Annotated in this window: 41 protein-coding genes and 1 other RNA gene (2 of these 42 cut by a window edge); 24 read left to right on the top strand and 18 right to left on the bottom strand. The window is 59.9% G+C overall.

Features of this window, described 5'->3' with window-relative positions; translation table 11 throughout:
- The 3 genes from ilvD to HNQ65_RS17870 all read right to left on the bottom strand — a co-directional run.
- Positions 1-283, bottom strand: partial view of a dihydroxy-acid dehydratase gene (ilvD, locus tag HNQ65_RS17880; RefSeq protein WP_184341453.1) — the start only. It extends 1,394 nt beyond the left edge of the window; 283 of the gene's 1,677 nt are visible here — the first part of the coding sequence; its start codon is at positions 281-283; its stop codon lies off the left edge, out of view.
- A 122-nt stretch (positions 284-405) separates the two neighbouring features.
- Positions 406-1,356 (bottom strand): hypothetical protein, encoded by a 951-nt coding sequence (locus tag HNQ65_RS17875; protein WP_221306210.1) that lies wholly within the window; start codon positions 1,354-1,356, stop codon positions 406-408.
- A gap of 658 nt (positions 1,357-2,014) precedes the next feature.
- Complete coding sequence (locus tag HNQ65_RS17870; RefSeq protein WP_184341449.1) at positions 2,015-3,028, bottom strand: hypothetical protein; 1,014 nt, start codon at positions 3,026-3,028, stop codon at positions 2,015-2,017.
- A 431-nt stretch (positions 3,029-3,459) separates the two neighbouring features.
- Between HNQ65_RS17870 and HNQ65_RS17865 the strand changes: the two genes are divergently transcribed.
- Entirely contained in the window at positions 3,460-3,918 is a 459-nt protein-coding gene (locus HNQ65_RS17865) for a hypothetical protein (RefSeq protein WP_221306209.1), read from the top strand.
- A 3-nt stretch (positions 3,919-3,921) separates the two neighbouring features.
- Here the strand turns inward: HNQ65_RS17865 and HNQ65_RS17860 are convergent, their stop codons facing one another.
- Both HNQ65_RS17860 and HNQ65_RS17855 read right to left on the bottom strand, forming a co-directional pair.
- The gene (locus HNQ65_RS17860) at positions 3,922-5,088 is read right to left on the bottom strand and encodes an aminotransferase class I/II-fold pyridoxal phosphate-dependent enzyme (protein ID WP_184341445.1); all 1,167 of its coding nucleotides are present in this window, start codon (positions 5,086-5,088) and stop codon (positions 3,922-3,924) included.
- A gap of 3 nt (positions 5,089-5,091) precedes the next feature.
- The gene (locus HNQ65_RS17855) at positions 5,092-5,763 is read right to left on the bottom strand and encodes a tetratricopeptide repeat protein (RefSeq protein WP_184341443.1); all 672 of its coding nucleotides are present in this window, start codon (positions 5,761-5,763) and stop codon (positions 5,092-5,094) included.
- A gap of 92 nt (positions 5,764-5,855) precedes the next feature.
- On the opposite strand from HNQ65_RS17855, the gene lexA reads away from it, so the two are divergent.
- On the top strand, positions 5,856-6,491 hold the full coding sequence (gene lexA / locus HNQ65_RS17850) for a transcriptional repressor LexA (RefSeq protein ID WP_184341441.1): 636 nt from the start codon (positions 5,856-5,858) through the stop codon (positions 6,489-6,491).
- A gap of 5 nt (positions 6,492-6,496) precedes the next feature.
- Here lexA and HNQ65_RS17845 read toward each other — a convergent pair whose 3' ends face one another.
- On the bottom strand, positions 6,497-8,038 hold the full coding sequence (locus tag HNQ65_RS17845) for a carboxypeptidase M32 (RefSeq protein ID WP_343076569.1): 1,542 nt from the start codon (positions 8,036-8,038) through the stop codon (positions 6,497-6,499).
- Positions 8,039-8,091: 53 nt separating this feature from the next.
- Between HNQ65_RS17845 and HNQ65_RS17840 the strand changes: the two genes are divergently transcribed.
- A complete protein-coding gene (locus HNQ65_RS17840; RefSeq protein WP_246438368.1) occupies positions 8,092-9,354 on the top strand; it encodes a Glu/Leu/Phe/Val family dehydrogenase in 1,263 nt (420 codons plus the stop codon).
- Positions 9,355-9,438: 84 nt separating this feature from the next.
- On the opposite strand, the gene HNQ65_RS17835 is transcribed toward HNQ65_RS17840, so the two are convergent.
- Together HNQ65_RS17835 and HNQ65_RS17830 are read right to left on the bottom strand one after the other, a co-directional pair.
- Positions 9,439-11,454, bottom strand: a complete 2,016-nt coding sequence (locus HNQ65_RS17835; RefSeq protein WP_246438359.1) for an ATP-dependent DNA helicase — start codon at positions 11,452-11,454, stop codon at positions 9,439-9,441.
- 61 nt (positions 11,455-11,515) lie between these two features.
- Positions 11,516-12,430: an FAD:protein FMN transferase gene (locus HNQ65_RS17830; RefSeq protein ID WP_184341439.1), complete on the bottom strand. Its 915-nt coding sequence runs from the start codon at positions 12,428-12,430 to the stop codon at positions 11,516-11,518.
- A 42-nt stretch (positions 12,431-12,472) separates the two neighbouring features.
- Here HNQ65_RS17830 and HNQ65_RS17825 point away from each other — a divergent pair, with 42 nt between their 5' ends.
- Complete coding sequence (locus HNQ65_RS17825) at positions 12,473-13,480, top strand: metallophosphoesterase (protein ID WP_184341437.1); 1,008 nt, start codon at positions 12,473-12,475, stop codon at positions 13,478-13,480.
- 20 nt (positions 13,481-13,500) lie between these two features.
- Here the strand turns inward: HNQ65_RS17825 and HNQ65_RS17820 are convergent, their stop codons facing one another.
- Positions 13,501-13,965 carry a hypothetical protein gene (locus HNQ65_RS17820; RefSeq protein ID WP_184341435.1) on the bottom strand — a complete coding sequence of 155 codons (465 nt, stop codon included), beginning with the start codon at positions 13,963-13,965 and terminating at the stop codon, positions 13,501-13,503.
- A 130-nt stretch (positions 13,966-14,095) separates the two neighbouring features.
- Here HNQ65_RS17820 and HNQ65_RS17815 point away from each other — a divergent pair, with 130 nt between their 5' ends.
- Complete coding sequence (locus tag HNQ65_RS17815) at positions 14,096-14,743, top strand: FHA domain-containing protein (protein WP_184341433.1); 648 nt, start codon at positions 14,096-14,098, stop codon at positions 14,741-14,743.
- A 6-nt stretch (positions 14,744-14,749) separates the two neighbouring features.
- Here the strand turns inward: HNQ65_RS17815 and HNQ65_RS17810 are convergent, their stop codons facing one another.
- Positions 14,750-15,553: a hypothetical protein gene (locus HNQ65_RS17810; RefSeq protein ID WP_246438358.1), complete on the bottom strand. Its 804-nt coding sequence runs from the start codon at positions 15,551-15,553 to the stop codon at positions 14,750-14,752.
- Between the two features lie 165 nt (positions 15,554-15,718).
- On the opposite strand from HNQ65_RS17810, the gene HNQ65_RS17805 reads away from it, so the two are divergent.
- Genes HNQ65_RS17805 through HNQ65_RS17795 form a run of 3 tightly spaced genes read left to right on the top strand, consistent with a single transcriptional unit; the run spans position 15,719 to position 22,832 of the window.
- Complete coding sequence (locus HNQ65_RS17805; protein ID WP_184341431.1) at positions 15,719-20,944, top strand: FHA domain-containing protein; 5,226 nt, start codon at positions 15,719-15,721, stop codon at positions 20,942-20,944.
- A gap of 34 nt (positions 20,945-20,978) precedes the next feature.
- On the top strand, positions 20,979-22,469 hold the full coding sequence (locus HNQ65_RS17800; RefSeq protein ID WP_184341429.1) for an Hsp70 family protein: 1,491 nt from the start codon (positions 20,979-20,981) through the stop codon (positions 22,467-22,469).
- A gap of 27 nt (positions 22,470-22,496) precedes the next feature.
- Entirely contained in the window at positions 22,497-22,832 is a 336-nt protein-coding gene (locus tag HNQ65_RS17795; protein ID WP_184341426.1) for a hypothetical protein, read from the top strand.
- A 19-nt stretch (positions 22,833-22,851) separates the two neighbouring features.
- Here HNQ65_RS17795 and HNQ65_RS17790 read toward each other — a convergent pair whose 3' ends face one another.
- Positions 22,852-24,420 carry a multicopper oxidase domain-containing protein gene (locus HNQ65_RS17790; protein WP_184341424.1) on the bottom strand — a complete coding sequence of 523 codons (1,569 nt, stop codon included), beginning with the start codon at positions 24,418-24,420 and terminating at the stop codon, positions 22,852-22,854.
- A gap of 99 nt (positions 24,421-24,519) precedes the next feature.
- On the opposite strand from HNQ65_RS17790, the gene HNQ65_RS17785 reads away from it, so the two are divergent.
- Positions 24,520-25,068 (top strand): SCO family protein, encoded by a 549-nt coding sequence (locus HNQ65_RS17785; RefSeq protein WP_184341422.1) that lies wholly within the window; start codon positions 24,520-24,522, stop codon positions 25,066-25,068.
- Between the two features lies 1 nt (position 25,069).
- On the opposite strand, the gene HNQ65_RS17780 is transcribed toward HNQ65_RS17785, so the two are convergent.
- Genes HNQ65_RS17780 through HNQ65_RS17770 form a run of 3 tightly spaced genes read right to left on the bottom strand, consistent with a single transcriptional unit; the run spans position 25,070 to position 33,951 of the window.
- Complete coding sequence (locus tag HNQ65_RS17780) at positions 25,070-25,678, bottom strand: PEP-CTERM sorting domain-containing protein (RefSeq protein WP_184341419.1); 609 nt, start codon at positions 25,676-25,678, stop codon at positions 25,070-25,072.
- Between the two features lie 36 nt (positions 25,679-25,714).
- Positions 25,715-33,169, bottom strand: coding sequence for an Ig-like domain-containing protein (locus tag HNQ65_RS17775; RefSeq protein ID WP_221306208.1), 7,455 nt, complete (start codon positions 33,167-33,169; stop codon positions 25,715-25,717).
- A 35-nt stretch (positions 33,170-33,204) separates the two neighbouring features.
- Positions 33,205-33,951, bottom strand: coding sequence for a tetratricopeptide repeat protein (locus HNQ65_RS17770; RefSeq protein ID WP_184341415.1), 747 nt, complete (start codon positions 33,949-33,951; stop codon positions 33,205-33,207).
- A gap of 247 nt (positions 33,952-34,198) precedes the next feature.
- Between HNQ65_RS17770 and HNQ65_RS17765 the strand changes: the two genes are divergently transcribed.
- On the top strand, positions 34,199-34,903 hold the full coding sequence (locus tag HNQ65_RS17765; RefSeq protein WP_184341413.1) for a 16S rRNA pseudouridine(516) synthase: 705 nt from the start codon (positions 34,199-34,201) through the stop codon (positions 34,901-34,903).
- 106 nt (positions 34,904-35,009) lie between these two features.
- Positions 35,010-35,912: a polysaccharide deacetylase family protein gene (locus HNQ65_RS17760; RefSeq protein WP_184341411.1), complete on the top strand. Its 903-nt coding sequence runs from the start codon at positions 35,010-35,012 to the stop codon at positions 35,910-35,912.
- Between the two features lie 66 nt (positions 35,913-35,978).
- On the opposite strand, the gene ssrS is transcribed toward HNQ65_RS17760, so the two are convergent.
- Positions 35,979-36,159, bottom strand: a non-coding RNA gene (ssrS, locus tag HNQ65_RS17755) — 6S RNA.
- A 169-nt stretch (positions 36,160-36,328) separates the two neighbouring features.
- Here ssrS and HNQ65_RS17750 point away from each other — a divergent pair.
- Positions 36,329-37,453 (top strand): purple acid phosphatase family protein, encoded by a 1,125-nt coding sequence (locus HNQ65_RS17750; protein ID WP_184341409.1) that lies wholly within the window; start codon positions 36,329-36,331, stop codon positions 37,451-37,453.
- A gap of 83 nt (positions 37,454-37,536) precedes the next feature.
- A complete protein-coding gene (locus HNQ65_RS17745; protein WP_184341407.1) occupies positions 37,537-39,867 on the top strand; it encodes a sialidase family protein in 2,331 nt (776 codons plus the stop codon).
- Between the two features lie 27 nt (positions 39,868-39,894).
- On the opposite strand, the gene HNQ65_RS17740 is transcribed toward HNQ65_RS17745, so the two are convergent.
- Positions 39,895-41,199: an ATP-dependent 6-phosphofructokinase gene (locus HNQ65_RS17740; protein ID WP_184341405.1), complete on the bottom strand. Its 1,305-nt coding sequence runs from the start codon at positions 41,197-41,199 to the stop codon at positions 39,895-39,897.
- A gap of 105 nt (positions 41,200-41,304) precedes the next feature.
- Between HNQ65_RS17740 and HNQ65_RS17735 the strand changes: the two genes are divergently transcribed.
- The 4 genes from HNQ65_RS17735 (at position 41,305) to HNQ65_RS17720 (ending at position 46,782) form a co-directional block, all read left to right on the top strand.
- Positions 41,305-43,203 carry a sulfatase-like hydrolase/transferase gene (locus tag HNQ65_RS17735; RefSeq protein ID WP_184341403.1) on the top strand — a complete coding sequence of 633 codons (1,899 nt, stop codon included), beginning with the start codon at positions 41,305-41,307 and terminating at the stop codon, positions 43,201-43,203.
- A gap of 78 nt (positions 43,204-43,281) precedes the next feature.
- Positions 43,282-43,941, top strand: a complete 660-nt coding sequence (locus tag HNQ65_RS17730; RefSeq protein ID WP_184341400.1) for a bifunctional 4-hydroxy-2-oxoglutarate aldolase/2-dehydro-3-deoxy-phosphogluconate aldolase — start codon at positions 43,282-43,284, stop codon at positions 43,939-43,941.
- Complete coding sequence (locus HNQ65_RS17725) at positions 43,938-44,969, top strand: sugar kinase (protein WP_184341398.1); 1,032 nt, start codon at positions 43,938-43,940, stop codon at positions 44,967-44,969. The genes HNQ65_RS17730 and HNQ65_RS17725 overlap by 4 nt, the downstream gene beginning before the upstream one ends.
- Before the next feature lie 19 nt (positions 44,970-44,988).
- Positions 44,989-46,782, top strand: a complete 1,794-nt coding sequence (locus tag HNQ65_RS17720; protein ID WP_184341396.1) for a M3 family oligoendopeptidase — start codon at positions 44,989-44,991, stop codon at positions 46,780-46,782.
- Positions 46,783-46,795: 13 nt separating this feature from the next.
- On the opposite strand, the gene HNQ65_RS17715 is transcribed toward HNQ65_RS17720, so the two are convergent.
- Both HNQ65_RS17715 and HNQ65_RS17710 read right to left on the bottom strand, forming a co-directional pair.
- On the bottom strand, positions 46,796-47,839 hold the full coding sequence (locus HNQ65_RS17715; RefSeq protein WP_184341394.1) for a LacI family DNA-binding transcriptional regulator: 1,044 nt from the start codon (positions 47,837-47,839) through the stop codon (positions 46,796-46,798).
- An 18-nt stretch (positions 47,840-47,857) separates the two neighbouring features.
- On the bottom strand, positions 47,858-49,312 hold the full coding sequence (locus HNQ65_RS17710; protein ID WP_184341392.1) for an aminoacyl-histidine dipeptidase: 1,455 nt from the start codon (positions 49,310-49,312) through the stop codon (positions 47,858-47,860).
- A gap of 144 nt (positions 49,313-49,456) precedes the next feature.
- Between HNQ65_RS17710 and HNQ65_RS17705 the strand changes: the two genes are divergently transcribed.
- The 7 genes in view from HNQ65_RS17705 to HNQ65_RS17675 are tightly spaced (at most 54 nt apart) and all read left to right on the top strand, a layout consistent with a single transcriptional unit that may run on beyond the window.
- Entirely contained in the window at positions 49,457-52,105 is a 2,649-nt protein-coding gene (locus HNQ65_RS17705) for a sialidase family protein (protein ID WP_184341390.1), read from the top strand.
- Positions 52,106-52,138: 33 nt separating this feature from the next.
- Positions 52,139-53,071 carry a bile acid:sodium symporter family protein gene (locus HNQ65_RS17700; RefSeq protein ID WP_184341387.1) on the top strand — a complete coding sequence of 311 codons (933 nt, stop codon included), beginning with the start codon at positions 52,139-52,141 and terminating at the stop codon, positions 53,069-53,071.
- A gap of 2 nt (positions 53,072-53,073) precedes the next feature.
- Entirely contained in the window at positions 53,074-54,144 is a 1,071-nt protein-coding gene (locus tag HNQ65_RS17695; RefSeq protein WP_184341385.1) for a phosphotransferase family protein, read from the top strand.
- On the top strand, positions 54,141-54,854 hold the full coding sequence (locus HNQ65_RS17690; protein WP_184341383.1) for an HpcH/HpaI aldolase family protein: 714 nt from the start codon (positions 54,141-54,143) through the stop codon (positions 54,852-54,854). Before HNQ65_RS17695 ends, HNQ65_RS17690 begins: the two co-directional genes overlap by 4 nt.
- Before the next feature lie 54 nt (positions 54,855-54,908).
- Positions 54,909-55,313 (top strand): YlbF family regulator, encoded by a 405-nt coding sequence (locus HNQ65_RS17685; protein ID WP_184341381.1) that lies wholly within the window; start codon positions 54,909-54,911, stop codon positions 55,311-55,313.
- A gap of 9 nt (positions 55,314-55,322) precedes the next feature.
- A complete protein-coding gene (locus tag HNQ65_RS17680; protein WP_184341379.1) occupies positions 55,323-56,243 on the top strand; it encodes a DUF4886 domain-containing protein in 921 nt (306 codons plus the stop codon).
- Between the two features lie 40 nt (positions 56,244-56,283).
- Positions 56,284-57,671: the 5' portion of an FAD-dependent oxidoreductase gene (locus tag HNQ65_RS17675; RefSeq protein WP_184341377.1), read on the top strand. 658 nt of this gene lie beyond the right edge of the window; only the first 1,388 of its 2,046 coding nucleotides appear in the window; its start codon is at positions 56,284-56,286; its stop codon lies off the right edge, out of view.

The following is a 57,671-nucleotide window of genomic DNA, read 5'->3' as shown; positions in this document are numbered from 1 at the left end:
CAGCGCCGCCGATGTTTCCCTGCGTGATGTTGTCGCTGACAGGCGAGACGCCAAAGGGAAACCCAATGAGGCCTGCATCTTTGCAGCCCTGGGCGATGAGCTGGGCGAGCTCGTGGGCGTGGACGTTGCAGATATTGCCGTCGAGCAGCGGGGTGCCGATGCCGATCTGGGGCTTGTCAAAGTCCTCCGGCTTGAAACCCAGGCCCCAGAAAAAGGCGGTGACGCCGCGCTGCCAGCCGTGGGTGAGGTTGTTGGAGTTCCAGTTGAGAGGTTGTTCGGTCATATGTGCGCGGATGCTAGGCAGGAAGATGCGCCGCGCCAAAACAAAAGCTCCCGACCAGTTGAACGTACTGGCCGGGAGCTAACTAATCAGATGTGTTATTGAGAGGCTTCAAGCCCCGCAAATTAGAACGCGAAGCTCAGCTTGGTTCCCCAATAGAACTCGTTCTGAGTCGTGTTGAGGGCGGCACGGAGCTTGTCGCTGTGGTTCAGGGCGACGTAGGTCGTGAGGGTCACGGCCTTGGTCAGCTTGATCGGCACGGCGATGGTGTAGAGCTGGTGGGTGAAACCAGTCTTGTGAGTGTCCTGCAGGCTCTGGCCGCGATTGCCCACCAAACCAGTGCCGGCGGAGCCGTTACCGGTGTAGTAGTCGATGCCATAGCCGGTTGCGACGGAAGGAACAATGCTCAGCCAATCGTTGATGGCGAAGGTGTAATCTGCGCCAAGAGAGATGTACTGACCATTGATTCGGAAGTCGTAGTAGTAGCCAGCGTAGATGTTGAAGGCCTTGATCGGCACTGCAACGGTCCAGCCAAGCTCACCAGCGCCTTTCAGGGCGAATTCAGGGTCAAAACCAGCGTTGGGAGCACCATTCATGCTGCCACCGTAGTTGTCCGGATAGAAGTAGTATTGGTACTGCATTCCGAACTTGGCCCATCCAGCGTTGTAGTTGAGGCTAGTGATGGCGTCGACTTCAGAGTATTGGAAGCCGGAAGCGCTCTTCGTGCCGGGACCACCAGCAGGATTTGGATAGGGAGTGCCAGCGGTGTTGATGTAAGCACCACCGATGCCCCAGGAGAGCTTCTCAGTGATCGGCACGCTGATGTTCAGGGCGCTCCAAATGATGTTGTCGGCGAACCAAAGACCGCGGAAGTAGTAGCGGCTGTCGTAGCCAGCATCAAAGGTGGCTCCGATGGAGTCGAAGAGTGCACCTGGTTCAGCCGGAGTGGTTGGGACGGGGTTTTTAGCGGCAGGGCCTTTCGCTGCCGGAGTGTCGGCGGAAGCGTTCAGCGCTGCACAGGCAGCAAGAACGGTCACCGACTTGGCAATGAATGATGTCATGCTTTTGGGCTTCATGTGTTGGTCGAGTTTAGTTATTGTTGGTGTTGAGGCGCTGAACTGACCGGGATGGCAGAGCAGCTAGCGCTTTTTTAAGAGAGCAGGCTCCGTGCCAAGTTATGGCGGTTGTTGAATGACCCAGATTCTAAAGGTGAGGGTTGCTCAGAAGATATTTCCCTCAGTTGTGAAGGTGGAATGGGCTTTGGTCCGAAGCGTTTTTTGGGAGCAAAAAATAAATCGTTTTTTTTGCCAGTTGTGACAGGAGGCAAATTTTTTTCGAAAATTTTCCCCAGCTGAATAGGATGGTGGCCGATATCCTGAGGCGTGACCGATTGATGCCAAAAATGAGCCAGAGGTCCTATTTTGTGCTGCTAAGTTTACGCAGGCTTAGTTTGATGGCTTCAATGGAACGATCATGCTGAAAGCAAAGAGGCGAATGTCAGCGTGAATAATCAGGCGCAGGTGTGCCTCAAGTGAGGGGCTGGGTGGGTGTATTGCCGGATGCAGGGGGGGATTTCTGCTTCTGTGCAACTGGAAGGCGCTTGTCCTGTGCATCGTGCACGCGGAGTCGGTGAGCTACTCTGCTACACACAGGGAGGCAAAAATAGAAAACAAAAAACCCCCTGGCTTTCACCAGGGGGTTAACCTTGAAGGGTTATGCTCGTTCAGAGAACGATTAGAAGCGGACGCTCAGGGTCACGCCGTAGTAGGCCACGCTGTGGAAAGCGGTGGCTGGGCCGCCGCCGACGCCGCCGAAGAAGTAGGGCTGGGTAGCGCTACGAGCGAGGTTGGAGTAAGGGCCCATAGGCAGATTCCAAGCCACATAGGGGGTCAGGGTGGCGCGGCTGTTCAGCTTGATCGGGAAGTCGATGCCGACGTTCAGAGCGGTCCAGCCAGTGACGCCTTTGGTGTAGGAGCTGCCACCGAAGACACCGTTGAGACCACCGCCACCGATGAGGTTGCGGGAACCCTGGGTGAAGCCAGCGTTGTAGTTCAGGCCATAGCCAAGACCAACGTGAGGAACGATGCTGATAGCGTCGGTCACAGCGATGGTGGACTTGGCGGTCACGTCGAAGTACCAGCCGCCATTGAACAGGTCATAGTTGGCGCTGGAAGCCAGAGCGATCGGGCCAAGGTTGGTGTTGAGGCCAAGGGTGAGCTGCTGGATGTCATTCATGCCGTAGCCAGAGGAGGCCGGGAAGCCGATCTGGTTGAGCCCGGAACCGTTGGCAAGGGCGCCCATGTTGTGAATGAAGCTGTAGCCGAAGCTGACGCTAGCAGGACCGAAGTCGTGCGAGATGGCAGCACCCAGCTGAAGGCGCTGGAAGGAGGAGGTGGAATTGATGCCGGAGCCTGCGCCAAGGGTGGGGGAGAAATGATCCTGGTCACCAGCGAGGGAGCCGTAGTTCACGTCCCAGAGGAGGGAGGTGCTGCCAGCGCCGTCTTCAGCGGCGCCACCGACGAGGAGGATGCCACCATTGAGGCCGGCACGGACCCAATGCTGTCCGTAGTTGATACCACGCCAGACGTAGTTGGAATCATAGCCGATGGAGGCGGTGATGCCAAGGTCGTCGTTCGCAGGAGCGGGAGCGATCGGGTTTTTCGGGGCGGGTGCGGAAGTACCGGCCACAACGGGAGTGGCGGCCAGTGCCAAGAACCCCAGCGTTTTCAGCAATGCGTTCAATTTCATAGTCTGATTAGTTTGGTATTAGGTTGGTTGGGTTGAGGTCGGACACTCGCATGAATTGCTTCAAGACTAGTGTCTTGGAGCAAGGTACGTGAGCCGTTCAGCCTGCAAGTTAGCAGCGGTCTAATCACTGCAAAGCGTTTTCTTTAATTCTGAGCATTTTTTTGCGCCCGCAGTAATGTCTTGTTTTGTGAATAACTTGCTCTTGTAAAATCGGAAAATTTATGTCGCTAAATATGTTAAATCCAAGGTGGGAGAGCCCATTTTTTTGCTGGTTTATCAAGGGTTGCAGCCTTGCTGCCGTGGTTTTGCTGTTATGCCTGCAGCCCGCACATGCGGCTGAGCGATTTACCCTGATCAGCCTGAGAGTGAGAGTCCATTTGATGCAGTCGGTTATGAACCCAAGGATAAGCACAACGCTTAATAAAGAGGATGTGGAATTGATTTTTAAAGAGGTGAACCGCATCTGGTTTCAAGCCGGAATCCGATTTGAGCTGGAGTGTATAGATAACCTGCAAGCTCTGGAAATTCCTGAAAAACGATGGTATATCAAAGATCGAAATTGGGTCAAAGCAGCCATTCCGACGGAGCATTTTAGTGCGACTGCGATTGATGTCTGCTTTGTGAAGGACATGGGCCCGAACGGTTTTTTTTACGGAGAGCCTGTGGTGGTATGTGAGAAGCCCGAATATCACCCAGTGGCAGGCGGATCTGACAATCCGGTGGCACGTGTGGCGGCCCATGAACTGGGGCATGTGCTTTTTCTGCAGCACCGACAGGAGCATACGAACCTGATGGCCTCCGGCAAAAACGGCATACTGCTCAATGCACAGGAGATCAAAGATGCCAGGAGGAGGGCGCTGGAAATCCTGGGGAAAAAACCTGAGTCGTGAAGCTCAGAGGGCCGCCTGCAGGGCGCTGCCCAGTGCTGTGATTTGTGAAACTGAGTGCTCAGCGCTGAGGGTGATGCGGAGGCGGGCGCTGCCACGTGCCACGGTGGGATAACGGATGCAGGGAATCAGGAAGCCAGAATCCCGCAAGCGTGCACTGGCGGCCAGCGCCTGTGAGGCCTCTCCGATGATGACGGGAAGGATGGCTGCCTGAACTGCTGGTGGTGACATGCCGATGTCTTTGAGCAACTGCACAGCCTGGCCGACATTGGTGTGGAGCTTTGATCTCAGCAGATCGCCGCGTCGGCTACTGATCAGATCAATCATGGTCGTGAGCGCATGTGCCAGATGCATGGGCGGTGCGGTGGAATAGATGAAGCTGCGAGCGCGATTGATCAGGAGGTCGATGACCTGACGCGATGCCGCCAGATAGCCGCCACTGAGGCCGAAGGCCTTGCTGAGGGTGCCGAGATGGAGATCCACCTGCTGATCGACGCCGAGAGCGGCAGAGAGTCCGCGCCCCTGAGGGCCGAGCACACCCACGGCATGGGCTTCATCCACCAGGAGCCAGGCACCGTGCCGGGATTTCAGCTCCACGATTTCCTTCAGCAGAGCGGCATCGCCGTCCATGCTGAAGATGGACTCGGTGACGACGAGTACACGGCCTTGGGCGGTTTGGAGGAGGCGCTCGAGTTTGTCGAGATGGTTGTGTGGGAAGACGCGAATGGTGGCTCCGCTGAGGCGGGCGGCATCCACAAGGCTGGCGTGGCAGAGCTTGTCGAGGATGATGGTGTCCCCTGCGCCCACCAAGGCGGGGATGGTGCCAAGGGCGACGGCGAAGCCGCTGCTGAAAGTGAGTGCGGCCTCAGTGCCTTTGAAATGGGCGAGTGCCTCCTCCAAAGTGACGTGAGAGCGATGAGTGCCGCACACGAGGCGCGAGGCACCCGAACCGCCGCCATATTTAGCGATGCCGTCTTCCAGCGCGGCCTGCATTTCCTGGGAGTGAGCCAGGCCGAGGTAGTCGTTGGAGGAAAAATTGATCCATTCGCGGTCTCCTGAGCGGACGGTGAGGCCGTGTGCTTCATCCAGCGGGCGCAGCTCGCGCCAGAGCTCCTGTGCGCGCAAATCGTCCAGCTGCGCGGCAATATTCCATGTGCGTTCCGTGTCCGGCATGGGTCAGTCCTTGAGGCGGCCCTCCACGACTTCCTCCTTGGCGACACCGAGGGTGAGCGCCTTTTCGTAGTGCCGGCGTGCGAGCTCGATGGCGGGCGGGCGGCGTTCCAGGAGCATCAGCGCCATGTTGAAGTGGGCGATGCCGTAGTCGGGCTTCAGGTCGATGGCGCGCTGGAGTTCGGCCTCAGCGGCGTCGGTCCAGCCAAGACTCTTGGCGGCGATGGCGAGGTAATTGTGAGCGCGAGCATCTTCGGGTTCTTCATGAATGGCACGGGAGAAGCAGGAAATGGCACGGTAGGTATCGCCTTTTTTTTGGACGAGCAGTCCGAGGGCTGTCCATGTCTGGGCGAGCTGGGGATTGAGCTGAACGGATCTCTCGAAGCAATCGATGGCGCGTGATTCATCGCCGGCCTGCTGCTCCACAGCGCCGAGGTTGGCCCAGACGAGGGCATTGCCATCGTCGAGGTCGAGCATTTCCAGGTAAGCCTTGCGGGCAGCGGGCCAGTCCTGCTTGCCGAAGGCGGCGGCAGCACGCTCTCCAAGCACCTTGGTGAAAGGAGGCAGCATGCCGGTTTTATCCGTTTTGGCCGGGGTGTAGGATGGAGCCTCCTGGGCGTGAATGGCTGCGGCCAGGAGAAGCGGCAGGGAGGATTTCAGCAAAAGCGAGGGCGACATGGTGGGGGACTATGCGCTGAAACCAGCGCAGGAAAACATCTTGCGTATCTGGGAGGAAGGGGAATGTTCGCCCGAACAGCCTTGAATTGAACATGTTCACTGAAACTGACTCCCGCCTTACCGCCCGCCAGCAGGAACTCCTGGAGTATCTGCGCAGCTACCAGCGCAGCAACGGCGTCATGCCCTCCACGCGTGACATCCAGCGGCATTTTGGCTTTTCCAGCCAGACGGCGGCGATGAGCCACCTGAGGGCGCTGGAAAAGAAGGGCGTGATTCAGCGGCATCCGCACAAAGCGCGCGCTGTGGTGTTTCCTGAAGACCTGGACCGAGCGGAGATCGTGGACATTCCGGTGTTTGGGCAGATCCCGGCTGGCATGGCTGCGGCGGACATGGTGCAGAATGCGGACCGCTGCATTTCGGTGGATGTGAACACGCTGGGCATTCCGCGCACGGCGAAGAGCTTTGCGCTGAAGGTGCGGGGTGAGTCGATGATCGGCGCGCTGATTGGCGATGGAGACATTGTCATTCTCGAAATCCGCGAGCCGAGGCCGCGGGATATCGTGGCAGCTTTGATCGATGGCGAGAGCACCCTGAAGCGGTATCTCATCAAGGATTCCCAGCCTTATCTGCAGGCTGAGAATCCTGAGTTTCCGGATCTGATTCCTGCGAGAGAGCTGCTCATCCAAGGCGTGATGATCGGGCTGATCCGGCATGTGCGGCAGGGCTGAGGAGATCAGCCGACGTAGCGCTCGCGCAGGTGCTTGATGTGCCATTTGGCGTCCGTGGGGCTGCCAGTGGCCTGGGAGATGATCTCCTGAGGGAGGAAGGCGGCGCCCTTGGAATGGACATTGGTGCGCAGCCACTGGAGGAGAGGTGCGTAGTCGCATTTCTCCAGAGCGGCGGCGATTTTCTTCTGCTTTTTGGCCGTGGCGAAAAGCTGGGCGGCATTGAGATTTCCGAGGGTGTAGGTGGCGAAGTAGCCGAGGCCGCCCATGCTCCAGTGGATGTCCTGCAGGCAGCCGCGACGGTCGTCGGGTGGCGTCATGCCAAAGAGTTCGCGGTATTCCTCGTTCCAGACTTTGGGCACGTCCTGGACGGAGAGCTCGCCTTTAACGAGGCGGCGTTCGATGCCGAAGCGGAGAAGGATGTGGAGATCGTAGGTGGCTTCGTCTGCCTCGACGCGGATGAAGCTGAACTCGCTGCGCAGCATTTCCTTCATGAAGGCGTCGAGCTTCACTTTGCGCAGGTGAGGGAAGAGCTCCTGGGCGCGGGGGAACCACTTTTTCCAGAAGATGAGGCTGCGGCCAACATGATTTTCCCAGAGGCGGCTCTGGGATTCGTGAATGCCGAGGGAAGCGGCGCTGCCGCTGGGGAGGCCGTAGTCGAGTCCGGGGAGGCCCTGCTCGTAGAGGCCGTGTCCGGCTTCGTGCATGACGCCGAAGAGGGAGGAGAGGAAGTCTTTTTCGTCGTAGCGGGTGGTGAGGCGGACGTCGCCAGGGCCGAGGGTGGTGCAGAAGGGGTGAGCGGTGGTGTCGATGCGACCGGCCTCGAAATCGAAGCCGAGGCTTTGGGCGATTTCGCGGTTGAGGACCTGCTGTTTTTCAATCGGGTAGCGGCCTTTGAGCGCGCCAGGTTTCACCTTGCTGGATTTGGCCACAGCAGCGCGGGATATTTCGGCGAGCTGGGGACGGAGTTTGGTGAAGAGGGCGGCGACTTCGCGGGTTTTGGCACCACGTTCGTAGAGATCGAGAAGCGCGTCATAGGGCTCGTCATCATAGCCGAAAAGGTCGGCTTTTTTGCGGGCGATGCCGAGCACCTTTTCCAGGTGAGGGGCGAAGTGGTCGAAGTCGGACTTACCGCGTGCCTCGACCCAGGCGGCCTTGGCGTGGGCGCAGACCTGGCTCTCTTCCTCCACGAGTTTTTGGGGGAGCTTGGTGGCGCGGTCGATATCCCTGCGCAGGCCGCGTATGTTGGCGGCGTGGGTGGGATTCTCGCTGGTTTCTTTCTCGGCCTGCTCCAGCAGTTTGAGCGTCTTTTTGGAGGTCAGCAGCGAATGGGCTCTGCCGGTGAGGTAGGAGAGCTGACGCGCGCGGTGATCCAGCGCGTGTGAGGGCATGTAGGTTTCCTGGTCCCAGCCGAGCACGGCCTCGGTGGAGGTAAGGAGGGCGATTTCAGAAATGACTTCGCAAAGGGATTGATAGGCGTTGGGCATGTGGATGAACTGGCAGCGGCGTGTGTGGCTGGCAAGCGAAACCACATCGCAAAGAACAGTCACAAACTGCGCTCGCAGATTCTGCGGCGTGCGTATGCTTTGATACCATGAGCAGCATGATTCCCCAAGTTTATGATTCGCCGATTTTCCGCATGGCCTGCCAGCAGTTTGACTTGGTGGCCGATTTTTTGGAGATTCCGGAAAGCGCCCGAGACCGATTGAAGATGCCGAAGCGCGCCGTGAGTGTGGCGATGCCGGTGAGGCGGGATGATGGCAGCACCACGGTCTTCATGGGCTACCGTGTGCAGCACCACCTCACGCTGGGGCCGACGAAGGGTGGTGTGCGCTTCCATCCGGATGTGACGCTGGGAGAGGTGGGTGCGCTGGCGATGTGGATGAGCTGGAAGTGCGCGCTGACCGGGCTGCCGTATGGTGGGGCCAAGGGTGGTGTGACGTGCGATCCGCGTGCGCTTTCGATAGGGGAACTGGAGAGAGTAACGCGGCGATACACGCAGGAGCTGATTCCGTTCATCGGGCCGCAGATCGACATTCCTGCGCCGGACATGGGAACGAATGAGCAGACGATGGCGTGGATGATGGACACGTATTCGCTGCAGAGCGGCCATTGCGTGCCGGCGGTGGTGACGGGCAAGCCGGTGAGCCTGGGGGGATCGCTGGGGCGCAAGGAATCGACGGGACGTGGTGTGGCGTATTTGATTTCACGTGCGATGGATACGCTGGGCATCAATGCGCAGGGAGCGACTGCGGTGGTGCAGGGTTACGGGAATGTTGGCGGTGTGGCGGCAGCTTCACTGAACCGCATGGGGCTCAAGGTGATCGCGGTGAGCGATGCGTTTGGCGGGTTGTATAATCCGAAGGGCATTGATCTGGCGAAGCTGGACGAGCATGTGGCGAAGACGAAGAGCATCGTCGGATTTGATGGTGCAGAAGCGATTACCAACGAGCAGTTGCTGATCACGCCGTGTGACGTGCTGGTGCCGGCGGCGATGGAGCGGCAGATCACGGGAGACAACGCGGCGAAGATCCAGTGCCGCATTCTGGCCGAAGGAGCGAACGGGCCAACCACGCCGGAGGCGGATGCGATCATCGCGCAGCGTCCTGAGATCTTTGTGATCCCGGACATCCTGTGCAATGCGGGCGGTGTGGTGGTCTCCTATTTCGAGTGGGTGCAGGATCTGCAGAGCTTCTTTTGGGATGAGGGGGAGGTGATGAGCAAGCTCTACCGCATCCTGGAACAGGCGTTTGTGCAGACGATCAACTTCAGCCGCAAACGTGGTGTCAGCATGCGCTTTGCCGCGCTGAGCCTGGGCATCCAGCGGGTGCACGAGGCGAAGCAGATGCGGGGGCTGTTTCCGTGATGAGGCTCGCTGCCTCCTCCCGGAATCCAAGCCGCCGGAATGAGGGAGGAAGAGTAGGAGCAGGAGAAAGAGGAGGATTTAAAGTCACTGCATGATCTCTGTCGGACACTCCGGCAGGGAGGCGAGGAAGGCGCGGCCGTAGGGCTTGGTGAGGATGCGGTTGTCGAGGATGGCGCAGATGCCTTTGTCTGTGGCGGTGCGGATGAGGCGGCCGACGCCCTGGCGGAGCTTGAGGATGGCCTCGGGGACGCTGTATTCGGTGAAGGCGTTGAGGCCCTGCTCTTCGAGGTGCTCGATGCGTGAGGCGGTGAGCGGGTGGTCCGGCACGGCGAAGGGCAGGCGGGTGATGATGACGTTGCTGAGGGCTTCGCCGGGGACGTCCACGCCGGTCCAGAAACTGTCGGTGCCGCAGAGCACGCTGTGGGTGTCGCTTTTGAACTCGGCGAGCATCTGGTGGCGGGGCATGCCGCGGCCTTGGACGAGCAGACGCCAGCCGCGCTTGTCGCAGTGGGCTTCGAGCTTGTCTGCCAGTGAGGTCATCTGGCTGTAGCTGGTGAAGAGAATGAAGGCTCGGCCGCTGCTGAGATCGACGAAATGGGTGATCCAGTGCTCCAGCTTTTCGAGGTAACCCGGATCGGAAGGCTGCGGCATTTTCTTGAGCAGATAGAGCTTCATCTGCTTTTTGAAATTGAAGGGGCTTTCGATGCAGGCAGCGCGTGCGTCCTCAGCGCCGACGCGATTGCGGAAGTAGTTCAACTCCGAGTCGTCGCCAATGCCGAGGGTGGCGCTGGTGAAGACGCAGGCCTTGTGGCTGCTGAAGAAAATCTGCTTCAGGCGAGGGGCCACATCGACAGGGGCAGTGTGGAAGGAGACGATGCGGTTTTCGTGGCTGGTGCGCTCGACCCAATGGACGTGGTCTTCGTTTTCCTGATCGAGGAAGGCCTTGATGCCGACGCGGATGCTGGTGAGGCGTTTGGAGAGATCCAGGAGTTCGAGCTTGGTGCCTTCGCGATCCACGGCATCGCCGGCTTTCTGGGCGCGCAGTGAGAGGCGCTGGAGCGGCAGGCTGAGGGTGTCCTCAATGAGGCCGGCTTCGCGCACGCGGAACTCGCGGCCGAGGGCGTTGAATTTGCAGGCGGCCTCAGCTTCGCGGAAAAAGGTGTCCACGTTTTCGAGTGTCTGCAGGACTTCGCGGATGCCGTCTTTGTCTCCGAGGAGCTGGAAGAAGCCTTTGCGGGTCTTGGGATTGTGAAGGCGGCCGAGCTCGAACTTGATGTTGGATTCACTGATGTGAAGGCCGAAGGCTTTCGCGGCGACGTTCTCGATGGTGTGGGCCTCGTCGAGGATGACGAAGTCGCGCGGGAAGAGGAAATTGCAGTCCTCGGCGGTGGTTTCATCTGCTGAGGCCAGCAGGGTGAAGAACAGCGTGTGATTGAGGACGATAACATCGGCCTGCTCCATGCGGCGGCGGACGTCCTGGTACCAGCAGCGGCTGCCGGGCGGGCAGCGGCGGGGAGTGCAGGCGTGGGGCTCGCTGCAGACGAGGGACCACACGCGTGCGCTGGGGGTGAAGTCGAGATCGCTCAGCGTGCCGTCTTCGGTCTCCGCCACCCAGTCGAGAAGCATCTTCAATTCACCGGCTTCGGAAGTGGAGAAGAGGTCTGCGGACTCATTGAGGGCGCGCTTGAGACGGGTGGGGCAGATGTAGTTGCCGCGGCCTTTGAGGATCTCTGCGTGGAAATTGCCCACCAATTGCCGGACGATGGGGATGTCCTTGGAGATGAGCTGCTCCTGCAGATTGATGGTGTGGGTGCAGATGATGGCCTTGCGCTTCTGCTCAAGGGCAAAGGTGACGGCGGGAACGAGGTAGGCGAGGGATTTGCCGACTCCGGTGGCGGCTTCGCAAACGAGGGCGTGGTTGCCATCCAGCGCGGCACCGACGAGCTCTGCCATGCGCTGCTGCTGGGGGCGGTATTCGAACTGCGGAGAGGCGGCCATCCGGCCTTCGGTGGAGAAGGCATGGTGCATGCGTGGCGCGAGAGGAGGCCGCGAGATGCGGCCTGTCATTCCTTCTTCGTGATCTTCGGCGACGTGAAACATGCAGGGGAGTGTGATAGCAGAGAGCGCCGGGCTCAGGGCAACGGGCTTTTTGAGCTGGGAGTTATTTTTTACGCTCGAACCAGATTGCCTGGAGGCTGAGCTTTGCGGCCAGAGTGCGGCCTTCCAAGGGGCCTAGCACCAGAAGCGCCGTAGCGTAGCCATCGGCCAGAGCGGCGCTGGAGTGGATGACGCTGACGGAGGCGAGGGGGTGGGCTATGGGGCTGCCGGTGCGGGGATCGAGGATGTGAGCGTATTCTTTTCCATCTGCCATGAAGTGCTGGCGGTAAACGCCGCTAGTGGCGATGGACTGATCTCTGAGCAGCAGGGTTTGTGCGGTCTCGCCGGGCGGGGCTGCCGGTGCCTGAATGCCGACACGCCATTCGCCGTGAGCGAGCACTTCGCCGCCGATTTCGAGGAGGAAGTCATGCAGGTCTGAGGATTCCAGGTGCTTTGCCAGGTGGTCGAGTGCCCAGCCTTCGGCCACGGCGCTGACATTGATGCGGAGTGCCGGGATGTCTTTGCGCAGGGCGGGAGGGTCGTGGCGGGTGTGGAGGTGCTGCCAGCCGCAAAGGGCTTTGGAGGCGGTGATCTCTTCTGATGAAGGAGGTGCGTTACGTCTGCCGCTGGAGCCGAAGCCCCAGAGATCGATCAGAGGGGCGAGAGTGATGTCGAATGCGTGATTGGTTTCGGTGCTGATGCGTTGAGCGAGTTCGACGACTTCGATGAGTTCGGGCGGGACGGAGATCCAGTCGGTGCTGGACGAGGTGTTGAAACGAGACAGGGCAGATTCCGGCTGCCAGTGGCTGAGAATGGACTCCCAGGCGTCGAGCTTTTGCTGGATCTCCGCCGCAGGAGGGAGGTGCGAGCCGGGATGCACGCGCAGGCTCCAGGTGGTGCCCATGGTGTGACCGCCCACGGAGGTGGGGCTTTCACGTGAGCAGCCGCAGAGAAGCAGGAGCAGAAGAGCGAAACGCATGAGTGAGAGAAAGTGAAGAGGAGTGTCGTTTGAGCCAGCACGATGAATCCTGCTCCCCTTTCCCGCCGCCGTGCCATTCAAACGCTGTTCTGTTCGTCAGCCGCTATGGCTTTGAACCTGCGTAGTGACCGTGCGGCTGCCGAAGTGGGCAAGGAAGGGCTGCACCTGCTGATGATCGGCGACTTTGGCACGGGCGGGGTGGACCAGATCAAGGTGGCGGGGGCGATGCAGAAATTTGTGACCGCGAATGGCCTGAAGCCCGAGGGACTGCTGCTGCTGGGTGATAATTTTTATGGGCCGGTCAAGGAAGGCTTCAAGGTGGACTCTCCGCGCTGGCAGAAGGACATCGAAAACATGTATCCGCAGAGTGTTTTCCCGGGGCCGATGTGGAGTGTGCTGGGTAACCACGACTATCATGACAACGCGGGCGGTGAGAAGGTGCAACTGGCCTATGCTTCGCAGCCGGGGGTGCGCTGGAAGATGCCGGGCAAGTGGTACCGCTTTGACCTTGGGCAGGCGGGAAGTCCGCTGGTGACTTTCCTCTGCCTGGACAGCAACTTGCCCGCCGTTTCCGGAGGGGTGGACAAGAAGACCAAAAAAGCGCGTGGGGCGATGACAGCGGAGGAGGAAAAAGCGCAGCTGGCATGGCTGGAGGCGGAACTGGCGAAGCCGCGCGCGCCTTTCACCATCGCGGTGGGGCATCACCCGCTTTATTCCAACGGCGATCATGGCGACACGAAGCAGCTGATTGCGCAGTGGGATCCGCTCTTTCAAAAGCACAAGGTGCATGCCTATCTTTGCGGGCATGATCATGACCTGCAGCACCTGGAGCTGGAGGGGCGCTTTACGACGCACCTGCTTTCAGGCGGCGGCGGAGCGAGGACGCGCAAGATGGAGGTCAAACACAAGGTGCCGTTTGGCCAAGACGTGCATGGATTCACGCATTTGCAGATCACTGCGCAGGCGCTGAACTTCACGCATTATTCAGCAGATGGAGCGGCGCTGCACCGCGTGACGAAGCTGCAGGACGGCAGCTTCAAGCTGGGCTGATTATCTTTTTGAGAACTGGTCTACTTGTAGCCGGTGACCATGGAGATAGGCACGACCTTGTGCTTGCCCTCCTCGGTCTGGTGGATGGCCACCATGTACATGCCGGTTTTCTTGGGCTTGTAGAAAAGGACGAAGCCCCATCCGTCGAGCACGGGGAGGATTTCGCCGGCTGGCTTGCCTTCGAGATCGAGAACTGCGCCAGTGATGTGAACACCGGAGTTTTTGGGGGCTGCGATGCAGAAGCAGTATTCGTTGCCTTTGTAGAGCTGCAGGCGGGTGGCCTTGCCGAGCTTGGGCTCCAGCGTGCGAGTCCAGACCTCGGCGCGGATGTTGTAGCCTTCGTTCTCCTGGTCGTAGGCCAGTGCGCTGGCGGCTTTTTCGGCGTCTTCAGCTTCACCTGCGTGCAGCCACACCGCCGGTGCCAGCAGCATCAGAGTGCAGAGTGCGAGGAAAACCAGGGGGGATGGGGCGGCAGGGGAGCGCATGGCACAAAAAGCGAGAAATCACTCTCACACGCTAATATAGCCGTTGCATCAGGAAAATCCCAAGATTCTGTTCGGCTGTTAGTACCTTTCACAGGTTTTACGATCTTTCACCCCCTAATCCCCCGCATTCATGGCTTCGGTAGTTTTTTACATGGAAGACGGCACTACGCTCGTCCACAAGCTGGAAAGCGATGTCACCACCATCGGCAGACATCCTGATAGTGATGTCGTGCTGACCTGTCCTTCCTCATCGGGGCGGCATGCAGTCATCAAGTCCTCCGAAGACGGGTACTACGTGCAGGACGTGGGCTCCAGCAATGGGACGCGGGTGAACGGAGCTGAAATCGAGGAGGCACTGCTCAAGGACGGCGACCGCGTCGGATTCGGGGATGTGCAGTCGGTGTTCTATGCTGGGGATGCTCCCTCGGTGCTGGAGGAAAAGCCAGTGGCTCCGCCAAGCGTGGCCAAATCCCTGCCGCCGCCAGCGCCGGTGATCAGCGCCGAAATTCCTGCTGCATCCAGACCTGCGCCGGCTGGGCGTGCATTGAGCCCGGTGCGCCGTGCTTACGGCAAGCCGGCTGCGGGCAGCTATCCTGACACGACCGAGAGCGGCTGCATGACCGGGATCATCGTTGCAGGCCTGTTTGTGATCGCATTTGCCGTGGGACTGGCGATGCGCCACTCCAAGGAGATGGAGGGCAACCTGATCATTGACCTGAAGGACAAGCTCTTTGGCTCGATGCCCAAGATCAAGATCGAGCGCAAAGCTGACGAATAGGCGGATTTAGAGTGACTGGCGGTAGGCGTCGCAGCGATTGTGCCAGCCTGCCAGCCAGCGCTTTTCGTTGCGCTCTGCGGGGGCATTGGCGACTCGGCGGCTAAGGACGCGCTTCGCAGCCTCCGCGAACTGGGCATTCCAAGGTGTGCGGCTGTCTGAGTGCTCGCCCATGGCCTGCAGGACCTGAAGCAGGCCCCAGCCCTGCCCTTTGTAACGCTCTTTGGAGCTGGTGCCCTCGCCTTTGAAGTTCACATAATCGATGAGGCAAAACTGTCCCTCGGGGGTGGTTTTCAGGGATTGGAAGGCTGTTTGCACCCAAGCGCGGTCCTTGGCTGGTGCTTGTGTCAGCATCTTGGGCAGGGCGGCCTCCATGCGGGTGATGATGAACTCGACCTGCTGCCTGACGGTTCTGCTCAGGAGTGTGCGCAGCTCCTTCTGGCGTTCGCCGTTTTTATCTGCCTCAAAAGAGGCTTTGTCAGGCCACGGGCAGGCTCCCTGCGCCCAGGCCGGAGTGGAGATGCTGCGAGAGGCCAGAAAGGCCATCAAGGGGGGGAAGCTTTCGGCAAAGGGGCCACTGCGTCCCTGGGGGTACCAGATGAAATGGCCGATGCCGAGGGAGGCAAAATCCTCCCCAGAATTCCAGCTGGTAAGCCCGGCCACGGTGCCTGCGCACTCATTTTGCCAGATCCGCTTTCCTACACGGTCAAGCTGGGCGGGGGAGAGGCGGCTGCCGGTGGCTGGAATCTCTGCGCAGGCGCTCAAAGTGCTCAGTCCCAGCAGCAGAAAGGCAAAATATTTGGTCAATTGCATGACGTTTTATATTTTTGTAATCTTAAATGTTTCTGTGCAATTGAAGTGGTTTTTGTAACAATAGCTTCTTCACCCTTGCTCCCAATCGACGAATTTCATTAAGTTTGCTTCACTGATTTTTCACCCTTATTCTTTTGACCCTTCAGTCTTTTCTGCGCGTCCGGCATGCCGTATCTGGCCTTCAACCTTAATGATGGAAATGAGTTCGTCTTCGACATCCTCGAAGAACGGCTGTCCATAGGACGTGAAGCCAGCAACGATATTGTCATCGACAATACGTTCATCTCCACCTTTCACGCCGAGTTTATCCGTCAGCCGGACGGGGGGTATGAGATTGTCGATTTGAAGTCCTCAAATGGTACCTTTGTCAATGGCAAGCGTGTGGAACGCGCCCGGGTCAAAGGGGGGGACCGCATCATGTTTGGGCAGCTGGAGAGCCGCTTTAGAGAGCGTGCGCCAAAGGGAATGGCGGCGGATGGAGGCTCGAAGGCTGTGGCCGCCAAAGGCCAGCCCAGCCGGGAAGATGGAAAGAAGGGAGATACAGAGAGCATCCCTGCGCGGGACAAGAATGACCAGCCCGACTCCAAACCGGAGACCAGTAAAATCGAAGTCACCAAGCCGGTGCTGCAACGTGCACCGGCAGATGCCCTGCGGCCGCCTGGAGGCAGCGCGCCGCCGCCGTCGTTGATCCCCAAGCCAAGTGCTGTTCCGCCACCGCCCACGGCCGCGAAGCCAGTGGTGGCCATCCGCGAGGAGGCCGAAAAGCCCAAGACCAGCAAGACGGAAGGCGAAGGTGAGCAGAAGAAACAGGATGAAGCCCGGTCTCTGGACGCCACGCTGGAGGTGCGACGCAAGGAACTGAGCCAGACCCAGGCTGACATTACAGGCTACAAGGTGGAGCTGGAGAAGCTGCGCGGCCAGGTGCAAAACGCCCGGGCTGAAATGGAGAACGCCAAGGCTGAAGCAGGCAAGCTGGAAGCCAAGCGTCGTGAGCTGAGCAACCTGGAGAGCAAACTGGACACCACGCGAACGCTCGTCAGCAAGGCGGAGCAAGATTTGAACATGGCCCAGCAGGGGCTGCAAAACCTGCACTCGGAGGCAGACAAACAGCGCAAGGAGCGAGAGGCTTCTGTGGCGAAGCTTCTGGCGGAGGAGAAGGCTGCCCAGGAAAAGGTCGAGTCCATCAACAAGTTCCTGGCATCGGCGCAGAAATCAGAGGCCGAGCTGAAAATTCAACGAAGTGCGGAACTGCAAAGTCTGGAGGCAGATCTGACCGCCAAACGTGCTGCGCTGGAGCAGGTGCAGAGCAGTCTGGCCAAAATGCAGGAGGAAGTGGCGGCCAAGGAAGCCGCCGCCGCCAAATCTGCGGCAGAAGTGGCTGCCGCCGACGAGAAACTGGGACTGCTGCAGGGACAACTGACGGCTGCAGAAGCCAAGCTCAAGGAAACCACCCAGCAGCAAGGCGAGGCGCAGAAATCCGAGGCTGAGCTGAAATCGAAACGCAGCGATGAGCTCAAGGCTCTGGAGGCCCAGGTGATGGCCCGAGGGGCGGATCTGGCCAAGGCGCAATCTGAGCTGACGAAACTGCAGGGAGAGCTGGCTGCGAAGAATGACGCGCTGCAGAAAGCCGCGGCTGAGGCCGCCACACGCGAAAGCGCGGTGGCCAAGCTCGCGGCAGACGAGGCTAGCGTGACGCAAAAACTGGCGGGGTTGCAAAAGCAGACCGAGAGCGCCGAGGCTGAGGTGAAACGCCTGGCCGGGCTGCAGGCAGATGCGCAGAAGTCTGAGGCTGAGCAGCGCAGCAAACGCAGCAGTGAACTGCAGGAACTGGACCTGAAGCTGGATGAGCGCCGGGCTGCGCTGGAGCAACTGGACTCCCAACGCGAGGCCAAGCAGAGCGAAGTGGAGGCTGTGAACGCCGCCCTAGCCAAGGCGCAGCAGCAGGTGCAGGCCGCCCAGACGCAAATCGCTCAACTGGGCGGCGAGGAAACGGGCATCGCAAAACGCATTTCTGAACTGAAGGGCAACGAGGAGCGGCTGAACGCACTGACGCAGACGCTGGGCCAGATGGAGAACCAGCGAGGGATGTTGGATGCCGCCATCGGGGCGCTGATGGGCAGGCAGCAGACTCATGAGACGGACGCCAGCGCCGCCGAGCAGCGGATGAACTCCCTCCGTGCGCAGCTTGCAGAGCTGGAGCAGCAGCACCTGGCTGCCGAACAGAAGCTGGCGGGGCTGAATACTCAAAAAGCAGACGCGGAGGCCGCCTATGCCGCGCAGGAGAAGGAAGCGCAGAGCAGGCTGGCCGATCTGGACCGCCAAGCCCGAGATACGCGTAAACTGGATGAAGAAGAGCGACTGGAGGCCGAGAAGCGCCGTGCGGATCTGGAAGCACAGATCAGCGCCCGTGGAACCCAGCTGGCAGACCTGCAGGCACAGGTGAAGGCGCTGGAGGACAAAGCGGCGGATCTCACCAACAAGCTGGATGATCTGGCCTCGACCGATTCGAAACTGAAGGACGCTGCAGATGCCCTGAAGGCGGTGGAGTCCCACAAGGCTGAGGTGGTGGCTGCGGTGGCCGCTTTGGTGAAAGACAGGGATGAGCGCACGCGCGAACTGCTCGCCGCCACCGAGCATGGCCGTGCGCAGACCCTGCTGACGCAGACCCTGACGCAGCGCCGCGAAGTTCTGGAGAAAGAAGTGCGCCAGATCGAAGAGCAGCAGACTGAGCTTTCGCAGGCGCTGGGCAAGCTGCGCGAGCAGGTGAAAGCAGCCGAAAGCGAATTGCAGGAACGCGAGACGAAGGCCGCCGCCGCCGAACAGCGCAGCAAGAACTTGGAAGAACTGGCCTCCACGGCTGATCAGCAATTTAAAGTTCTGCAGGCTGAGCACAAGAAGGTGGCTGAGCAGCTGGCGCTGGCCAAGGCGGATCTGGAGCAGTCCACGGCAGCTGCGGCCGAGCGTAAAAAAGAAGCGGCCGCCGCAGCCGCTGCTGCAGAGAAGAGCTCGCAGCAGCAAATCACGCTCGCGGAAAAAATCAGCGGGCTGGAGGCTGTGATCGCCACGCTGACGGCCACGCATGCCAGCACGCAGCAGAAGCTTGCCGCTGCGGAGTCGGACCATCAGAATCTGCAGGACCGCCTTTCTGAACGAAGCAAGGAGGTGACGGCAGCTGAGGCACGTGTGGCCGAGCTGAAGCAGCAGACCAGCGGGCTGGATGAGCGGGTGAAGGAGCTGGCTGCAGCCAACAAACAACATGCGGAGCTCGCCGCTGTGATCACCACCGCCACGCAGGAGCGTGACAAGCTGCTGGCAGAAACGCAGCGTCTGACGAAGGAGAGGACGGATCTCGAAGCCGTGCTGCCCGACCTGCGCGGCAGCGTGACGCAGACAAGGGCGGAGGCGGACAATCTCAAAGCCGAGCTGGCTGGACTCATCAAAGACCGTGATGCGGCAGCAGCAGCGCTGCAGGAGTCCGTGGCACGACGCAAGGAGACGGACACCGCCCTGGATGCGCTGCGGATCGAGTCAGCCAACCTGGACAAGATTCTCGGTGACAAGCGTGCCAACCTGGAAGCAGAGACCAAGACGAAGCTGGCCGAAGCAAACGCTGCCGAGACGAGGCTCAAGGGAGTGCAGGAGCGCATTGCCGCAGCTGAGAAGCGGCTGGCTGAACTGGCGGATCTGGATGCCCGCATCGCTACAGCGACCAAATCCCTGCGAGACACCGAAACGCAGCGTGCTGCCGAGGAGAAGACGCTGGCGGAACTCGCGCGCAATCAGGAACGGCTGAAGCAGGAAAGCGCCGCGCTCGAGGCAGCCCTGAAGGCGGAGAATGCGCAGCTGGCCGAAATAACCAAGAACGTCAAGGCGAGCGAGGTCAAAGCTGCCGAAGCTGAGAAGCGTGTGGAGAAGGCCACGGCTGCGCAGCTGGCAGCGGAACAAAAGCGAGCCGAGGCTGAGGCTGCCGCTGAGGCTGCACGCACTGAGGAAAAGAACCTGCGCAAACAGATCCCGGCGCTGAACACTGAGCTGGCAGGCATCCAGGCCATGCTGGTCAGTGTGACGAAAGAGCGTGAGGAGGCCTCGCAGTTTGTCACCAGACTGAATGTGACCACCGACACGCAGAACAAGAAGCTGAGCGAGCTGCAGCAGCAGGTGGCCCAGCTGGAGGAGGCGCACAAGCTGCGCGAGGAACGTGTGATGAAGGCGCAGGCGGATGTGGACAAGGAAAGCGCACGCCTGAAAGCGGCGCAGGAGCAGTCCCGTGCCGCCGAAGCTCAGCTGGGAGAGCTGGAAAAAGAGGTCAAGGAAGCGAAGGCGAAGGCAGAAAACGCGAGAAAAGACGCAGCCGCCATCGAAGGCGAACTGCGGCAGCGGCTTGACCGCGTGCAGAATCTCAAGACTGAAGAAGAGAGGCTGGCCAAGGTTGTGGAAACCCAGAAGCAGGCATTAGAGGAGGCAGACGTGTCCCTCAAGGAACTGCATACAAGGATCGAAACACGAAAGACCGAGCTGGGAGATTACATTAACGTCGGTGGTCGGATTCTCGATCTGGGCCAGGTGGTCATGGGGCTGGAATCCCGCCAGACGGAGATCAACAAGTCCCTGCGCAAAACCTCCGAGGAAGAGCTGGCGCTGCAGGTGAAGCTGAATGCGGCCCAGGAGTCTCTGAACCGGGAAATGGCACGAGCCGAACAGGCGCGCAAGGACCGGGAAGGCGCGGATGCGGAGTTCAAGGCATTTAGCGCCGACATTCAGAAACAGGCGGCGGCCCTGCAAAATTACCAATTGGAGCAGAAGAAGCAGATCGCCGAGATGGAAAAGCGGATCGCCGATCTAGGGGCCACTCAGCAGCGTTCTGTCAGCCAGATCGAGGAAACGAAGGCCGAACTGCAGCGGTTGGAGGGCATGAAGCGGGAATTTGCCCAGGCCGAAGCCCAGCTGAAGAAGTGGCAGGAGATCGAAAAGCGGCTGCGCGGACAGCTCGTGGAGCTGGAGGAGAAACACGAGGTCATGCGCAGGGGCCTGCCCACGGACGAGGGAACAGTGGTCATGTTTGCGAACGACATCATCAAGCGAATTGACCTGATCGATTCACTGGTGGCACGCTACGCAGGCTCCAACGGAAGTGACGTGCCGCAGCAGCTGGTGACCTTGCGTGCGTCGTTTGAGGATATTCTACTGCAGCATGGGGTGAGCGAATTTGACGTGGCCCCCGGCACCGAGGTGGATCTGGACCTGCGGAAGAAGATCGCGGTGGTGGATTCCCTGCCTGGCAAGGCCAAGCCGAGGGTCACCGAAAGCTGCCGGTCCGGTTTTATCTTCTCGCGTGGCGAGGGGCACGAGATTATCCTGCGCAAAGTGGAGGTCCGGACCTCCAGCCAGTAGCCCCGCATCCGGAATCTTTCACACACACATTGTTATGGCTGAATACGTTGGAATCGATCTAGGCACCACCCTTTCAGGGCTGGCTTATCTCAAACCTGATGGCAATCCGGAGATCGTGCCGAATGCTGATGGTGAGCGCCTTACCCCCTCGGTGGTGTTCTTTGAGTCGCATGAAGATGTGAAGCTGGTGGGCAGTGCTGCGCGTGATGGTGGAGAGCCGGACCGCACCATTTTCCAGATCAAGCGATACATGGACGATCCGGAGCATCTGGTGGAGATCGATGGCAAGAAGTGGACCCCGGCGGAAATCTCCGCGCTGATCCTTTCCAAGCTGAAGCGCGACTGCTCCAAGATCTGCGGAGACATCAACGAGGTGGTGATCACCGTTCCGGCGAACTTTAACGAACTGGCCCGCAAGAGCACCATCGCCGCCGCTGAAATGGCGGGCATGAAGGTGCGGCGGCTGGTGAACGAGCCGACTGCGGCTGCGGTTTACTACGCCCACTCCCAAGGGGTGAAGGGGCGCATCCTGGTGTTTGACATGGGCGGCGGCACGCTGGACACGACGATCCTGGACGTGGATGGCGACAGCATCAAGATCCTGACCTCCGAAGGTGCGCGCCATCTGGGAGGCAGCAACTTTGACGACATCCTGCTGGAAGCCTACGAGGAGCAGTACAAGAAACAGACTGGTGCAGCGCTCTACAGCGGCGAGCGCCATCGCCGCCGGGTGCTGCAGGCTACGGAGGATGCGAAGAAGATGCTCTCCAAGCTGCAGCGTGTGAACGACACTGTGGCGAATGACACGAACAGCGGCATTGCACGCATTGACCTGAGCCGCGACCAGTTTGAGAAGATGATCCGGAACATGCTGACCCGCTCCGTCTTCCTGGTGGAGCAGGCGCTGGATTCCGCGAAGCTGAAGCCCTCTGACATTGACCACGTGGTACTGGTGGGCGGCTCCACGCGTATCCCGAAGGTGAAGTCGATGCTGGAAAAGATGTTTGGCAAGACGCCAAAATCGTGCGGGAATGTGGACGAGTGCGTGGCGCTGGGCGCGGCCTTGTTTGCCAAGAAGTCCTCCCGCATCCAGGAAGTGTGCAACGCGAGCTACGGTACGCTGGCGATGGTGTACAATGCCAAGACGAAGGAGGAGAAGCTCATGAACTCCATCGTGATTCCGAAGAACACGCCGATCCCGTGCTCACGCACGCAGGTGTATCAGACCTCCGAGGACAATGAGCGCGTGATCGAGGTGGACATCACCCAAGGGGAGGATGAAGACGCAAAGTTTGTCGATGTCATCGGCCGCCTGACGCTGGATGTGCCGCCGAACCGCCCGAAGGGCTGCGAGGTGGCGGTGACCTTCAGCTACGATGAGAACCAGCGCGTGCGTGCACTGGTGGTGGACAAGCAGTCGGGCCGCAGCAAGGAGGTGGCCGTGACCTACAAGGGTGCGGGAGTGCTCTCCGACGAGGAGCTGAAACGCCGCAGCCATCATCTTCGCGCGATGCGCATTGAGTAACCGCCAGCCCAAGAAGGAGCCAACACCATGTTTAAGATCCTCAAATCTCTCTCCAAATCTCTCGGCAGCTCCGCCAAAGCCACCGAGGCCAAACCAGCCGCCGCCAAAGAGGGCACGCTGCTGGACAAGGTGAGCAAAGTTTCTGCTCCAGCCGCCGCCAAAGCGGAGCCACCTAAGAGCCCGGAAGAACTCTGCGGTATCACGCCCAAGATGTCCAAGGACGAGGTGAAGGCGCAGCTGAAGCTGCTCTTCCGACGCTACAACCGCAGCGCCTCCAGCCTGGACGCGAAACTGCGCAGCGAGGCGGAGCGGATGCTGGACGCCATCGTGCAGATGCGTGAGAAGCATTTTGGCGAGATCTGATCTGAGAGCCCGACAAGCCTCAGGGCCTGATCCAAACCGGACGAGTCTGGGTCTGGTGAAGGGCTCCGCCTATGCGGAGCTTAACCGGCATGTTCTCAGAGGGTTTCAGCTTTGCAATGACCGGCTGCCAGGCAGGGCCTTGGAGAAGGATTTCGAACTCCATCTTTCCGCCATAGACAATGCCGTAGGGGTTGACGTTGCGGATGCGCAGCGTGTTCTGGCCGCTGGTGGCGAGGCCGGTGCGATCCGGCTGGAACAGGAGGGTCTGGCCCGCTAGCTCCAGGCTTAGAGGCTGATTGAAAATGGAAAATGCCTCAAAGACGGTGACGGCTCCTGCGAGCCGCAGCTTGGTGCTTTCCGAGAGTTCCGCGTGGGTGATGCGCATGGAGTCGCCCTTTGAAGCGCCGAAGAAAGCCACGGCTGGTTCGCGGCTGGCTCCCTGACCTGTTTTGGGATGAATGGTGTAGCGGGCGTACATGCCCTCCAGCATGTGCTCTGACACATGGCAGTGGTATAGCCAGGAACCGGGGCTGGATGCTTTCATGTCGGCCACTTTCATGGAGGCAGGCAGCAACTCGACCACATCGGTACGGCGGCGTGCATCCTCCATGACACGTGCGCCGTGCCAGTGCGCGGTATGGAAGTCGTCTTCAGAACCCAGGCCGAAGAGATACCAGCGGACGCGTTCGCCTTCATTCATGTCCTGGCCGGTCAGATTGCCGAAAACGAGCCCGTTGATGCAGTGGCGGCTTCCGGCCTCGATGACCTGCTGAGTTTCGGCCCAGCTTCGCTGCTGAGGATTGGCACCTGGGAGGTTGGCGTATTCCAGAGCCTCCAGGGCGTCTGCATCCAGGCCGCTTTCATCGAAGATCATAAACAGGCCAGCCATTTCGCGATCCACATCCGCCGGGGTGCCGTCGGGGCGCGCCCGCTTGGGATCGGTGACGATGATGAAGCCGACCAGCCCTTGATTGACTTCGCTGTCGCCGGTGACGTGGCTGTGGTAAAGCCAGCCTTTGGAGCTGGGCTCTGAAGGCGCAGGGCCCGATGACTCATCGAGCTGCCACATATAGGTAAACCTGGCCTCAGGTGCGATGGCGGCACCAAGTCCTGGCGACAGCTGATCAAGGACACCTTCGTTGTCTTTGTCATAAAGAACGCCATGAGGATGCATGGAGAGAGGCTGTGGGGTGCGGTTAAGGAAGGTGACGGCCAGCGTCTCCCCGACCACGCCGCGCAACACTGGGCCGAGAATGCCGAGGCGATCGGTGGGGAAGACACGGGCGGTGAAGGTGGCATCTGTGTACTGCACGTAGCGCAGCTTGCTGACCGGCCGGTGATCCTGCACTGGGGGCGGTAGTGTGCGACCGCAGACCGGGTCATTTCCCCAAGGTGCGTAGTCCCACTGCACGGGCTCTGCGGCGATGTAGTAGTGGCGTGTTTTGGCGGGATCAGGAGGCTTGCCGAAAAGTTTGCCGCCAACGTCTCCCATTTCAGGAGTCACGGTGGGTTTGATCGCGGGGACCTGGGCGAGCACTTGGGATGCAAAACCGACAAGCACCATGCTGAAAACGACGAGCAACCGCATAATAAAAAGGGTAGTGCAGGCAGCGCCTTGGAGGAGCAAGGCACCACCTGTGTCAAAACTGTTGCTTATGCATCCGGCGGGCTGATGCAGTGGTATGACATGAAACTGCTCTCGTGTCTGGTGATGTGCACCGTGCTGGCTATGTCTGAAGTTGCGGCTCTGACGACGGGAGACTCCGTGCCGGACTGCACGCTCACGGATACAAACGGGAGAGAGATGAAGCTGTGCCAGTTTAAAGGACAGGCGCTGGCGCTGACGTTCATCTTCACCCGCTGCCCTCTGAAAGATTACTGTCCGCGCATGACGGCGCATTTCGCCGCTGTGCAGCGTGACATGAGCGCAGACCAAAACTGGCACCTGCTTTCGGTCTCATTTGATCCTGAACATGACACGCCTGAGAAGCTGCTGGCGTATGCCAGAGCCCACGGTGCGGACTCCTCGCGGTGGACCTTTGCCACAGCTAGGCCGGATGTGCTAAGCAGGCTGGGGGCGTGGTTTGGGCTGGAGGTGCGGTCGAAAGACGGGATGATCGACCACAATCTGCGTACGGTGGTGATCGATGCCGAGGGGCGAGTGCAGCATGTGTTTGAGGGCAATGCCTGGACGCCTCAGGAACTGGCCTGGGAACTGAAGAAGGCGATGAGGTGACTCAACGCCGCCGCCGAAAACCGGCGGCCAGACAGCCCAGCATGAGGAAGAGAGCGCGTGAGGGCTCAGGAGCGGCTGTGATAGGAATGGTGATGGCGGAGCCGCTGTCGTCATAGGACCAGTCTTCGATCAAACCGCCCGAGGAATTGGCCGTGAGGATGACGCGCATCCAGCCATAGTAGGGGCCCGTGCTGGAGTCTGTGTAGAAGCGAAAGCCAAGGTAACCCTCCTGCCTTGGTGCAAACTGACCCGGGCCTGAGCCGAGGTGGGAAACCGGATCGCCCGAGCCGCCGAAGCCGGAGGAGAAGTTCAACGCACTGCCGACGATGTCTCCGCCGTTCAACCGCACGATGGGATCACTGTTGCCCGTGCCCGTGCGTGCCGGCTGAAAGACCGAACTGTTGGCGATGCCAGCGCCACCAAAGAATGGATTGATGTCCCAGCCGGTGATGGTGGAGGAACTGGTGGCGGCATTGTCGATGTTGACATAAACACCGTCAAAGGTGGTGGGAATGGCGATGTTTTGCAGGCCGCTGTAGATGACGGCCGCATTCACAGCAGGGGAGAAACCGGGCAGAACAAGGATGAGTGCGAGGAATAGGCGCTTCATATCTGTGGCAGGGTGGGTATGTGGCGTTTGCAGACCTTAGTTTGGAGTGACCGTGACCCGGAAGAACCGTGCTTTCTGGCCATTGATGAAGAAGGGGTATTTGACGGTGACCACCTCATAGATGCCGTCGTCTGCAATGACGGTGGGGGTGACGGTGCTGGACTGCCAGGTGGTGAGATCTGAGCTGAACTGAACGGTGTAGGTGATGCCGGCGGTGGACTGATCTTTTCTGCGGCAGAAGTCGGCGCGGAAGTCGACGCTCGTCGCCGTACTGGTGATGGAGACATCCGGTTGGCCGCGGCTGATGATCGTGCCGTTTGAAACCACGAGCTTTCCAGGATCGCTGCTGTTGGGATTGGTGCCGAAAGCGAATTCCACCAGATTGCTGATGCCGTCGCCATCGCTGTCTGTAGTGGCATCAGACGAGCTGTTGCGGTTGAGGCCGTTGGCAATTTCGAATTCATCTGTAAGGCCATCGCCATCAGAGTCGGCGGCACCTTGCTTGATGAGTGTGAAGGAGTCGTTAACTGCACCGGTCTCGCGCAGGAAGGTGGCGTTCAGCGTGGTGCCGTTTACATCCAGCACCAGAGAGCCGAGGTTATTGAGGCTGATGTAATGGGCCGGGTGATTGAGCGATCCGCCGCTGGTCTGGCCTGCCGAGCCGGTCACGCTGTAGACCGCGCCGAAGTGGTCGCGCGGGCCGGTGAGAGGCTTGATGTAGGCGCCATTGCCCGCAGGGCGGCCATCTCCCGCGTTTTTCTTCATCGCTGATGTCAGCGTGCTGGAGAGACCATAATGCCCATCCAGCAGGTAGGAGCGCTCATAGCAGTGGCTGTGACCGCAGAGCACGAGATCGACACCGCCATTCTCCAGAATGGGGAGAATGTTGGCGCGCATTTCCATGAGCTCGGTCTCGGTGTCCGAATTGTGAGAGCCTTTGGTGTAGGGCGGATGATGGAAGATGCAGATGATCCAGGTGCGGGTGGTGCTGGCGAGATCATTCTTGAGCCAGGTGGCCATGGCTCCCGAAGGGGAACGGCTGGCGGTCATCGAATCCAAAGTGATGAAGTGGATGTTGCCGTAGTCGAAGGAGTAGTAATGCTCCGAGCCAGAGGCCACGCCGCCGCATTCGCCATTCTTCGGGAAGGTGTAGACTGAGAAATAGGGATAGGTGTCGACAAACGAAGTCGCCTGGCTGGTCTCGTGATTGCCGAGACAGGACCAGAAGGGCACGCGCTTCATGAGGCTGCCGTAGATGTCGAAGACTTTGGTCTGGAACTCGCTGTCGAGACCGGAATTGTAGGCGTTGTCGCCAAGCTCGAGCACGAGGTTTGGGTCACGGCTGCCGGTCCAGGTGTAGAAGGCGTCTCGCACGCTGGTCTGGCTGGAGGTGCCGGTGCCTGCATCTCCCAGAACCCATATGCGGGTGTTTGGCGTGGTGCCTGCCACAGGCGGAGTGGTGAAGGTGTGGGCCGCATCTCCGCCTGCGAGCGTGTCGTAGGGAGAGCCGATGCTGTAAAAGTATGTGGTGCCGGGGGTGAGGCCCGTGAGTGTGACCTCGTGATCTGTGGCGGCGGCGGTTTCGTCTGCGATGCTGGTCAGTGAGGCGGCAGATGAGCCATACCTCACACGGCCCACGATGCTCTGGCTGCTGCGCCAGCGGATGGTCATGGTGGTGGGGCCGGCCTGCTGAAGATAGGCGGCGCGGGTGAGAGTGCCGGAACCGGGGGCCGCATTGACGGTGATGGCCACTGCGCTTGAGATGGTGATGTTGCCATCATTATCCGTGGCTCTGGCTGTGAGGCTGTAGCTGCCGCTGGCCACGCCGGACCAAGCATAGCCGTAGGGTGATGTGGAAGCCTCTCCCAGCTTGGTCGCGCCATTGTAAAACTCCACCTTGGTGATTGTGCCGTCGGTATCGCTAGCGCTGGCGGAGATGTTGATCGTGGCAGGTGCGGTGAAGGCATCTGTGGCCAAAGGAGCAGTGACTGCCACGGACGGTGCTGAACCGATCTGCGCTCCTGCAGCGCTAAGGGTGACGTTGTCGAGGCCGATGATCTGGTCCGGGGAAGTGGCGACGGCATTGTCATCGACCCAGCGAAGCAGCAGGGTGGCGCCGGCAGCCCAGCCGCTGCTGAGGGGGAAGTAGGCAGGGGAGATAGTCGTGACCCCAACGGTGTTTGGCACCTGCACCCCGGAGCCGCTGAGTGTGGGATTGAGGTCGGAGACGTTGGTCCAGGTTGTGCCGTTGTCGAGGCTGTAGAAGAGCCAGTAGCCCGGCAGCTCATTGGCAGTCGAGGCGGCGGTGTAGCGCCGGGTGTCATAGCCGATGTTCAACGCCGTGATGGTGGTGGAGCCGGTATTTGTCAGCTGCCACTGGATGGCCACACCGGCGACGGAGGTGGGTGAGGTGCAGAGGACACGATCAGTGCTGCTGGCGCCCTGTGCATTGTAGCCGTTGTTGTTGGTGGCGCTCGGGGCGCTGTTGGCGGTGAGAGCACCGGAGGCGGCCACCATTGCAGACACGCTGTTGGTGCCGTTGCCAGGGATCGGAATGGAATCTGTCCAGGTGGCGTTGGTGGTGCCGCTGTTGGCATTTTTCATGGACCACCCGCTGGGGGGCGAAGTGCCGCTGGTGCCCATGGAGTCAAAGTTTTCCGAGAATGACAGAGGAGCTGCCTGCACATTGATGGTCACAGGTGAGGAGGTGGTGGCAGCTCCATCATTGTCCGTGGATGTGACTGTCAGAGTGTAGGTGCCGACAGCCACGCTGCTCCAGAGCAGACTGTAGGGGGCGGTGGTGGCCTCGCCAAGCTTTGTGGAACCATTGAAAAACTCCACCTTTGTGATGGTGCCGTCGGTGTCTGCCGCACTGGCTGTGATGGTGATGCCGCCCGCATAAGCCACGCCACCTGCGGGGGAGGTGATGGCGGCGGTGGGAGCCACGTTGTCCGTGTTTGTCACGCTCACGGTGCGCACGGCCGAAGTCGTGGATGCGCCGCCATCGTCGATGGCTTTAGCGGTCAGTGTGTAGCTGCCGGTGTAAACATTGTTCCAGAAGAAGGCATACGGCGATGTGGTGGCCTCTCCCACCTTGGTGCCATTGGCGTAGTATTCCACCCTGGCCACAGTGCCGTCTGTGTCAGCGGCATCAGCGGTCATGTAGATAGAGGCAGGGGAATCAAAGATCTCGCCGGGGTCGGGTTCGGTGAGAGCGACGGTGGGCGGAGTGTTGTTTACCGAGATGACGACGGGAGCGGAAAGGGTGCTGCCGCCGGAATTGTCAGTCGCCACGGCGGTCAGCGTGTGATTGCCAGCGGTGGCGTTGCTCCAGGCGAATGAGTATGGGGCGCTGGTGTCTTCCCCCAGCTTGGTGTCGGCATCAAAGAACTCGACTTTGGCCACAGTGCCGTCGGTGTCAGAAGCGCTGGCGTTGATGGTGATGGCGGTGTTGAGAGCCACGCCGGAGCCGTCTGCCGGAGAGGTAACGGCTACCGCAGGCAGGGAGTTGGCAGCGGTGCTGAAGCGGCGTGTGGTGCTGGTGGCGGTATTGATCGTGTCAGTGACGGTGGCGTACCATTCGTAGCTGCCGCCAGCCTCGAGGCCGGTCCAGTTGAGCGAGGCACTGGTGCCACCTGCGCTGACACTGGCGGTACCGAGAGGCACCCAGTCCGTCAGAGAGCTCTGCATGTTGTAGGGCAGGGTGTAGGCTGCGGTCCAGGAAGGAACGCTGTCGCTGGCATTGACGGCGCGATTCAGCGTCGGCGAATAGCTTTCCACGGTGATCTGGTTGTTGGCCGGGGAGAAGGTGTAAATGCGCATGAAAGCGCGGCCGCCGTCCACGATGTCCTGATAGTCCTGCAGGATGCTGTAAACGGTGCGGCCCTGGTAGGTGTCGCTGCGTCTGCCCTCGCCATTCACATGGCCGCAGAGCATGAGGAAGAGATTGGGGTTGTCCTTGAGGTTGTCGTAGATGGCCTGTCCCTGCGTGCTGAATGTGGCGGGGTTGCCGGTGTTGACGATCCAGTGGCTGGTGACGATGGCGCGGCGGTTTGGGTAGGCTTTGAGCAGTGCGTCCGCCCAGTCGAGCATGGCCTGGTAGCTGCTGACCGCGCCAGCATTGTATTCGAGATGGATGACGATGAAGTCGAGGCCGCTGGCGCTGAAGAACTCGTAGTTGCTGTTGTTGGTGGTGCCGAAGTTTCCGCCGTAGTAGTTGCGACCCGCCCAGCGGTTGGTGCCGAAGTACTGGTTGTAGTAAGTGGTCGTTCCAGTGCCGCCGCCGGTGCCGAAGTCATGATTGCCCGGCGCGCCACCCCAAGGAATGCCGTAGGCGCGCAGGGTGTTTGTCTGGCTTTCGATTTTTTTCATGGCCCCATCTGCATTGATCCATTCCTGCTGATAGGTGTCGCCATTTTGCACGATGTCCCCCATGTGACTGACGAAGGCGATGTTGCGCGTGCTGCGGTTGTCCACCATCCACTGCGTCTGTGCATTGAAGAGGCTGACGACCGCGCCGGAACTGCCGCCCGAGGCATTGCGGCCGGTGTTTTCGGAATAGAACTGAGTATCTGGGACGGCGATGAAGCTGAAATCAGCGCCTGGGGTCGAAGGGGTGGTTTTGCGGCCGTAGAAAGTCACCGTCATGGCATCACCCTCGGGATCACTGAGCGAGACGTTGAGGTTTGTGCTGCTGCCGAGGCCTGAGGCGTTGTCCACCGGAGCAGTGAGCGCGATGACAGGAGCCTTGTTGGGATTGGGGGAGACAGTGATTGAGACGGTGGCCGATGTGGTTGTGCCTCCTTGATTGTCGATGGCCCTGGCACTCAGTGTGTAATCTCCGGCAGCGACAGCGGCCCAGTCATAGGCAAAGGGGGCACTGGTGGACTCCCCCACTTTGGTGCTGCCATTGTAGAACTCCACTTTGGTGATGCTGCCGTCGGAGTCGGAGGCTGTGGCTGCAAAATGCACCGTTGCGGGGGCTGTTCCCGTGTAGGCTGCTGTGGGAGCGTCCAGTGAAACAGTCGGAAGAATATTGGGGGTGAAGGCGGCTCCATCCACCCAGAGGGGACCATTGGTCATCGTGCCGACTGGTGCGCCGGTGCCGACGCTGTTTGCGGTGGTGGTTCCAGTGCCTTCGTTCAGACCGTAGCGCCCGATCAGGCCGGTGGCGCTGGCGATTTCATAATCTTTGGCGCCGGCGATCTCACTGGCGCTGCGGGCGTAGTTCCAGACGCGCACTTCATCGATGCGGCCTGCGAAGGCCCCCTCTGCCACACCGGCGGAGGTGAATGCTGCGCCGATGCCGAAATGCTGGATGGAATCGTAACGCGGCAGAGCGCCGGCAGCAGCGGTGGCGGTGCCGACTGAGACGCCGTCCAGATAGAGCGTCCACGTGGCGGAGTTGCCATCATAGGTCGCGGCAGCATGGTGCCAGACGTTGTTGGTGATGGGTGTATTGGAGCCCGTGATGGGGTAGTTCTGGCCGCCAGTAATACCTGTGGCCGGATAAGCTTCGAAGTCGGCCACAAGCAGGCCGCTGGTGTTGATTCCGAAGAAGTAATTGCAGTCCACATTACTGTTTTCCGCCTCGCCGCGTCCTTTTCCAAAGAGGGGAACGCCTGTCACACCGCCATTGCCGGAACTCGATGTGACACCCGTGCCTTCTTTGCGGAACCAGCACTCCAGCGTGAACCCATTGGAGGGTGGGCCGCCTGCATTGAGTTCCGGGGCGACACCCATGGTGACGTAGTCGTTCACACCGTCAAAGAGCAGCGCTGTCTTAGTCGCGCTTGTGAGAACGCTCACGGTGACCGTGCTGCTCGTGGTGGCTGCGCCGCCGTTGTCAGTGGCACGGGCCGCGTAGGTGTGCACGCCTGCGGTGACGGTGGAATCAGTGAAGGTGTAGGGTGAGGAGGTGACGGTGCCGACGACGCTGCCATCTCGCAGGAACTCGACCTGAGCCACGGTGCCGTCGGTGTCTGAGGCTGTCGCGGTGAGTGAGACACCGGCGCTAACAGTGGCTGTTGTGCCAGTTGCAGGAGCCGTCAGGGCGGCAGTGGGGGCGACGTTCGTGTTGAAGGGAGCTCCGTTGATCCACATCGGGCTGTTGGTCAGCGTGCCTGTGGGAGCACCGGCGGTGCCCACGGTGTTGCTGACGGAAGTGCCAGTGCCTTCATTCAGTCCGTAGCGGGCGAGCAAACCGGTGGTAGCGGTGGTTATCTCCGAGCTTTTGCTTGCGGCAATCTGTGTGGCCGTGCGCGCTATGTTCCACACACGGACTTCGTCGATGACTCCCTGGAACCAGCCAGCGGCCGCGCCGGTGGAAGTCATGGCGGTGCCGATGCCGAAGTGCTGTATGCTGTCGTTGCGAGGAGCTGCGCCGGTGGGATTGGTGAAGGTGGCATCCAGCACGCCATTCAGGTAGAGATTCCAGGTATAGGTGCTGGTGTCATACGTCACTGCTGCATGATACCAGGTGTCGTTCTGAATGACGGTGCTGCCGATGATGGGGTAGTTCTGCCCGGCGGTGATTCCGCTAACACCGGCCTGGGCTTCAAAGTCGGCGCAGAGTTTGTTGGTCGAGGCGTCAATACCGAAGAAGTAATTGCAGTCCACATTGCTGCCGTCTGCTTCAGCGCGTCCTTTGGTGACGAGCGGGATGGCATTGGTGACACCGCCAGTACCTGTCGAGGTCGCGGTGCCCGAGCCGGTGCGCTTGAACCAGCACTCCAGGGTTAGATTGCTGGCGCCCAGCGTGGCGGTGGCGGCGCCCATGGTGATATAGCGATTGCTGTTGAAAAGCAGCGCCTGATTGCTGGATGTGGTGACCGGGAGCGAGATGGTCACATTATCCAGGCCGATCACCTGGTCTGGCGAGGTCTGCTGTGCATTGTCATCCACCCAGCGGAGCAGGAGTGTGCCGCTGCTGGCCCATGCACTGCCGAGTGTGATCGTGGCGGGGGCAGTGACGTAGGAACCGGCGGTGTTTGGAACCGTGGTGATCGTGGGATTGGTGGCGGAAACGTTGGTCCAGGTGGTGCCGTTGTCGAGGCTGTAGAAGAGCCAGTAACCCGGCAGTTCATTGGCCGATGTGGCTGCGGTGAAGGCGCGTGTGTCGTAGCTGATCTGGACCGAGTTGACGGATGCGCCGGTGGTGTTGGTCAGCGAGAGCTGCAGCGCCACCCCTGCGCCCGTGGTGGGCGAGGTGCCGAGACTACGGTCGCTGGTGGCGGTGCTGGTGGCGTAGTTGAATCCGTTGGTGTTGCTGGTGGCGGTGTAGGTGGTGGCAGCTGTCAGGGAGGTTGTCAGGGTGCCGCCAGCCACAGCACTGGCTGGGATGGAAGAGGTCCAGGTGGTGCTGCTGCCGCCAAAAACACCATAGACTGACCAGCCGGACGGCGGCGTGGTGCCGGACGTGCCCATGGAGTCGAAGTTTTCGACGAAGATGCCGTTGAAGTTCGCCGCGTACAGAGCGGAGGTGCAAGTCATGGCTGCAAGGAACAGCGCAGTCAGGCGCAAGGATGTCATAGGGAGGGAGTGGAGGTCTCAGGGGCAGCAGAAGCGGGGGCTGCTAGCGCCCGCTGGGTTTCTTCAAGAATGAGGCTCATGGCATGGGAACCACGTTCCAGATTTGGGAGTCCGAGAATGCGATCACGGAGAGTCGTCCAGGCAGCGCGGGCTTCCTGGGTGCGGCCCGCCTGCTGCAGGAGTGCGGCGCGCCTGGCCATCCAGGGCTCCGGGCGTGGAGCCTGCTGCTGCATCACATCCACGCGGGCCAGGGCTGCGTCGTATTTTGCCTGGGCGATCTCCAACTCCATGACCTTGAGCACCAGAGAAGGAACATTGCCGCGTCTCGCGATGCCGAGCTGGAGCAGTTCGACAGCTTCGGTGGCCAGTTTTTGCGCCGTGAGCGCTTGTGCGATTTCCAGGTACAGATCCGGCTCTGGATCTGCCGTGCGGCGCAGGCCGGTGCGGTAGGCTTTGAGAGACGCCTCAAACCGCTCCATTTTGGCCAGCACACGTGCATGCACCAGGTGTGCAAAGCCGTGCTCCGGATGATCTTTGAGGAAGTCGGACAGGAGGGCTTCCGCCTGGGAATTCAATCCACCCAATGCGAGAGCCTGGGCACGCAGGAGATCCAGCGCGGCGGTATCGCTGCCGAGTCGTTCCGCTCGCTCGATGTCCGTGAGAGCGGCCTTCCATTCGCCGTGTTCGAGGTAGAGCTGAGTGCGGCGTACATAAAGAATGGAATCCTGTGGCCGAGCGGCCATCTCGAGGGCCAGCTCATCCATCATCTCATGGAATGAGCCATGAGCTGCAAGGGACTGTGCCACAGCCAGCCAGGCTAGTGCAGCGGTGCATGTCAAACGGGTAAGCATACCGCTTATCCATGCCAATGACACCACGCCTTTCCGCTGAGAGATGGTCACAAAGTTGGCAGTGAGTTTTTCGTCACATGTGCATGTGACTGAATCGGCACTTGCGTCTAAAGAAGTGCCTCATGATGCAACTCACGGCATGAAACTGGATCGATTGATAGCAGGCCACCAATCGCAGGGCAGGCAGGCGGCGCATCATGCCATCGCCACAAGGCGCGTGCGGGTGGATGGCGTGGTGGTGACAGACAGTCATCATCCTGTGGACCGCTTCATGAAGGTGGAGATGGATCATGTGCTGGTGCAGGCACCGGAAAGGGCGCTGTACCTCATGCTGCACAAGCCGGTGGGAATCCTGAGCGCGACCAAGGACGACCAGTTTCAGACGGTGATCGATTTGATCGATGATCCGGACAAGCACAGGCTGCACATCGCGGGGAGGCTGGATCGTAGCACATCTGGACTGGTACTGCTGACGAATGACGGGCGGTGGTCCAAGCGGCTGATGGCGGCGGAGGAGAAGGTGCCGAAAGTGTACTTGGTCGAAACGCTGGACCCCATTTCTCCAGATGCTGTGGAGGCGTTTGCACGCGGGTTTTATTTTCATACGGAAGACATCACCACGCTGCCGGCTGAGCTGGAGATCCTGGGAGAGCGCAGCGCCAGGCTGACTCTGCATGAGGGGCGCTATCATCAGGTGAAGCGCATGTTTCATCGGGTGGAGAACCTGGTGGTGAAACTGCACCGCGAAAGCATCGGCACTCTGACTTTGCCTGAAGACCTGCCCGCTGGAGCATGGCGTGAACTCACTCGCGAGGAGGTGCTCGCAGCAGCTGGTGATGAATGAAAACAGCTGTGGAAGCGTGTTCTGGTGATTGTTTGTTTTTCAGAAAATCCAGCTTTCGCAGATGAATTTCAGCCCTTAATCTCAGTGCATTGTGATCCCCCCACGCATGTACCTCAGTATTTGGTTTGGCATCATGTTGGCAGCTCAGTCCGGCTGCACGACACAGAAGGCGGCAAAGCCGGACAAACTCGCCATTGAAGAGGCGCGCAAGGCGCTGCCGCTTGAAGAAAAGGACAAGGATAAAGCCAAGGAAAACCCTCTGGTGAAGCGGCTGAACAATCCCTCCACGATGCCACCGGTGCCTCCTGCTGGGGCGCGGATTTCGTATTCCTCGGTGAAGATCTCGCAGAAGACTCTGGCGATGACCTTTGACGACGGCCCGCATCCGAGCCTGACGCCGAAGCTGCTGGACCTCCTGAAGGAGCGAAACATCAAGTGCACGTTCTTCCTGATTGGCCAGCAGGTGAAGATGTACCCGGACATCGTGCGCCGCATCATTGCCGAAGGGCATGAGATCGGGAACCATACCTGGACGCACTGCAGCCTCACGAGCCGTTCAGATGATCAGATTCGCAGCGAGCTGAAAAAATCTGAAGACGCCGTTTTTGAAGTGGCCGGTGTGCGACCGCATCTGGTGCGTCCGCCTTATGGTGCCGTCAACACACGCATCAAGAACCTGATGTTTACCGAGTTTGGCTACTCCACCATCATGTGGTCGGTGGATCCGCAGGACTGGCGCCGTCCTGGCGTGGCCGCGGTGACCAGCCGTCTGGTGAACGGGGCGCATCCGGGAGCGATCATGCTGTCTCATGACATCCATCCGCCGACGATCACCGCCATGCCGGCGATGTTTGACCAGCTATTGTCCCAGGGATACCAGTTTGTGACCGTGAGCCAGCTCCTGAACATGGAAAAGGCCTCGATGCCCGTCGGGGTGATCGTTCGCCCTGCGGACAAGGTTGAGGAGCATGATCCGAAGCCGCTGCCGGAGAAAAAGCCGAGTGCATGATCAGCGGCGCATAATGAAGCGCCTTGTCTGAAAAAAGGAAAGCGCCCCGGGCGGAGCCGGGACGCTTTCAGACCCACCTGTGCCGTCCGGTGCAAAGGGCTCACGTATCCCATGAGTCCAGGTGGGGACCCGCGGTATGAGGCTCTGTCTTCCAGTGAAGGCATGACATATCACCTCAGCGCGCAGCCCCCGGGTTAGATTAATCGGGCCGGGCCGCAAAGCTCGAAAACGAACACTGCAGGAAATTTAGATGCCACCGAGGTGGCAAATTTCAAAGAGCCGGACAAGGCTGAATGAACCGTGTCCGAGATGACGGAAGCTACTCCCAGATGCGGGCCGGATCAAGGACGGTGTCGAGCAGCCTTTGTGGGAGAAATTTGGGCGCAGAGGGCGTTTGTTCATCTTCCCATCCAGCCATGAGCCGTTTTGCTTTTCTTCTATTCCTCGTATGCGCGGCAGATGCCGTTGCCGCTTCTGATATTCGACGTCTCTGGCTGAGCTTTCAGCGTGAGGAGCCGACCCATATAACGGTGAACTGGGAAACCGAGGAGCTGGGAGATTCGGAAGTGCTATTTGGAATCAGCGCAGCGCTGGGTGGCAGGATCGCCAAGGAAGAAAAAGTCACGCTGCATCATGTGGAGATCCCTCTTTCTGACAAAGATGCGGTTTATCACTATCAAGTGCGCTCTGGTGGCGTGGCTTCAGAGGTCTATACCTTCAAGGGCATGCCAAAACAGGAGCTGCGTGCCGCAGTGGTGGGAGACTGGGGTTTTGCGCAGCCGGATCTGTCCGCGCTGATCAAGGATGATGTGCATGTGCTGATGACGGCTGGAGACAATGTCAGCAGCCTGCATGAGAAAGGCAGGGAAGGGACGAAGGCGTTCAGCGCTTTGATCGATTCACAGCCGGAGCTTTTTCGCAGCGTGCCTTTCATGCCGATCCTAGGGAATCATGACCGGGAGATTCGTTCGCGCGGGCCGAAACCGCCGCCCGAGGCGGTGTATGATGTGGAGGCGGCTGCGTATCGTGAGTTTTTTGCGCTGCCAGGAAATGAGTGGAACTGGGTGCTCAGCTTTCCGGATTTTGGCGCACGGTTTGCCGCCCTGGATCTGGAGCACATTCAGGACATGGGAACGACCTGGCAGACGGGGCATCCGTTTGACGCAGCATGTGAGCAACTGGCCTGGTATCGGAAGCAGATGGAGCCTGCGCATCCGGGGCACACGATCACCCTGCAGAATGAGCGCAATGCGACGATGCGTGGTCAGTTGAAGGGCGAATGGGGGAGGTTGTTTGAACGGGGCTCTGCGGTCATCACTGGATTTGGTTATTTCGCGGAGCGGGCTGTGGTCGATGGTTTCCCGTATTACAACACCGCGCTCAAAGGAAACGGGGATCGCTATCCGGATCCGAAGTCGGCCTTTTTTGCGAGCGAGCACAGCTATGTGCTGCTGAGCTTCAGGCCAAAGGCTCCGATGAAGATCCAGATCAAGAGCCTGGCTGGCGAGGTGCTGGACGAGCAGGTCTATCCGGCCAAGTGAGAGGTGTTAACATAACACCGTGAATTGCGAGCCCGGAGCTGTGAAGAGGGGGCTTGTGGGCGTTTTGGTAAACACATCCAACCATGAAACACACGCTTCTGCTTTTTTCACTGTTCGCTGCGCAGCTCGTTGCGCAGGACAAGGCCGTGCTTGATCTTGCGCTCGAAGCGCCGGTCATCAATACGCAGCCGGGGCCTGAGTATGATGCGGAGAAGCGGCCGGGGAACATGATCATCGGCCTGGACCGCACGCCGAAGGGGCGCTTGTGGGCGGCGTGGGTGGGCAACGGGGATTCGCCCAATGGCTTTTTCATGCTGGCAACGAGCGATGATGACGGCAAGACATGGAGCAACCCGAAGGTGGTGATCGACCCGCAGGATGGAGAACTCAATGGCGTGAAGTATGAGCGCCGTGCGCTGGTGGGGAATCTGTGGACCGATCCACTGGGGCGGCTGTGGTGCTTCTTTGACCAGAGCCTGGGGTATTTCGATGGACGCGGCGGAGACTGGTACATCCGCTGCGACGATCCAGATGCTGCGGAGCCGAAGTGGACGGAGCCGGTACGTTTTGCGGATGGCTGCACGCTGAACAAGCCCACGGTCCTGAGCAATGGTGACTGGCTGTTGCCGGTCTCTCTATGGACGCGCGACCGCATGAATGGACCCGGAGTGGACAAGGAGGCGCACAAAGATCTGGATGTGATCCGCATGGCGAATGTGTTTGCCAGCACGGACCAGGGGAAGACGTGGACACGGCGTGGGGGCGTGGCTTTCCCACGCACGGACTTCGATGAGCATATGATCGTGGAGCGCAAGGATGGCAGCCTGTGGATGCTGGCACGCACCAAGGACGGAATCAGCGAGAGCGTATCCACTGACAAAGGCGCGACATGGAGCGAGCCGCAGCCTTCTTCGATTCAAAATTGCAGTGCGCGGTTTTTCATCCGCCGTCTGGCATCGGGAAAACTGATCTTGGTGAAGAACGGACCGATCAATGTGCGGCTGCCGCGTCGCTCGAATTTGAAGGCCTTTCTTTCCGAGGATGATGGCAAGACCTGGGGCAAGGGGTTCCTCATTGATGACCGCAGTGAGGTGTCTTATCCGGATGGCTTTCAGGCTCCGAATGGAGACATCCACATCCTCTATGACTGGAACCGTCATACCGATGCGGAGATCCTGCATGTGAAGTTTACGGAGGAGGACATGCAGAAGCAGGCGGAGATCGGCAAGCTGACGATGGATCCAGAGGAGATCAAGCGCCGGGCGAAGGTGGGCAAGGATCTAGTGAACAAGGCGCTGGCTCCGAAGCTGCCGAAGGCCATCACGCCAGACCCCAAGTGGGCCGCACAAGCGCTTGAGGATGCGAAGCAGGACTTCAAGAGCATACCGTATGATGGGGTGACGCCAAACAAGATGGTGTGCGACACCACGCTGCGCGAACTGCCAGACGGCTCATGGATTCTCTTCATGCTGGCCGGTGGTGACACGGAACCGAGCCCGCTCAACTACACGGGCGTGACCCGTAGCCATGACATGGGCAAGACATGGACGCCGCTGGATCGTTTTGACGTGGGCTTTCCCCGCGAGGGCAAGACGATCGGTCAGGGGCCGACTGAGCTCATGATTTTGGGACAGCGCAGCACGTTGTTTTTCTCCACCCATTCGAAGCACTGGGCCAACGACTGGCGCTCGTGGTTTCTCACCAGCGATGATTCGTTCAAGACCTGGAGCAAGCCGTATGAAGTGCCAGGTCGGCTGAAGGAGCGCACGTTTATCCGCAAGCATATCGTGTGCAAAGACGGGCGGATCATGGCCCCCTTTCAGCATTACATCGGACCTGATGACCAGCAGGACCGCCCGCCGCTGGAGCGCGACTTTACCAATCCGCGCAACGGGGTGCTGATCAGCAAGGACGGAGGTAAGACGTGGAGCGAGCATGGGAACATCCGCCTGACTCCGAACAGCCGCTATTTCGGCTGGGCGGAAAATGACCTCTTTGAGCATCCCGATGGACGCATCACGATGGTGATTCGTGGGGATGGGCTGGGCGGTATGCTTTACAAAGCGGAGAGCAAGGACGGCGGGCTGACTTGGCCGGAGTTTGCCAGCATCACTCCGATTCCGAATCCTGGCAGCAAGACGACACTCTACAATCTGGGCGGCGATACGGTGGCGATCCTGCACAATCCGAACAGCAAGCACCGCAGTCCGATGGCGCTGTGGATCAGCTTTGACGGCATGAAGACCTGGCCCTACCAGCGTGTGCTGCAGCAGGAGTCGGTGGACGGGCCGAAGGGACGGATGAACTACCCGGACGGTTTTGTGAGCAAGGACAAGCAGTGGCTGCACTTTGCCTTTGATGACAACCGCCATCGGGCGGTGCATTACAGCGCGAAGCTGCCGCCGCTGAAGTAGCGGCTTTGATCAAGGACGACGCGCTCCTCACTTCATCACGGCAGGCTGACCGGTGCATTCCAGGACGCTGTGCCAGAGCTCCTGGGTGGGGTCCACCTTGCGGCGGCCGTGAATGACCAGCTCTAGAGGGAGGTGGATGTAGGAATTGTGCCAGCGGCCCACGAGCATGTTGGTCTTGCCGGCCATGGCTGCGTGCACGGCGTTCTGGGCCAGGCGGGAGCAGTACACGTTGTCCTGTGCGTTGGCAGGCACGCTGCGCACGATGTAGCTGGGATCGATGTATTTGAGGTTTACCTCGGTTTTGCGCTGCTTGAAGAAGGCATTGATGCGGTCCTTCAAGAAGAGGCCGATGTCGCCATAGCGCTTGTTTCCGCTGGCGTCGGTGTCGTCGCCGGTCTGCATGAGGTGCTGGCCTGCGCCCTCTGCGACCACGATGACAGCGCTGCCGCGCTTCATCAGCTTTTGGCGCAGAACTTCAAGCAAGCCGCCTTCTCCCTCGAGCTCAAAAGGCACTTCAGGAACGAGGACGAAATCCACATTGCTGCCCGCCAGGGCGGCATAGCAGGCGATGAAGCCGGAGTCGCGACCCATGAGCTTGACGAGGCCGACGCCATTAACGGCACCGGTGGCCTCGATGTAGGCGCAGTTGACGGCCTGCACGGCGGCGTCAAACGCGGTTTCGAAGCCGAAGCTCTTGTCGAGGTAGCGGATGTCGTTGTCGATGGTCTTGGGAATGCCGACGACGGCTTTTTTCAGTCCGCGGCGCTCGATCTCCTTCACGATCTCCGCTGCGCCGCGCAGGGTGCCGTCCCCGCCGATGACAAAGAGAATGTCCACCTTCATGTCTTCGAGGGTGTCCACCATCTCGCCGATGTCCTGCTTGCCACGGGAGCTGCCCAGCAGGGTGCCGCCAAAATGGTGCGCCTGCTCCACGGAGGAGGGTTTTAATAACAACGGCGTGTGGCCAAAGCGTTGCACCAGACCCTCGTAGCCGTAGCGGAAACCATAGACGCGAGCGACGCCGTACTGTTTGTGACAGCGATTCACGATGCCGCGGATGATGTCATTGAGGCCTGGGCAGAGGCCGCCGCAGGTCACGATGCCGACGGTGGTCTTGGGTGGGTCGAAATATATTTTTTCCCTCGGGCCTGCTTCTTCATAGCTGGGAGTCGAGGAGTCGCGGCCATCTTCAAGAACGTGGCTGTGGTACAGGATGCGGTCCACGGCATCCTCTTTGAAAGGGGCCTCTACGCCGCCGATGCGGTGCACGGGCGAGGGGATGAGGCATGGGCCGAGCGTGGAAATGCTCGTGTCGGGTGGGGCTGGGGTCATGGCTGGCTGAGTGCAGATAGAGCAGGAGAAGTGCCATTCTCCCGCTCCTTGCTGCACTTGCCTGACACAAAAGGCATTGCAGCGCGTTCACTGTCCCTCCCGATCATGAAATTGCTGACGCAGCTCTGCTTTGTTGTTGTATTTGTCATAACGGTGTCGGCGTATTCAGCGCCGCCCAACATCGTTATTCTATTTGTAGATGACCTTGGGTATGCGGACATCGGGCCCTTTGGCGCCACGAAGCAGAAGACACCAAATCTGGACCGCATGGCACGGGAGGGGATGAAGCTGACAAGCTTTTACGCCGCGCCGGTATGCAGTGTGTCACGCGCGCAGTTGATGACGGGATGCTATGGGGCACGCATTTCAGTGCCAGGGGTGTATCCGCCGGGGAGCAAAAACGGGCTGCATCCGCAGGAGCGCACCATCGCCGAATACCTGAAAGAGAAAGGCTATGCGACGCAGATCGTGGGCAAGTGGCATCTGGGAGATCAGCCGGAGTTTCTGCCGACAAAGCAGGGCTTTGACCACTATCTGGGCATCCCATACTCCAATGACATGCAAAAGACCGCGAAGAAAAGCGGGCAGAAGGTGGTGCCGCTGGTGCGCGATGACAAAGTGGTGGAACTGTTGACGGAGGAGGACCAGAGCCGCATCGAGGAGCGCTACACGGATGAGGCTGTAGGATTCATCCGGGCCAATCAGAGCCGGCCATTCTTTCTCTACTTTCCCCACACGGCAGTCCACACGCCCATCCATCCAGGCAAGGCGTTTCAAGGGAAGTCACAAAACGGGCGCTTTGGCGACTGGGTGGAGGAGGTGGACTGGAGCGTGGGTCGTGTGCTGGACACGCTGCGTGAGCTGAAGCTGGATGAAAACACGCTGGTGGTTTTTACCAGCGACAACGGACCCTGGCTGGTGAAAGGCCTGGATGGTGGCAGTGCGCTGCCTCTGCGTGGAGGCAAGGGCAGCACCTGGGAGGGAGGAGTGCGTGAGCCCTCGCTGGCCTGGTGGCCGGGCAAGATCGCGCCAGGAAGTGTGTGCGATGCTGTGGCGGGCACCATCGACCTGCTGCCCACCTGTGTGAAACTGGCAGGCGGCATGGTGCCTACCGAACCAGTGATCGACGGACGCGACATCTCGCCGCTGCTATTTGGGCAGACCAAGGAATCGCAGCGCGAGGCGCATTACTACTTTGGGAGCTACAATCTCCAGGCCGTTCGACAGGGGCCATGGAAGCTCGCCTTGGTCCCGCAATCGGATCCGAAGACCAAGGGCGTCATTGCCGAAGACTCGAAGGTGAATCCGAGACTATACAATCTCGATCAGGAGATCGACGAGAGGACCAATCTGGCGGACAAGCATCCGGAGATCGTTCAGAAGCTGCAGGCTCTGGCCACCAAGATGAGCGAGGAGATCGGAGGGAACGAGCCCAAGTCGCGTCGGCCTGCCGGAGAGGTGGAGAATCCGCAGTTGCTATATCCATCCAGTGAAACCGGTGGCGGAAAGAAGGTCGCTCCCAAAGGAAAGAAACAGCCTGACAAGGAGCTGGCAGAACTGAAACCTGGCGACACACTGACAAGTGATGCCGCTCCGCAGATTGCCGGGAGAGGCTTCACGATTTCCTGCACGGTGGAAACGGCAGAGGCAGATGTGGTTCTGGTGGCGCATGGCGGTGCCTCAGCCGGATATGCCCTGCATTTACGCGGAGGGCATGTCGTTTTCACGGTGCGTTATGGAGGTGGGGACGCCATTACGGAGGTGGTGTCTCCAGGCGTGGTGACTGGCAGTGCCAAAATCTCTGCCCGGCTGGCCAAGGACCGGAACATGACGCTCACGGTCAACGGCGAAGTCGTGGCCACAGCGCAGGCAAAAAGTCTCGTGGGACGCCAGCCACAGGAGAACTTCTGCATCGGGCATGATGATGCGAGGCCAGTGGCCGCCTATCATGCCAAGAACCGATTGGAAGGAAAGATCGATGGGCTGAAGATCTCCACCGAGTGAGTGAAGCACAGCCGCACATCTTTTTGACGAGGAGCACAAGCCTGTTGCAAAAGAGTGTATCCCGTCCTGCTTTCAGCCATGAGCACCGCCTTTCCTGAGAATCTCCGCCTCCAGCTGCGCCAGACCGGCGTGATCGCTGTCCTGATGATCGATCGAGCGGAGGATGCGGTGCCGCTGGCGCGGGCTCTGCTCGCAGGCGGGGTCAATGGAATCGAGCTAACACTGCGCACAGATGCGGCGCTGGAATCTCTGCGGCGCATCCGGGCTGAAGTGCCTGAGATGACCGTGGGAGTGGGGACGATCCTGACGCCGAAGCAGGCGAATGAAGCCAAGGAGGCCGGGGCGAGCTTTGGCGTGGCGCCGGGCATGAACCCGCGCGTGGTGGCGGAGGCGATCCGCATTGGCCTGCCCTTTGCGCCAGGTGTGTGTACGCCGACGGATATCGAGATCGCCATCGAGGCAGGCTGCCGGGTGCTGAAGTTTTTCCCATCGGAGCCGTGTGGTGGGCTGAGTTATCTGCGCAGCATCATGGCTCCGTTCATGCATCTTGGGGTGCAGTTTATTCCGCTGGGTGGAGTAGGAGCTGGAAATGCGGCGCATTACCTGCGCGAGCCTGCGGTGTTGGCCTTAGGAGGCTCATGGCTGGCGCCCAAGGACATCGTGGCCAAGGGCGGCTGGGATGTGATCACCGCGCTGGCTCGTGAGGCCACAGACATTGTCAAAGAGGTGCGCTCATGAGCCGGGTGGTTACTTTTGGCGAGATCATGCTGCGGTTGGCGACGCCAGGGCATGCGCGGTTTCAGCAGGCGATGCCGGGAGGACTGCATGCGAGCTTTGCCGGAGCGGAGGCCAGCATTGCAGCATCGCTTTCCTATCTCGGTGCAGATGCGGCATTTGTCACAGCGTTGCCCGCCAATTCGATTGCGGACGCGTGTGTGGCGGATCTGCGCAGCCTTGGGGTGGAGACAAAGCACATCCTGCGGACGGCGGGAGGCAGGCTTGGTGTGTACTTTCTGGAGCATGGCGCCAATCAGCGCGGTGGTAACGTGATCTATGACCGCGAAGGCTCCTCCGTGGCCATCACCCCGGCTGCTGAGTATGACTGGGGGGCAATCTTTGTCGGGTGCGATTGGTTTGTGATCTCCGGAATCACGCCAGCGATTTCACGCAACGCAGCCGAGGTGGCACGTGTGGCCATGCGAGAAGCGCAGGGGCTTGGGATCAAGATCGTGTGCGACATGAATTACCGCACCAAACTCTGGAACTGGGAGCCGCCGCTGTCTGCACGTGAGCTCGCCACACGCACCATGCGGGAGCTGCTGCCGATGGTGAGCGTGTTTGTGGGCGGGGTGAGCGATGCGACTGCGATGCTGGGCATTGAATCCAGCGGTGATTTGCAGGCGCTGGCCAGGCAGATCGTTGCCGAGTTTCCCAATCTCAGTCATGCGGCCTTCACCCTGCGTGATGGCAGCACCGCAGCGGCGCAATGCTTTGGCGGCGCACTCTACGAAGCGGTAACTGACACACTGCATACCGCCCCACGCCTCACCATCACCCAGGTGATCGACCGCCTCGGCGCCGGGGATGCTTTCACCGCGGGGCTGGTGTTTTCGTTTCTGCAAAACTCCGACCCTCAAACCGCCATCGCCTTTGCTACTGCGGCCGGCTGTCTGGCGCATTCCATCGAAGGCGACTACAACTACAGCACACCCAGCGAAATCGAAGCCCTCATGCAGGGCGATGGTGGAGGCCGTGTGAGCCGCTGATTCATTCCTATTTACACTCATGTCCCATCCTGCACCCACCACCCCTGACCGCTGGTCCCTTGAATCCTGGTTCTCCGGATTTGGCAAACCTGACTACACTGAATTTAAGGCCGCACTCGTGCGCGATGTGGAGGCGCTCAAAAAACAGGCTGCGGCGCTCAGCATAGACGTCGTCGAGATGGCGCAGGTAATCAATGCGCTGGAGGCTCTGAGCGACAGGCTCGGCCATCTCTCGGCCTATCTTGGGTGCTTGTCCGCCGACGATGCCAATGATGAGGCAGTGAAGGCTGACGAGGCCTGGATCTCCACACTCGAAGCAGAAAGCACCAAGCTCATGGCCTCGCTGCGCTCGGCGCTGGCGGCGCTGAGTGATGATGCGTTTGATTCACTGCTGGCAGATCCCTCTTTGAAAAATGCAGAGCATGCCGTGAAGCGCATGCGCCATGAGGGGCAGCACCAGATGAAGTCTGAGATGGAGGCGCTGGCTGCCGATCTCAATGTGAACGGACTGCATGCCTGGGGGCGGTTGTATGACACGCTGACGGGCAAGATGGAGTTTGAAATGACCTTTCCTGACGGTCACAAGGAGACCGTTGAGATGTCTCGTCGTCGTGCGCTCATGTCCGAGCCGGATCGCAGGCTGCGCGAGGCGGCCTTTCACGCCGGACAAAAGCCGTGGAATGATCATGCGGTGACGCTGGCAGCCGGTTTGAACGGCATCGCGGGCACACGGCTCAGCCTCTATGGCCGTCGTGGCCTGCCGCATTTTTTGGACACGCCGTTGTTTGACGGGGCCATGAGCCGGGAATCGCTGGATGCGATGCTGGAGGCGATTCACACGCATATCGAGCTGCCACGCCGTGCGCTGCGCAAAGCGGCGAAGCTGCAGGGAACATCGGCACTTCACTACTTTGATCTAGAGGCTCCGCAGATTGCCGCGCCAGATGAAAAGGAACTCACCTGGGACGAGGCCTGCGCCACAGTGGACCAGGCCTTCAGCACTGCATATCCGAAGCTGGGCGAGTATTTCCGTGAGATGCTGGCGCAGCGCTGGATCGAGGCGCAGCCGCGTGCGGGCAAGCGCCCCGGGGCCTTCTGCACCGGATCCCAGCTCAAGCATGAGGAGCGCGTGTACATGACCTTTCACTGCACGGTGCATGACATGGTGACGCTGGCCCATGAGGTGGGCCATGCCTGGCATTCGTGCGTGCTGCGCCCGGCGCGCTCCTTTGCCGCGAACTACCCGATGACGCTCGCGGAAACGGCGTCGAATTTTGGCGAGATGATCCTGCTCAACGGGCTGATGAATGATCCCGGCCTCACGGAAGCCACCAAGGCCTACCTGCTGGACCAGGAGATGCTGCGCGCGCATGCTTATCTGATCAACATTCCGATGCGCTATGAGTTTGAGAAGGCCTTCTACACGGAGCGTGCGAGCGGCGAGGTGAGCGTGAGCCGCCTCAGCGCCCTTATGGCAGAGGCGCAGCGCAAGCTCTATGGCGACACGTTGCTCGAAGACGGCACGGACCCGATGTTCTGGGCTTCGAAGATGCACTTCTTCATCAGCGGCATTTCGTTCTACAATTTCCCCTATGTCTTTGGCTATCTGCTCAGCCAGGCGCTGTTTGCCCGCTTCAAGGAGGAAGGCGCGTCCTTCCTGCCGCGTTACGAGGCCTTCCTCTCCATGACGGGCAGCGCGACCTGCGAAGAGGTCGTGAAACGCAGCCTTGGTGAAGACATTACCAAGCCTGAATTCTGGGCCACGGCACTGAAGGCCATGGAGCCGGCGCTGAAGGCCTACGAAGCGCTGTAATCGGGCGCGTTGATCAACCAAGCGACCGCACGCTGGGGCCCTCGACCCAGCGTGGGGGGATCATGATCTGGCGCGGCACTGCCGGCACACCGTGCTCATGCTGCGAGAGCTGGGTGACGATGAGATCCACCGCCGCAGCGGCTAGATGCTCTCGCTGCTGATAGATGCCGGCATAGTCGGGCATCTTCGGGGTCCAGTCGTGCACCACGAAGCCGATGTCCTGAGGGATGCGCAGGCCCAGGCGGCGTAGCCAGGCTGGCACGTGGGTGTCGAAGGTGATGAGTGCATCCGGCTGGTGCTCATGCATCCATTTGGAGAAAGCGTCGAATCCCTTGCTGATGTCGTTGCTGGGAAAGAGCAGCAGAGGCACGCGGTCTGCAGGAGGCAGGCTCTGCTGCCAGTGGAAAAGTCCGCCGCTGTAGCCAAACTGGGAGCGGTTCACAATCCACTGAGTGACCGCCACGCCGATGCGCCGGTAGCCGCGTGCGGTGAGCTGGTCTGCGGCCATGTGAATGCCCAGTGTCATGTTTCCAGCACACATGTGCAGAGACGGGCTGCTCATGGCATTGCCAAAAGTCACGGCGGCAAAGGGTGAGTAGTCGATCTTGCTGCAAGGGAGCTGCATGCTCTGCGGCGAGACGATCACGCCTTCGATGCCGCGTGCGTGGAGGATCTTTTGCACTCGTTTTGGAGTAAGGCCTTCTTTTCCAAGCCAGAACTCCTCCACCGCATAGCCATGACCGTGGGCGCGGCTGCGGATGTCATCAATAGGCACGTATTGATAAGAAGGGCTGAGAAGACCGTCCTGGGGCACGTGCTCGCGGATCACCGCGATGACGGCACGTACGCGCTGCTGCTTTTTGCCGCGCACCACCTGCATCATGCGCGCGAGGTGCGGGTCGGGACGGTAGTTCAGGCGTTTCGCCTCCTTCAGGACGAGTTCACGCTTTTCCGCGGAAACCTTGGGAGCGCCGCGCAGCACACGAGACACCGTCATCAAGGAATACCCGGTGGCGTGGGCGATGTCCTTGAGTGTGGGCGCTGAGGTGGCGGGCATGGCGGTCGGTCAGCGGGGTTACAGGTCTGCAAGCGTTTTGGTAAGAAGTTTCCAGAACTTCTGTGTGGAGGAGATGCTGGCGCATTCTTTTTCAGAGTGCGCCTCGTGGATGTTTGGGCCGAAGGAGATCATGTCGAGGCCTGGATAAGCAATGCTGATGACGCCGCACTCGAGCCCGGCATGGCAGGCGCCCACCTTGACCTCATGGCCGAAGAGCTCGCGGTAGATTTTTTTCATCTTGTCCAGGATCGGCGATTCTGCGCTGGGGCTCCATCCGGGATAAGGATCGCCCGATTTGAGGTGAGCGCCGATAAGTTCAAACGGCGCACGGAAGGTGCGGGCGACATCGAGCTTGCTCGACTCCACCGAGCTGCGCTGCAAGCTCCCCCATTCGGCTTTGCCGCCGCCAAGAGCGATGGTGGAAAAGTTTGAGGAGGCCTCCACCAAGCCTGGCACCACAGGGCTCATGCGATAGACGCCATTCACCACCGCCTGCATGGCGAGCACGAGAGATTTCTGGTGCTCAGCACCCATAATTCCAATCCCGCCGTCATCCACTTGAACGGGTGTTGAAGCGATGCTCAGCCCAGGCTCGATCAAACGGAATTCTTCGCGAATGCCCTCGGCCTCGCGCTGGAAGCAATCATCGAACCGAGCCTGATCCAAGATAACCACAATCGCCGTGCATTGCGCCGGGATGGCGTTTCGAGCGCTGCCGCCACGCATCGTTGAAAGTGCCACGACCTTCTCCCCGCAGGCATGCAGGAGGCGCGTCATGAGCTTGATCGCGTTCGCGCGTCCTTCATGAATCTGCAGGCCGGAGTGACCTCCGCGCAGACCGGTGATCTCGATGGCGGCCACGGGCGTGGCAGAGTCATGCGCCACCTCTGTGTATTCAAAAGTGCCCACGGTGTCGATGCCGCCTGCGCAGCCGATGGTGAAGGTGTCGTCTTCTTCGGAGTCGAGATTCAGCATGGTTTTGCCGGTCAGCAGTCCCGGCTGAAGGCCCAGCGCGCCGCCCATGCCCTGCTCCTCGTCCAGAGTGAGGAGCGCCTCGATGGGCGGATGGGAGAGGTCCTTGGATGCAAGCACCGCCAGGATAGCGGCCACGCCGAGGCCATTGTCCGCACCGAGGGTGGTGCCACGCGCGCGGACCCAGTCACCATCGACCCACATCTCGATGCCTTGTTTGTCGAAGTCGAAGATCGCGCCGTCAGCGGCCTTGTGCACCATGTCCAGATGAGCCTGCATGATGACAGCGGGGCGGTCCATGCGGTCTGCGCTGGCCGGTTTGCGGATGATCACGTTTCCGGCGGAGTCGATCTGGTGCTGCAGGCCGTGCTGCTGCGCAAAGGCCACGACAAAAGCGACAACACGCTCCTCGCGCTTGGAAGGACGGGGGACGGCATTGAGATCGGCAAAGCAGTTCCACAGGGGCCTGGGTTCAAGGGAGCGGATTTCGGAGGAGGACATGAATTAATGATGGAGAGTAAATGTGGGGTGCAGCCTGTCAGGAACAAGAGCAACGGAGGGCAGGGGCAATATGCGTGTTAACATAACACCTCTTCGGCTTAATCCAGGGTGAAATCACACCTCAGGTCACGTTTGATAACGCCGATGAATCTCCGCCAATCCTGTATCCTGCTTTTTCTCGCCACCGTCTGCGTCCAGGCAGTCGAGCCGATGGGCGAACGCCGTGAAACATGGCAGGGCATTCCTGGGCTGGAGCGCACAGCCGGGGGGCGTGTGTTTGCATCCTGGTTTACGGGCGGGCCGAAAGAGCCCTCACCTGAGAATGCGGTGCTGCTGTGCTATAGTGATGATCAGGCAAAATCATTCACGAGGCCGCAGGTCATGGCAGTTCCAGGAAATGGGACGCGCTGCTTTGATCCCACGCTGTGGATTGATCCCAGGAGACGGCTTTGGTACATCTTCAACCGCGGCAACAAGGACACCGCGAAGCACGATGTATGGGCGCGCATCTGCGATGATCCAGATGCCACGCCGCCGGTTTTCGGAACCGAGTTTCGCGTGGGGTATGAAGGGCCTTATGCCTTTCGCATGAACAAGTCCACGGTGCTCTCCTCGGGCGAGTGGATCATGCCGGTGACGCATGCCACAGAGCCGGTGTATGAGTGGTTTGCCGGACCGAAGCAACTGCAAGGTGTGGGCATCTCCACCGATGAGGGAAAAACATGGCGGCTGCACGGGGCACTCAAAGCCCCTGAGTGGGCGCTGGAGTGCATGATTACCGAACTGAAGGATGGTCGGCTTTGGCTGCTGACACGAACGGGAGGCGGCTTTTTGTGGGAGAGTCATTCGTCTGACAAAGGCCGCTCCTGGAGCGAGGCCAAGGCCAGCACCATCCCCAATCCGGGCTCCCGCTTTTTCATCCGCCGTCTTGCCTCCGGCAATCTGCTGCTGGTGAATCATCTCGGTTTCACTGGCAAAACACGCAGCCACCTCACGGCACAGATTTCCACCGATGACGGCAAGACCTGGAACGAGGGCCTGCTGCTGGATGAGCGCAAGGATGTCTCGTATCCCGATGGAGTGCAGGACCGCGATGGCATGATCTGGATCACTTATGACCATGATCGGCAAGGTGAGGGCGAGATTCTGGTGGCAAAGTTCCGCGAGGAAGATGTCGAAGCAGGCAAGAATGTGTCTGGTGCGGTGAGTCTGAAGCAAACGATCAACAGGCTGGAGAAACCTCAGATCATACCGGCGAAGTGGGATCCGGCACTGGCGGGAGATGTGGTGATGCAGCGTCTGGTGAACACCACGGCGCCGCAGGTGAAGGGCGCGCACGATGCGGAGTTTGTGTGCGTGGGAGATCGTGCCTACATCGTGGTGGAGGCCAATGACCTGAAGGCAGGAGAAAGCGCCGGCTGGCCGTTCATTTACGCCACGATGTCCATCGTGAACTTGAAGACCCTCGCGCTGGAAAAGGTGATCGACTTTGCCAAAGGCGGACAACGGTTTGAGAACGAGACGCTGCCTGAGGGCGCGTGCTTTGTGCCGCGCATCCTTCAAAAGGATGCGAACATGCTGCGCTGCTACTTTACAAGCGAAGACCCAGGAAAGAGGCAGTCGCAGATGTGGTATCGCGACTTTGACCTGAAGTCCGGTGCTTTCCGTGACACAATCCACAAGGCGAAGCTGAAGACCGCAGCAGGCACGTTTGACTTTCAGCCACAGTATTTTCATGCGGATGCAGCGGCTCATGGCTTTGCCAAGCCGGCAGTGGATTCATCATTCTTCATCTTTGATTCCTTCAAAAAGTTTGATGGCAAGACCTACGTGGCGCTGAACAACTTTACCGGAAAGCAGAACGCGCTTGCTCTGGTGCATGATGATCTGGAGACACTGGAAGTGCTCGGTCATTACAACGAACCGCAGGCCGAGGCGCTGAGTGAATCGGCGGTGAACCGAATGCCAGACGGCACGTGGCTGGCGATCTGCCGCAATGACAAAGGAAACTATCATTTTTCCACGAGCACAGATGGCAGGAAATGGAGCACCGGCAAGCCGCTGCCGGTCGTGCTCAATGGCACCAACTCCAAGCCGACCTTCGACAAGTTTGGCGGCATCTACTATCTGGGGTGGCAGGAGTCCACGCGCAGCCAGGGCGTGAGCCGAAGTGTGTTCAATGTGGATGTCTCTCGCGATGGCAAAATCTGGGAGCGCAAATACCGCTTTGAAACGCCGAAGTCCTTCCAGTACCCAACCTTTCACGAGCATGACGGCGTGATCTGGCTCGTAGTGACCCAAGGCGATACGGATGCCAGTCGCAAGGAGCGCATCATGTTTGGAAAGCTGGAGGAAGTGGGTGGTTTTGAAGCGCAGCAAGGGAAGAAACGCATCGTCTGGCCTGCACCCGCTTCCGTAGAAGCGGCGGAGATGAAGGTTGGGTGCAGACTTTTCACAGACCGGGATTATGTGATCGAGGCCATGCCAGAGCAGGTGCGGGGGTTGCCGTTTCTGCGCACCAGCATTGAAAATATCGAAGCGGAAGTTGTTACGCCGGGAACGCTTTACGCGCTGACACCCGCCTCGCGACCTGGGGCTGCCTGCCAGGAAGAGGCTCTGAAAGGCGCAGGTTTCGCCAAAGTCGAAGTGTCGGAGACGCAGCTGTTCCCGGGTGACATCAATCGTGTGAACTTGTACCGTAAGGAAGCCATCAAGGGTGAGCAGCTCCATTTTAAAAAACTGGTGCTGCTGATCAGCGGCTCGGGTGCCGGGCTGCGTTCTCTTCATCCTTGATGCCAACCATTTCCACCAACCGAACGACTGAACATGATTCGCTTCTTCAACTGGTTTAACAATCTCTATCCCATGTGGCTCGTGAGCCTTGCGGTTCTCGCCTTCTTCAAGCCGCAGACCATGCTGTGGTTTGACAAGCCATGGATCTTTTGGTCTCTCGCGGCCTCTATGCTTGGCATGGGGCTGACGTTGAGCGTGGATGATTTCAAAGCCATCGCGCGCATGCCGGGCAGTGTGGCGCTGGGGTTTGTGGCGCAGTACACCATCATGCCTCTTACCGGGTGGCTGGTGGCAAAGGTCTTGAATCTCGATCCCGGGCTCGCCGTGGGCATCATTCTCGTGGCCAGTTGTCCAGGAGGCATGGCGTCCAACATGATCAGCTACCTCGCGCGGGCGAATGTGGCGCTGTCTGTGGTGCTCACGCTGGCATCCACGCTGCTGGCCTTCTTTTTCACACCCATGTGGACCAGCACACTGGCTGGCAAATACGTCCCGGTGGATGCCTGGGGGCTGTGCCTTTCGGCCTTGCAACTCACGGTGGCACCCGTCGTGCTGGGGGTGCTCATTCGCTGGAAGATGCCACGCACGGCAGATCAGATCGGAGCCTGTGGTCCCACCATTGCGGTGCTGGCCTTCACCTTTGTCAGCGGGGGCATCGTGGCCGCCAGTGCCGATGCCATCTCGGCCCATTTTGGCCGGCTGGCCCTCGCGGCGTTTCTTTTGCACGTCATCGGTTTTGTGGTGGGCTACCTCGTGCCCAAGGTACTGCGTTATCCGGAATCTGTGGCCCGCACCGTGAGCATCGAGGTGGGCATGCAAAATGGGGGGATGGCCGCCTCGCTGGCGCGCGAGCACTTTCCCGCGCTGCCGCTGGCCGCCGCTGCTGCTGTCTTCAGCGGAGTGATGCAAAACATCGTGGGCGGCCTCATGGCCGCATGGTGGAAGCGCCGGACTCCGGATGCGTGATCATGAGCCGCCGAGACATCTATTACTGGAAATGTGATCGGCCTGCGGCGTTTCACGGCACGCAGGTGCGAGGTAGGGTGGATGCCGAAATGGAGCAGCAGCTTCGCGAGGCGCTGTTGCATCAGCTTAATGCGAAATCTGTGGTTTTGAGCGCGGGTGCAGGGCAGGGGAATCATCTCACCTGGAATGCCGAGGTGGACGGGACTGCGATGTTTATTCGTGTGGAAAACGGGCCTGAGAAAGACGGGCATCTGGCGGTGGAGTCCGAGTTGATGGAGCGAGTGCGCGCTGTCGGAGTGCACACGCCATGCGTGCATGCATGCGATGCCACACGCAGGCGGGTGTCTTTTGCGTGGCAGGCACTGGAGCGCATTCCAGCACTTGATCTGAACCACTGGTTCAAGCTCGGCAGCCTCGATGTTCCGAAAGTCGCTTTTGACATCGGGGCGGCGGTGGCGCGGTGGCAGCAGATTGTGTTTCCCGGATTTGGCGTGCTGGATGAGTCCCTGCAGGGCTGCCATGCGACGTATGCGGACTACTTCTACCTGCGGCTGGATCAGCATCTGGCCTTTCTTGTTTCAAGAGGCTTCCTTTCCGAGAAGCAGAGCGATGAAATTCTGGCAGAGATCGAAAGACATCGGGCTCTGCTAGATCTGAAAGTCGGCTGCCTGGTGCACAAGGACCTGGCTCTCTGGAACATCCTCGGTCAGGCCGACGCGATTGCCGCTTTTATTGATTTCGATGACGCCATCAGCGGCGATCCCATGGATGATCTCTCGCTGCTCGCCTGCTTTCATGATCACTTTTTTCTGCGGCGTGCTTTTGAGGGCTATCAGGGCCTGCGTGGACTGCCGGAAAATCATCTGCGGCGCTTCTGGCTGCATCTGCTGCGGAACATGATCGTCAAGGCGGTGATCCGTGTTGGCGCGGGGTACTTTGACCGTGACGACGGTTTCTTTCTGATCTCTTCGGGCACCAACGGGGGGACGCTGCGCGAATTTACCCACGCACGTCTGGCGCTGGCGCTGCGGGGCTTGCGCGAGGGCAGCGACATCGACATTCTTGAATCATGAAAACACACATCGGCACTTTTCTCTCCATCGGTTCTCCTGCGGTCACTGAGCTGGCGGCGGAGTGCGGCTTTGACTGGGTTTTGATCGACCTTGAGCATGGCTGTGAATCGGAGGCCGCGCTGCCGAACCAGCTCCGCGCGCTGCGCGGCAGCAACACGCTCGCGATTGTGCGAGTAAGCGCGCCGCATGCGGACCTCATCGGCCGTGTGCTGGACTGGGGCGCGCATGGGATCATGGTGCCGCATGTGAACACCGTGGAGGAGGCACGGCATTGTGTGGATACGGCCTATTATCCGCCGCGCGGCCACCGAGGTGTCTCGCGCACCGTGCGCACCTACGGCTACGGCATGCGGCTGCCGGAGGGCGAGATGCCCAAGCCGATCATTCTGGCGCAGATCGAGACGGCATCAGCGGTGGATCAGGCAGGCGAGATTGCAGCAGTGGAAGGGATTGATGCCTTGTTCATCGGGCCTGCAGACCTCTCGTTTGATCTGAAGGCGCAGAAGGCTGCGCGCAGCTACGATGAGTGTGTGGATGTGATCGTCAAAGCCGCCCGAGATCACGGCAAAGGCTGCGGCATTCTGGTGCGCCATGCGGATGACAAGGAGAAGCTCAAGGCGCTGGGGTTCACCTGGATCGCCATGGATTCAGACCTCTCGCTCGTGCGTGAGGGGTTTAAAAAGAACCTGGCTGCGGCCCGGGCATGGTGAAATTGTCCGACTTTTCCCTGTGAATCGGCTTTTCCGGACTAATCTCGCGTCCCCATGAAAGCATCCCCTCAAATCACCTCCAAGATCGTCGAACTGTGCGAAGTCCTCGTGGCAGACAGCGAAGTGCAGAATGCCCGCGAAAAAGCGGAGGCGTTCCTGGCCGATGAAGCCGCCGTGTCTCTCTACCGCGAGATGGCCACGCTCGGCCGTGCCCTGCACCAGAAGCAGCATCATGGCGAAGAGCCCAGCGGAGAGGAAATCTCACGCTTCACCGAGCTTCAGGACCAGTGCGATGCGAACACCGCCATCCTGAGCTTTGTGGAAGCGCAGGACGTGCTGCGCAACATTGCCGAAGTGGTGAACGGCTACGTGGGCAAGAGTCTCGAGCGCGGCAAGGTGCCCACCGAGGCCGAAGTGTTTCCTCAGGGCTGCGGCGAAGGCTGCGGCTGCCATCACTAAGACACCGTCATGAAAGCGCCGGCCCTGCTTTTCGCGCTGCTGCTGTTCTGCGCCTCGTCCTTTGCGGGCGAGGCCAAAACGGTGAAGCTCCTGACCATTGGCAACAGCTTCTCGGCCAATGCCACCCATTACTTGGGAGATCTGGCGAAAGCAGGCGGGCACAAGCTGGTGCACCAGCCGCTGGTCATCGGCGGGGCCTCATTCCAGGTGCATGCTGAGAAGGCGCAAAAGCACGAGGCGGACGCCAAGGATAAAGCCGGACTTTACACCAGCGGTCGTGGCTTGAAGGAGAGCCTGGAACTGGACCGCTGGGACTATGTGACGATCCAGCAGGCGAGCATCAAGAGCCACGACTTTGCCACCTACCAGCCCCATGCCGGCTGGCTACGTGATTACGTGGCCAAGCACGCCCCGCAGGCCACACTGCTGGTGCATGAGACGTGGGAGTACCGCAAGGATGACCCGCGCTTTATCAAGCCTTCCACCGCTGCCGGAGAGCCCAAGACGCAGGAAGAGATGTACAAGGGTCTGCGTGCCGCCTACGACAAGATAGCGGCGGAGTTTCACGCGCGCATCATTCCGACGGGAGACGCCTTTCATCTGGCCGACACAGACAAGACCTGGGCATATCAAACCGACACCACCTTTGATCCGAAGACCGCCAAACAGCCCGCTTTGCCGGACCAGACTCATTCACTGCATGTCGGCTGGCGCTGGGCCAAGCCCAAGACCGGCGGTCCGGTGGCTCTGGGCATGGACGGCCACCATGCCAACACGGCAGGCGAGTATCTGGGCGCGTGCGTTTGGTATGAAGTGCTGTTTGGCGAAAGCGCCGTGGGCAGCAGCTTTATCCCGAAAGGGCTGGATGCCAGCTACGCCCGTTTTCTGCAGGAGACGGCTCATCGAGCCGTGGCCGCCCGCGTGAAATAATGATGTCCAAAAAAGCGGCGTGGTGTCCTTGTGGGAAACCATGACGCGCATCCTCGCTTTTCTTCTCACTCTCAGCCTTGTCGCGCGCAGTGCCACAGAGGCCGATGTCATTGTCTATGGAGCGACTCCAGGCGGCTTTTGCGCCGCCATTGCCGCCGCACGGGAAGGCGCCTCCGTGATCCTGCTGGAGCCCACGGACCATGTGGGCGGTGTAAACACGGGTGGGCTGTGTTTCAGCGACTCCAATCAAACAGTGCGCAGCACGGTGTTGGGTCTCTTTGAGGAATGGCATCTGCGCGTGGAGGCGGACTATCAGAAGCGCAGTGTGGCACTGCCCTACAAGGTGAGTGAGAAGGATCACAAGCCATGGACCTACGAGCCGCGTGTGGCGGCGGAGGTGACGAAAGCCATGCTGGATGAGGCAGGCGTGAAGGTGCTGACAAAGCAGGGGCTCAGCAAGGTGAGCAAGACAGGAGCACACATCACCAGCATCAAGACAAGAGACGGTGATTTCACGGCCAAGGTTTTCATCGACACCACCTATGAAGGCGACCTGATGGCTGCGGCAGGTGTGAGCTGGACCATCGGGCGTGAAGGAAGGAGTGAATTTGGCGAACCGCTGGCTGGAAAGCAGTACCCCAAGGCCAGGCTGGCCATCTCGGGAGTGGACGCGGAGGGCAGACAACTGCCGCTGATCACCACCAAGGATGCCGGCCCAGATGAAGCCGGTGACAAGAATGTCATGGTGTACAGCTTCCGGTTGTGCGTCACGAAAGATCCGGCCAACCGAGTGCCGTTTCCCCGGCCTGCCAGCTATGATCCGGCGCGGTTTGAGGTGGTGAGGCGCTACTACACCCAGGAGAAAAGACCCCATCTGCTTTGGGATCTTTATCCGCTGCCGGGAAACAAATTTGATGCGAACAACGGCATCGGGAAGCAGTTTTCCATGGGGCTCGTGGGCGCGTGCAATGGCTGGAGCGAGGCGGATGAGGAAGGGCGTGCGAAAATCTGGGAGGCGCACAAGCAGTACACTCTGGAGCTCTATCATTTCCTCAGCACCGACCCGGCAGTGCCTGAGCCGCTGCGGCAGCAAATGAGCGAGCTGGGCCTGTGCCGTGATGAGTTTGCCGAATACGGCAATTGGTCGCCGCAGCTCTACGTGCGCGAGGGGCGGCGCATGGTGGGCGAGTATGTGCTGAGCCAGAAGGACATCATGGATGAGCCGAAGAAGGAGGATCCGATTGTCGTGTCATCCTTCCCCATCGATTCGCACGACTGCCAGCGTGTGGGGACCCAGGACATGGTGGTGGATGAAGGAACCATCCTGCCCGTGCGCATGGCGGGCCGCAGGCATGGCTACCCCTACCATGTGCCATACCGGGCCATCACCCCCAAGGCGGCAGAGTGCGACAATCTGCTCGTGCCCGT

The sequence above is a fragment of the Prosthecobacter vanneervenii genome (genome assembly GCF_014203095.1).
GTDB classification, from domain to species: domain Bacteria; phylum Verrucomicrobiota; class Verrucomicrobiia; order Verrucomicrobiales; family Verrucomicrobiaceae; genus Prosthecobacter; species Prosthecobacter vanneervenii.
This window is presented reverse-complemented; position numbering and strand designations above follow the sequence as displayed.

What these genes read in the sequence shown, in the direction of transcription:
- HNQ65_RS17860 (WP_184341445.1), bottom strand. Translation starts at nt 5,088, where the DNA reads ATGCCGGACACGGAACGCACATGGAATATTGCCGCGCAGCTGGACGAT.
- HNQ65_RS17790 (WP_184341424.1), bottom strand. Translation starts at nt 24,420, where the DNA reads ATGCGGTTGCTCGTCGTTTTCAGCATGGTGCTTGTCGGTTTTGCATCC.
- HNQ65_RS17770 (WP_184341415.1), bottom strand. Translation starts at nt 33,951, where the DNA reads ATGGCCGCTCGGCCACAGGATTCCATTCTTTATGTACGCCGCACTCAG.
- HNQ65_RS17775 (WP_221306208.1), bottom strand. Translation starts at nt 33,169, where the DNA reads ATGACTTGCACCTCCGCTCTGTACGCGGCGAACTTCAACGGCATCTTC.
- HNQ65_RS17720 (WP_184341396.1), top strand. Translation starts at nt 44,989, where the DNA reads ATGTCCCATCCTGCACCCACCACCCCTGACCGCTGGTCCCTTGAATCC.
- HNQ65_RS17700 (WP_184341387.1), top strand. Translation starts at nt 52,139, where the DNA reads ATGATTCGCTTCTTCAACTGGTTTAACAATCTCTATCCCATGTGGCTC.
- HNQ65_RS17780 (WP_184341419.1), bottom strand. Translation starts at nt 25,678, where the DNA reads ATGAAGCGCCTATTCCTCGCACTCATCCTTGTTCTGCCCGGTTTCTCC.
- HNQ65_RS17725 (WP_184341398.1), top strand. Translation starts at nt 43,938, where the DNA reads ATGAGCCGGGTGGTTACTTTTGGCGAGATCATGCTGCGGTTGGCGACG.
- HNQ65_RS17735 (WP_184341403.1), top strand. Translation starts at nt 41,305, where the DNA reads ATGAAATTGCTGACGCAGCTCTGCTTTGTTGTTGTATTTGTCATAACG.
- HNQ65_RS17695 (WP_184341385.1), top strand. Translation starts at nt 53,074, where the DNA reads ATGAGCCGCCGAGACATCTATTACTGGAAATGTGATCGGCCTGCGGCG.
- HNQ65_RS17730 (WP_184341400.1), top strand. Translation starts at nt 43,282, where the DNA reads ATGAGCACCGCCTTTCCTGAGAATCTCCGCCTCCAGCTGCGCCAGACC.
- HNQ65_RS17680 (WP_184341379.1), top strand. Translation starts at nt 55,323, where the DNA reads ATGAAAGCGCCGGCCCTGCTTTTCGCGCTGCTGCTGTTCTGCGCCTCG.
- HNQ65_RS17705 (WP_184341390.1), top strand. Translation starts at nt 49,457, where the DNA reads ATGAATCTCCGCCAATCCTGTATCCTGCTTTTTCTCGCCACCGTCTGC.
- HNQ65_RS17855 (WP_184341443.1), bottom strand. Translation starts at nt 5,763, where the DNA reads ATGTCGCCCTCGCTTTTGCTGAAATCCTCCCTGCCGCTTCTCCTGGCC.
- lexA (WP_184341441.1), top strand. Translation starts at nt 5,856, where the DNA reads ATGTTCACTGAAACTGACTCCCGCCTTACCGCCCGCCAGCAGGAACTC.
- HNQ65_RS17750 (WP_184341409.1), top strand. Translation starts at nt 36,329, where the DNA reads ATGAGCCGTTTTGCTTTTCTTCTATTCCTCGTATGCGCGGCAGATGCC.
- HNQ65_RS17800 (WP_184341429.1), top strand. Translation starts at nt 20,979, where the DNA reads ATGGCTGAATACGTTGGAATCGATCTAGGCACCACCCTTTCAGGGCTG.
- HNQ65_RS17710 (WP_184341392.1), bottom strand. Translation starts at nt 49,312, where the DNA reads ATGTCCTCCTCCGAAATCCGCTCCCTTGAACCCAGGCCCCTGTGGAAC.
- HNQ65_RS17740 (WP_184341405.1), bottom strand. Translation starts at nt 41,199, where the DNA reads ATGACCCCAGCCCCACCCGACACGAGCATTTCCACGCTCGGCCCATGC.
- HNQ65_RS17805 (WP_184341431.1), top strand. Translation starts at nt 15,719, where the DNA reads ATGCCGTATCTGGCCTTCAACCTTAATGATGGAAATGAGTTCGTCTTC.
- HNQ65_RS17795 (WP_184341426.1), top strand. Translation starts at nt 22,497, where the DNA reads ATGTTTAAGATCCTCAAATCTCTCTCCAAATCTCTCGGCAGCTCCGCC.
- HNQ65_RS17830 (WP_184341439.1), bottom strand. Translation starts at nt 12,430, where the DNA reads ATGCGTTTCGCTCTTCTGCTCCTGCTTCTCTGCGGCTGCTCACGTGAA.
- HNQ65_RS17690 (WP_184341383.1), top strand. Translation starts at nt 54,141, where the DNA reads ATGAAAACACACATCGGCACTTTTCTCTCCATCGGTTCTCCTGCGGTC.
- HNQ65_RS17765 (WP_184341413.1), top strand. Translation starts at nt 34,199, where the DNA reads ATGAAACTGGATCGATTGATAGCAGGCCACCAATCGCAGGGCAGGCAG.
- HNQ65_RS17810 (WP_246438358.1), bottom strand. Translation starts at nt 15,553, where the DNA reads ATGCAATTGACCAAATATTTTGCCTTTCTGCTGCTGGGACTGAGCACT.
- HNQ65_RS17760 (WP_184341411.1), top strand. Translation starts at nt 35,010, where the DNA reads ATGTACCTCAGTATTTGGTTTGGCATCATGTTGGCAGCTCAGTCCGGC.
- HNQ65_RS17685 (WP_184341381.1), top strand. Translation starts at nt 54,909, where the DNA reads ATGAAAGCATCCCCTCAAATCACCTCCAAGATCGTCGAACTGTGCGAA.
- HNQ65_RS17835 (WP_246438359.1), bottom strand. Translation starts at nt 11,454, where the DNA reads ATGTTTCACGTCGCCGAAGATCACGAAGAAGGAATGACAGGCCGCATC.
- HNQ65_RS17840 (WP_246438368.1), top strand. Translation starts at nt 8,092, where the DNA reads ATGATTCCCCAAGTTTATGATTCGCCGATTTTCCGCATGGCCTGCCAG.
- HNQ65_RS17815 (WP_184341433.1), top strand. Translation starts at nt 14,096, where the DNA reads ATGGCTTCGGTAGTTTTTTACATGGAAGACGGCACTACGCTCGTCCAC.
- HNQ65_RS17785 (WP_184341422.1), top strand. Translation starts at nt 24,520, where the DNA reads ATGAAACTGCTCTCGTGTCTGGTGATGTGCACCGTGCTGGCTATGTCT.
- HNQ65_RS17875 (WP_221306210.1), bottom strand. Translation starts at nt 1,356, where the DNA reads ATGAAGCCCAAAAGCATGACATCATTCATTGCCAAGTCGGTGACCGTT.
- HNQ65_RS17870 (WP_184341449.1), bottom strand. Translation starts at nt 3,028, where the DNA reads ATGAAATTGAACGCATTGCTGAAAACGCTGGGGTTCTTGGCACTGGCC.
- HNQ65_RS17825 (WP_184341437.1), top strand. Translation starts at nt 12,473, where the DNA reads ATGAATCCTGCTCCCCTTTCCCGCCGCCGTGCCATTCAAACGCTGTTC.
- HNQ65_RS17820 (WP_184341435.1), bottom strand. Translation starts at nt 13,965, where the DNA reads ATGCGCTCCCCTGCCGCCCCATCCCCCCTGGTTTTCCTCGCACTCTGC.
- HNQ65_RS17745 (WP_184341407.1), top strand. Translation starts at nt 37,537, where the DNA reads ATGAAACACACGCTTCTGCTTTTTTCACTGTTCGCTGCGCAGCTCGTT.
- HNQ65_RS17715 (WP_184341394.1), bottom strand. Translation starts at nt 47,839, where the DNA reads ATGCCCGCCACCTCAGCGCCCACACTCAAGGACATCGCCCACGCCACC.